Consider the following 51,544-nt stretch of genomic DNA (forward strand, 5'->3'; position numbering starts at 1 on the left):
ATGCTCGGCGCACAAAAATTAAGGCCAGCAATTTGCTGGCCTTCTTTATTTATATCTCAATCCAAATATAGACTTAAGCAAGCGTACCGTTGATCTCTGCAAGTACAGCAGCAGGGTCTATCGCTTGCGTAATCGGACGACCAATAACAAGGTAGTCTGAACCTGATTCAATCGCTTTAGAAGGCGTCATGATGCGCTTCTGGTCACCAACATCTGCGCCGACAGGACGAATACCTGGAGTAACTAGCTTGAACTCTTGACCAAGTGCACCTTTAAGCAAAGAAGCCTCTTGTGCAGAACATACAACACCGTCTAAGCCAGAGTTTTTAGTTAGAGAAGCCAAGCGCATCACGTGTTGTTGTGGTTCAAGATCCAGACCGATACCCGCTAAGTCAGATTGCTCCATACTGGTGAGTACCGTTACACCGATTAACAGTGGACGATCTTTGCCATAAGGTTCTAAGATTTCGCGAGAAGCCGTCATCATACGCTCACCGCCACTTGCGTGTACGTTCACCATCCAAACACCCAGTTCAGCGGCAGCACGGACTGCTTTTGAACATGTGTTCGGGATGTCGTGGAATTTAAGGTCTAAAAATACTGAGAAACCACGCTTATGTAATTCACGAACAAATTCAGGGCCAAACAGGGTAAACATCTCTTTGCCCACTTTTAGGCGGCAAGATGCTGGGTCAATTCGATCGACAAAGGCTAACGCATCCGCTTGATTATCATAATCCAAGGCTACAATGATTTTTTGGTCGTTCATTTCATCTCCTAACGCAGTTAACTTTCTAAAAATTTCTAATCACCTAAGCAGGTGATAAATAACAGTCATAAAAATGCAGCCCGAAAGCTGCAATTAATAATTTGGTCTTAAAGTGACCACAAATCTATTCACCATCAAGCCCACGAATAGGCTTGATCGTCCCCCACCCTTTACATGAAGGGCAGTGCCAATACAAAGAGTGTGTCGAGAAACCACACTGACGACAACGGTAATGAGGCTTAACCTTAAGCTGTTCACCAACCATAGATTGAAGTGTGGTTAAGCTGTCTTTTGCTCGGCCTTCTTCTGCTTCCGCTAGGTGGTAATCGATTAATCGATAAAAACCTTTCATGGTTGGATTTTTAACAAGCTGCTTTGTCAGTAACTCTTGAGCAGAGCCTACATCTTCATGGTGAGCAACCAATTGCGCCAGCATCAGTTCGGCAGATACACCGGCTTTCTTCTGAATACACGCTTTGAGGAACTCGACCAATTGAGCTTCTTGTCCAAGCTTGTGGTAACACTCAGCAAGGGTTGGCAACACCTCACTGATAAAATCGATATCTTGTTCAAGTACCGATTCAAGACAATCAATTGTCTTTTGGTAATCTTCGTTCGCTAAGTGGAACTTCCCTAGTGCGATACTTGCGCGAACACATTTAGGGTCTTCAGAAAGCGCCTTCTTAAAATGCTGAAGCGCTTTAGAACGATTACCATCGGCTTGTTCTTGCATTGCAAGCTCACACCAGAAATGCGCGACTGTGGCACGCATCTTCATTTTTTTCTTGCCGAGCTTAACTAAGATATTTCCGTAATGGATAGCCTTGTTCCACTCACGGGTCTGCTGATAAATAGCCACCAACTGCTGTAAAGCGCCCTCTTTATGGTCAGGTTCTTCTACAAGTTGTTCAAAGATTTTTTCAGCGCGATCAAGGAAGCCAGAGACCATGTAGTCTTTAGCTAATTGTTGCAGTGCGAGATTTTTCTGATCGAGGGTAAGCCCCGAACGAGAGATGAGATTTTGGTGAATACGAATAGCGCGGTCGACTTCGCCTCGTGAGCGGAACAAGTTGCCCAAAGCCAAGTGAGTATCGATGGTTTCATTGTCTACTTGAAGCAGTTCAATAAAGTGATCAACCGCTTTGTCAGATTGATCTGACAGTAATAGGTTCAAACCCGTCACGTATTGACGGGAGATCTGGTGTGATTGCTTTTGTTTTTCTTGCTGAGCGTTACGATTACCCATATACCAGCCATAAGCGGCTGCGATGGGCAAAAGTAAGAACAGTAACTCTAACATCAAATATAGCCTTTAAGCTTTAGTATCAGCAGCGACCTGCTTTGATTGCTTATTGAGTTGCTTCTTCAAGCGATGAATTTTTAGCTGAGACCGCATGTGCATATTACCAAAGACTAACCAAGCAAGGGCGAAGCCTGAAACGAATACAACACCTAATAAACTTGATAGGTGGAAGTCACCTTGCGCTAGCAGATAGTTGAAATTCACAGTTGTTTGGTTTTGAGAGCCTAAAGCCAGTGCAATTAGGAAAAGTGCGATAACGGCGACTATTTTTATAATTTTCATAGTTCATCACTCATTGGTTGGTTAGCTGTACGATTATGCAGGAAAATTACTAATCAGACCACCATATTATGGTCATAAAAAAGCGGCATACATTATAGTATGCCGCTTTTCTTAATTCCGATAAGTAGGCTACATTCCTGAGTTTACTCGTTCACGCAGCTCTTTACCTGGTTTGAAGTGAGGAACGTATTTACCTTCTAACTCAACCTTGTCACCAGTCTTTGGGTTACGTCCAACACGAGGCTCACGATAATGCAGAGAAAAGCTGCCAAAACCGCGAATTTCGATTCGATCACCACTTTCTAGTGTTGAAGCCATATGCTCTAAAATGTCTTTTACAGCGTCTTCAATTTCTTTTGCAGAAAGATGCGTTTGCTCAGCGCACAGTCTCTCAATCAATTCAGACTTAGTCATAGTTACCCTCGTTGGTTTTCTTTTTAGAAATTATAGACCTATCGGAAAAATAAGCAAAAAAAAAGGAGCCTTACGGCTCCTTTCTTGGCTAGATAGCTATAATTCTCTTAATGAGAAGCTATTATTCGCCTTTAGCAGCTTTGAATGCGTCTGCCATTGCGTTACCGAACGCGCCTTCTTCAGACTTGTTCAGTGAAGCCATTGCTTCTTGCTCATCAGCTTCATCTTTAGCTTTGATAGATAGGTTGATTACGCGGTTCTTACGGTCTACACCAGTGAACTTCGCTTCAACGCTGTCGCCAACGCTTAGGATTAGAGATGCATCTTCGATACGGTCGCGAGAAACTTCAGAAGCGCGGATGTAACCTTCAACGCCTTCGATTAGCTCGATAGTAGCGCCTTTCGCGTCAACTGCAGTAACAGTACCGTTTACAAGAACACCTTTCTTGTTGTCAGCAACGTATGCGTTGAACGGGTCGTTTTCCATTTGCTTAACGCCAAGAGAAATACGCTCACGCTCTGCATCTACTGCTAGAACAACAGCAGAGATTTCGTCGCCTTTCTTGTATTCACGTACAGCTTCTTCGCCGGCAGCGTTCCAAGAAATGTCAGATAGGTGTACAAGACCGTCGATACCGCCTTCTAGACCGATGAAGATACCAAAGTCAGTGATAGACTTGATCTTACCAGTAACTTTGTCGCCCTTAGCTTGCATTTCTGCAAATGACTGCCATGGGTTAGCTTTACACTGTTTCAGACCTAGAGAGATACGACGACGTTCTTCGTCGATATCAAGAACCATAACCTCAACTTCGTCGCCAACATTAACAACTTTAGAAGGGTGGATGTTCTTGTTAGTCCAATCCATTTCAGAAACGTGTACTAGACCTTCAACGCCTTCTTCGATTTCAACGAAGCAGCCGTAGTCAGTTAGGTTTGTAACACGACCAGAAAGCTTGTGACCTTCTGGGTAACGCTTAGCGATTGCTACCCATGGATCTTCGCCTAGTTGCTTAAGACCTAGTGAAACACGAGTGCGCTCACGATCGAACTTAAGAACTTTAACTAGGATTTCGTCACCAACGTTAACGATCTCTGATGGGTGCTTAACGCGCTTCCAAGCCATATCTGTGATATGTAGAAGACCGTCAACACCGCCAAGGTCAACGAATGCACCGTAGTCAGTAAGGTTCTTAACGATACCTTTAACTTCAGTACCTTCTTGTAGAGTTTCAAGAAGTTCGTCACGCTCAACACTGTTTTCAGATTCGATAACAGCACGACGAGAAACAACAACGTTGTTACGCTTCTGGTCTAGCTTGATTACTTTGAACTCTAGCTCTTTGTTTTCTAGGTGAGCAGTGTCACGGATAGGACGTACGTCTACTAGAGAACCAGGAAGGAAAGCACGGATACCGTTAAGTTCAACAGTGAAACCGCCTTTAACTTTACCGTTGATGATACCAACAACAGTTTCAGCTTCTTCGCAAGCTTTCTCAAGTACGATCCAAGCTTCGTGACGCTTAGCTTTCTCACGAGAAAGTTGAGTTTCACCGAAACCATCTTCAACAGCGTCTAGAGCTACGTCTACTTCAGCACCAACTTCAACTTCAAGTTCGCCAGCAGCGTTCTTGAATTGTTCAGCAGGGATAGCAGATTCAGACTTAAGACCAGCGTCTACAAGAACGAAACCGTTCTCGATAGCTACTACAGTACCTTTAACGATGCTGCCTTGTTGGAATTCAGTTTCAGATAGAAACTCTTCAAAGAGTTGAGCAAAAGATTCAGTCATTATTTAATCTTCAATAATTAAACGTCCATGGGTATCCTACCGCATGGGGTTGATAAATTCGCCGGTCATCATCCTTGCGACCAACGTTCGTACTAGCTCGGCGAAATTACCCAGCCAGTTTCGATTCAATATAGTGTAGTGCTTTTTCTACTACCTGCTCAATATTCATTGAGGTGGAATCAAGCACTAGAGCATCCTCTGCAGGGCGAAGTGGCGCCACTGGGCGATTACGATCTCGGTCGTCTCGCTCTTGGATCTCGCTCAAAAGGTCGTCAAATTTAACATCTAACCCCTTCTGTTGCAACTGTTTAAGGCGGCGACTCGCACGCTCTTCAGCACTTGCATCTAAAAATATTTTCGCTTCAGCTTCAGGAAACACAACCGTTCCCATGTCACGGCCATCTGCAACCAAACCAGGCGCAGCGCTGAATGCACGTTGACGACGAAGCAGTGCTTCGCGAACGCGAGGTAAAGCAGCAACTTTTGAAGCCGCCATGCCAGTCTCTTCTTTACGAAGTTCACCAGACACATCTTCACCTTCTAGGATAACCTTAACTAAGTCGCCTTCAGCAATAAACTGCACGTCTAAGTGTGTAGCAAGCGGTACTAAAGCATCCTCTGATTCAGTATCCACACCATGGTGAATTGCCGCTAAAGCCAATACGCGATAGATTGCGCCTGAGTCTAGAAGATGAAAGCCTAGCTTATCTGCTAGCAACATACACAGGGTACCTTTACCTGCACCACTTGGTCCATCAACCGTAATCACTGGGCTTTGAGAAGGCATCTTTTACTCCACGTTTTGTCGTAAGTTTTATTCTGTACTAGCGATTCGCCACTACTTTATAGGCGGCATATTATAGAGAAAAATTGGAACTCGAGCGAGGTAAATCTCAGATAATTCCGTGTTGATGATGCATAAACCAATGCAACTATCTCAATATCCGTTTGCTTAGGTTAATAAGACACGCACGCGCTTTTCGATAGCGCACTTTTCGATAGATAGAAAAAAGCCTCGCAATAGGCAAGGCTCATGATTTTTCATTTTGTAGAGCAAACAAGAATTCGCTCAAAGAAGCTTAACCAATAATAGCTCGAACCGCTTCTAGGTCTTCAGGCGTATCAACACCAGCCGCAGGTGCTTCCGCCGCAACGTCTACGTGGATTTTTTCACCGTACCAAAGTACTCGTAATTGCTCTAGGCACTCAATACGTTCAAGAGTGCTTGGTTCCCAGTTAATGTAGGTATTGATAAAACCCGCTCGGTAAGCATAGATACCAATATGACGAAGCAAAGGAGATTCCGCTGCAGTACCGTTGTTCGCGTAAGCATCGCGATCCCAAGGGATGGTTGCTCGGCTAAAATACAAGGCATAACCGTCTTTATCGGTTACAACTTTAACGGCATTAGGGTTAAACACTTCATCAGCATGAGTGATTTCCACACCTAACGTTGCCATCGGAGCTGTACTGTTAGCAAGATTGTTGGCAACCTGATTAATGATCGAAGGTGGGATAAGTGGCTCATCACCTTGAACATTCACGATAATATGATCATCAGGAATATTCATAACTTCAATCACCTCAGCTAGGCGTTCAGTGCCCGATTCGTGATTCGGTGATGTCATACAAACGGTCGCGCCAAATGCTTTAGCCGCTTTTTCAACTCGAGCGTCGTCGGTAGCGATAATAACGTTATCGGCACCCGCTTTCATTGACTGTTCGTATACCCATTGAATCATCGGCTTTCCACCAATGTCAGCAAGTGGCTTCCCTGGTAAACGGCTCGATTGGTATCTTGCAGGTATAACAACCGTATAAGACATTACTTACCCTCATCCATAGAAACGGTGCGAGCTTCAGGTTCTAAAAGAACAGGAATACCCTCTTTAATTGGGTAAGCAAGGCGATCAATTTTACAAACAAGCTCTTGCTTATCCTTGTCAAAAGTTAGTTTACCTTTACATACAGGGCAAGCAACGATCTCAAGTAGACGGTGATCCATAGTATTCCATAACCTCTTTTATTCTTTTTAAAATTTGCTGTTGCGAATCTTCATCGAACTGCGCAGAAACTGGAAGATACCACCAGTTATCTTGAGCATATTCTTCGCATTTTACAGCGTCTTTTTCTGTCATAATCAGATTCATACCTTTCTTAGCTAAGGCATGAAGTTCATCTTTATCAAAATCTTGATGATCGGCGAAACCCTGTGTGAATACCACATCACCATCAAGATCTTCCAATGTTTTAAAAAAGCGCGGTGGGTGGCCAATACCGGCAAAAGCAACCAGCTTCTGTAATTCTGCCACAGACCTTTTCTGACCAGTCTTTAGGTTAACCGCTTGGCTTGGAAGCAAAGACATCGAGAACTCTCGCCCATGCGCTTTACCGCCATTGTTAACCAAAAAGTCGACTTCATCTAAACGAGATACAGGCTCTCTTAACGGGCCTAAAGGAATTAGGCATTCGCTACCAAAGCGTCTTGCGCCGTCGATAACTGCAAATTCAATGTCGCGTTCAAGCGCGTAATGCTGAAGGCCATCGTCAGTGATAATCACATCAACACCTTTGCTCAGCAATGCTTTCACTGCGTTAGCTCGCACAGGGTCGACTGCGACTGGCGCACCAGTTCGCTTACGAATCAAGCGAGGTTCATCACCCGAATGCTCTGCTGGCGTATTTTCATTCAACACTAACGGATAGCTTGGTGCTTTTGCACCGTAACCACGAGACACAACTCCAGGTTTAAAGCCGTGAGCCTGAAGCATTTCTACTAACCAAATCACAACCGGGGTTTTACCATTTCCACCAGCGGTAATATTGCCCACAACAATAACAGGTAAAGGCGGGCGGTAGGTCTCTTTCTTCCCAGAGAGGTAAGCATCACGACGTTGACCACTAATCAATTTGAACAGCAGACTCAGTGGCCACAATAGCGGCCAGAGAAGATATTTCAACGGGTGATTGTTAAACCAAATCTTTTCGATCACAACAAAACCTAATTTATCCGCTGAACTGAATTCGGTGTAATTGTGCATAAGCACCATCATGCGCGATTAGCTCAGCATGTGCGCCCCTTTCTACAATATGACCATCATCAACCACTAGAATCTCATCAGCTTGCTCGATGGTAGAGAGTCTGTGTGCGATAACTAATACTGTTTTGTCTTTCTGCAGTTCTTCTAGTGCAGATTGAATCGCTCTCTCTGACTCAGTATCCAGTGCAGACGTCGCCTCATCAAGAATCAGCACAGGCGCATCTCTTAATAAAGCACGTGCAATCGCAATACGTTGTCTTTGACCACCAGAAAGGCTTGCGCCATTTTCACCAACAACGGTATCGATGCCATTTTCCATGCCTTCGATAAACTCACTTGCATGAGCAAGCTTAGCCGCGTATTCGATCTGTTCACGTGAATACTGTTCTTCTGCTGCGTAAGCGATGTTGTTCGCGACCGTATCGTTAAACAGATGTACATTTTGAGAAACGAGCGCAAAGTGCTCACGCAGATTTCTCAATTCGTAATCACGAATGTCGTGGCCATCAAGCTCAATTGAACCAGAGTCTACGTCATAAAAACGAGTGAATAGGTTAGCAATGGTACTCTTACCCGAGCCAGATCGCCCAACAAGCGCAACCGTTTTACCTTTCGGTATATTGAAGCTGATCTTATCAAGTGCTGGTTTCTCTGCACCGTCATAAGTAAACGTGACATCTTTAACAGCCACTTCACCCATTACAGTTTCAGGTTTCAACGTCCCTTTGTTTTGCTCGGTATCTAGATCCATCAAGCCAAATAGAGTCGTACTCGCAGCCATACCACGTTGGAATTCAGACGTTACGTTAGTTAACGCCTTTAGCGGACGTAATAGACCAAACATTGCAGAGAAGACAACGGTAAACGTACCGGCAGTAAGCTCGGCTTTAATAGAATCGACACTAGCAAGGAATAGAACAACAACAATCGCAACTGATGCGATCATTTGAATAATCGGGTTAGCGGCCGCTTGAGCAGTGATTAACTTCATGCTTTGTTGGCGCATTTGGTTACTAACTTTATCAAAGCGGTGTTTTTCTAGATCTTGACCACCGTAAGTTAGAACCACTTTATGCCCTTTCAGCATTTGTTCAGCTGAAGAAGCAACGTGACCCATGCTAGTTTGCATGTTCTTAGAGATCTTTCTGAATCGCTTCGATACGATACTGATCGCCCACGCAACCAAAGGCGCTACAGCAAATAACACCAAAGATAACTGCCAACTATTCCAGAACATCAGCGTCAACAAGCCTATAATACTTGCACCTTCACGGACAATACTGACTAACGCTTTACTGGTTGCTGCAGACACTTGCTCTGAATCGTAAGTAATTCGAGATAGCAATGCGCCTGTCTGTTCTTTATCGAAGAAAGAAACAGGCATGTGCATGAAATGGCTGAAAATCTTACGACGAATTTCCATCACCACATTGCCAGAGACCCAACTCAAGCAATAGGTTGAAACAAAGCCACTGACGCCACGAACGAACATCATGGCAAAGATAATAAGTGGAAGTGTACGTAAAAAGTCAGATTCAGCATTACCAAAGCCTTCATCAAGTAACGGCTTTAGTAAGGAAATCATATAGGTATCAGAAACGGCATTTATAATAAGCGCAATTACCGCAACACCTAGGCCGGCCTTATATAATCGAATATAAGTCCAAAGTCTTTTAAATGTGACCCAGGTAGTTTCATCTGTTTGTGTTGACATAGAATCGCTTAATTTTCTCACAATAATCTATCTATTCTACTCCCTTACGGAGCATCTGCCTATACCACTGCCCGCCTTGTTGTTCTCTAATCGCATGATATTGCCAACCTTCTTTGCTAAGAGTGATGGTTATTTGTCCGCTTTCTCCAGTATCTAGCCAAGTACTCCCCGCTTCCTGATAACGTTCAATAACAAACTCACTCGGCATTCCCCACTGGTTGCCTTTGGCAAGAGAAGCTATCGCCAGCTGAGGAGACACCGCCTCAATAAACGACTTAATCGATGACGAATCGCTGCCATGATGCGGAACCAACATAACATCACTCCTTAGCTGTTCTCCTTCACGAGCAAGTAACCACTCACTTACCAGTTCAATATCACCAGTGAGCAACATTGAGAAATCAGCACTATGATCTGAGATCTTGACCACACACGAATGTGGGTTATACGCCCTCTTTACTTGCTTAGGCGGCCACAACACCTCAAAAACAACATCTTGCCAGTTCCAAACCTCTCCAATAGTACATGTTTGAATATTAGACGGGGCTTGAGTGATAGATTGGCGTTCTTGAATAATGTTCTGACTGGTTCTTATCCACTTCGGCGTATAGTTCTCAAGTAATGCCGGATAACCACCAGCATGGTCAGAATCGAAATGACTCACAATCACGCCTTCTAATTCATAAATCCCCCGCTGATTCAAAGTAGGAATCAACAAAGACTCAACAACCGAGCCTCCTGGCCACGCATTGCCAAGATCATAAACAACAATCTGATTGTTCTTTTCCAAGACCAAAGACAACCCATGCCCAACATCCAAGATATCAATAGTTAGTTTGTCTTGCTGGGGTTTGCTGAACTCCCACCACAGCACAAACACTGCAGTTACCAATATCGATAATGTTCGCTTGAAATACCGACTAACAAAGCTCAAAAACAAGATAAGGAATACTGATAATGCAATCGTCTGATTATCGACTTGGACCCAAAATCGCTCAGAGAAAGGAAGACTAAATACGAGAGGCTCAAGCGATAAGTCGACTAACTTCCACAGCTGACTGACCAAATCATTGTCTAGCGCTGTTATACCAACCACGCCAGACACTGACTCCGATATTAAGCTTAGAAACATTGCCAGAAACAACAGCGGGATCGTCACCATCGATACCCAAGGCAAAAGGAACAAGTTGTAGAAAACAGAGACTAAACTGACTCCTTTGAAAAACAACATCGAGGAAGGCGCGATAAGGAATGTCAGCATCAGTTGAAGCTTAATAAGTTGGAGTGCGTAGTCGATAAATGTAAAGCTTGAAGCTGAGCGCTGAGTATTACAGGCGATATAGAAAACAGCGCCCAATGCACCAAAGGACAACCAAAAACTGCTCGACAAAGCTGAAAACGGCCAAATCAGCAGAACCACGCACACACTTAAAGTAACATACCGAAGCACACTGATATTTTGCCCACGCCACAAGAAATAACTCGCGATAACGCACATCACCAAAGCTCTCAAAGTTGGCAGCGTGAATCCAGCAAACCAACTATAGAAATACGCCAAGCCGAGCCCGAATATTGTAGGTAACCAAAGAAATGAAGGGGAAAGTAACCTTAATATCTTGCCAATCTGATAGCCGATACCAAAGGCAATCCCAATATGCAGCCCCGAAATAGCCATCAAGTGAATCAGGCCACTGCTTTTAAGCATATCCCACCGCTGAGGCGGAATAAGGTCTCGATATCCAAAACTCAAAGCGATAATGAGATCTTGATTTGCCAGCAGACTTAACCTTTCAAGGCTGGTTTCAAACCATCGGGATCGCAAGTTGGCGCTAGAGTGAATTCGATATTTGGTCTCTGCTCTGTAAGTTGCATTGGCAACCACGCCAGCACTAAACAAGTACTTTTCTCGGTCAAAGCCGGCTTCGTTGAGTTTGCCCCATATCGGCTTTATTGAGGCCGATAAATAGACATCATCTCCAAGCGTTAGCTTGAAAGGAGTAAACAAACGCAATTTTATCAATTGAGGAAAGATTAATTTTTCGCCGCCAATTGATCTGACTACTATTACGCTTTCAAAACCGTGGCTATTTTCACTAAAAAGGCTAACAACCGACGCATTTATGGTAGTATTCTGCCCTGATTGGAATAAGCGACTCGTTTGTATTTCAATCGCATTCCCTAGGCAGATAACTAGTATCAATGCTGTTACTGGACCTCTTGCACTCCGGAAAACGCTATACTTTGTTGGTGCTAGCAGTAACAACAGCATCAATGGTGCCCAAACCCAATGTGGCATCACAGGCCAGAAGCTGGCAGACACAACTGTCGCAGCAAATGAAATCAAGAACCAAGTGTTAAACAAGAGAGTAGCTTCCTCCTATGCCAAGAAAGTTTATCAAACGATTTATGCCTGACCATGATCTAATCAAGCGTCAGAAAGCATTGAAAGTTTTTGGCAATGTTTTGTACAACCCCAACTTATGGTGCCTTAATCGTCGCTCTGCGGCTGGCGCGTTTGCTGTTGGGTTATTCATGGCGTTTGTCCCTCTACCAAGTCAAATGATTATGTCTGCAGGCCTTGCTGTCGCATGTGGCGTTAACCTGCCTTTAGCTGTCGCACTTGTTTGGATCAGTAACCCGGTTACCATGCCTGTTCTCTTCTACTTTGCTTATAAAGTCGGGGCGTTTGTTATGCATGTGCCACCTCAAGCCTTCCATTTCGAATTGTCTTGGGACTTCATCTTGGCGCAAATGAGCACTATAGGGCCTCCGTTCTTATTGGGTTGTCTGATTTGTGGCGTGGTTTCAGCAATGATTGGCTACTTTGGTATTCGCGGTTTATGGCGCTACTCAGTAGTAAGAAGTTGGAAGAAGCGACAAGCAAGGCACTGAACGCCATTTCTTGTTATTCAATCTAACCTTGTCTGTGCTTCACTTAAAACGTACACAAGTTAAAATCGGATGAGCTACTTACCTCTGCAAGATTGGCATGTAACGAAAGTCGTAAAGAACACGAATTGAATTCAATAAAAAAGGATCCCACTGGGATCCTTTTTTGTATCGACTGAAAACTGACGGCCTGTTATTTAGGCGAATGCTATTTAGAACTCAGCACTGAGGCTGGATTCAACTTCGCCGCGCGTGATGCTGGGTACCATGTCGCCAGTAAACTCAGCACAATCGCAGTGCCGGAAACCACAACAACATCCGTCATATCAAGTTGTGATGGCAAGAAGTCGACAAAATAGATATCACCGGACAAGAACTGGTGATCGACCAACTTTTCAAGTCCTTTGATTAGTGTCGTGAGATTAAGAGCGACTAGCACACCTATTGCACTGCCCACTAAACTGCCTAACACGCCTGAGAATACGCCCTGCCAAACAAAGATGCGCTTCACAAGGCCGTCTGATGCACCCATGGTTCTTAAAATCGCGATCTCTGATGCTCTGTCTTTTACTGCCATCATTAGCGTCGAGACAATATTGAAACAAGCCACACCAATAACCAGTACCATCACCAGATACATGATGGTACGAACGAGTTGGATATCTCGATACAAGAAACCAAACTTCTGCTGCCAGCTTCGTAGATACACATACACATCAAGCTGATTGCCCACTTCACGCACAATAGAGTTCGCGTTCAGCACATCGGTCACTTTTAAAGAGACTCCAGTTACCGCCTCACCTAAGTTGGCGTAGACCTGAGCATCACCAATCGGAATCAGAGCCAAGCTGTGGTCAATCTGGCCATTAAGCGTCAGCAAGCCAACCACTTTCACTCGAACACGCTTTGGCGCCTGAACCTTCACAGAACCGTTTACCGCTGGAATCATCAAAGTCAGATAATCACCGACTTTCGCACCCAGCACATTCGCTACACCAGAACCTAAGATGATTTGTTGTTGCCCTGCTTTAAACTCACTCCAAGCTTGCTTATCGATAAAACTCGACAGGCTCGATACTTGTTGCTCAAGTTGTGGGTCAACGCCGCGAACTTCAATTGCTTTGAGTTCTTTGCCCTTTTCAGCAAGCGCTGTAATTTTTACATAAGGCGCAGCAGCAACGACTTTATCGTGCTTAACCGACTCCTCAATCACGTGCTCCCAACGAGTCACAGGCTCATTCACGCCTTCAAACTCACCGTGAGGAATCACTGAAAGCACTCGTGATTGAAGCTCTCGCTCAAAGCCATTCATCGCAGATAAGCCGATAATGATCACCGCGACACCAACAGCGATACCAATCGTCGAGGACAAAGAGATGAACGACACCATCTTGTCTCGTTGTTTCGCACGGCTAAATCGGCCGCCTATCAATAGAGATAAAGAAGAAAACACTTAGCTCTCCTCTTTTTCTACGTTGACCAGTAAACCATCTTGCATGTGAAGTTGGCGATCCATCTTACCGGCAAGTTCACCATCGTGAGTCACGACCAAAAAGGCGGTATCGTACTCATGGTTCAGTTCACGCATTAAGTCGTAAATAGACAATGCGGTGTTATGGTCAAGGTTACCGGTTGGTTCGTCCGCCAAGACTAACGCAGGCTTATTCACCAATGCACGCGCAATCGCCACACGTTGCCTCTCGCCACCAGAAAGCTCTGAAGGTCGGTGGTCCACGCGGTGACTCAATCCAACTTTGTCCAACAAACGTTGTGCTTCTTGCTTTGCTTTAGCGGGCTTTTCGCCGCCAATCAATAACGGCATCGCCACGTTTTCTAAAGCTGAAAAGTCAGATAGAAGATGATGGAACTGATACACAAAGCCAAGATGCTGGTTGCGAAGCTTCGCCTGCTTATTCGAACTCAAAGATGCTAAATCTTGACCAAGAAAACTCACACTGCCCGCAGAAGCATCGTCTAATGCGCCTAAGATATGCAGTAAGGTACTTTTGCCCGAGCCAGAGGTACCGATGATTGCTACTAGCTCACCCTTTTCGATTTCAAAGCTGACTCCCTTGAGCACCTCAGTATCTAACGAGCCTTCACGGTACGTTTTACGGATATCATTACATTGAAGAAAATTACTCATAACGAAGGGCCTCAGCAGGTTTCACAGACGATGCACGATAAGAAGGGAATACAGTGGCAATCAGGCTAAGTGCAATAGCCAAAACCACAACAACAGCGATTTGAATTGGGTTAATCAGAATTGGCAACTGTCCACCAAAGGAGAATAGAGCAACGCCCATCGCCTCTAAAATAGTATTAAGGTTCATCGCTAGAGCAACGCCTAACACACCACCAGAGAGCGCACCAATCACGCCACTACTTGCGCCTTGAACCATGAAGATCCCCATGACTTGACCATCAGTCATGCCTTGGGTCTTAAGAATCGCGACTTCAGACTGCTTCTCCATCACCACCATGATAAGTGCTGAGATAATATTGAAAGCAGCAACACCGATGATAAGCCCAAGCATTAAACCCATCATGTTTTTTTCCATACGAACGGCTTGGAATAGCTCACCTCGTTGGTCTCGCCAGTCGCTCCACAACCAACCTTCCGGTAATGGCTGAGTTGATAACTCTGCGACTTCAAACGGGTCTTCAAAAAATAGTCGCCAGCCTGAAATAGTGTCTGATTTATAACGCATCAAACGCCCAGCGTCTTGGATGTCTGTCACCATCAGTTGAGCGTCGATATCAGAACCTGTATTGAAAATACCGGCAACGGTGAAATTTCGTTGGCTTGGAATACGACCTAATGGGGTGTATTGGCTAGCGCTGGTCACCATCAAGCGAACTTTGTCACCCATAGATACCTTCAAATTTCTCGCCAAAGTATGACCGAGGAACAACTGATATTGACCCGCTTTAAGTGAAGACAATCTGCCCGCAATCAAGTGGTTCTGAAGAGGGTCATCTGAATTGGGTTCAATGCCAATTAACAAACCCGCAGATAATTGAGCCGGACTCTGAATCACTGCCTCACTGCGGACAATCGGTTCAACGTGACCATTAAGCGAGATTTGCTCTGCAAAATTAGGCGCTTGGGCAGAAAGAGAGGTAGTGCCACCTTGCTCATAAACCACCGCTTGAGGAAGAACACCAAGAATTCGGTCTTTTAACTGCGCTTCGAATCCATTCATTACCGATAAAACAGTAACCAAAGACAGCACACCAATGGTGATACCTGCCGTCGACATATAAGAAACAAAACGGCTAAAGCGATCACCTGAACGGCCTTTCAAATAGCGTAGGCCAACAAACAACGAAATAGGATGAAACATACTTTGAACCATCTAAAGGGGATGCGGGTTAATGTAACGGGTATTGCTGTTACTGTGTAGGGGTTAATTGAAAATATAGAGTGAATTAACTCAATTAGTTAGGCTTGAAAAACAGAACCTTGTCAAAACACCAAATTTCAAACAACTATTTGAGACTTTCAATTAACTGACCTTGATTACTGCGGCCACATAGCGATAATCAATAGATCACTTCAAGGAACTAACGCATGACAGAACAAGAGTTTTTCACCGTTCACCATAGCCTTATCGCTAATATTGAACCAATGGACAGCGGCTTCACTTTACCTTCTCAAATTCAATTCGAATCTGAGATCCCAGCACCATTTGTGGTGGCAAGTGAATTTAGCCAATTGGATCTGTTAGCTGACAGCGCTCGAGCGGAACTGAAAAACAGCGACTTGAAGAATGTCACCAGTTTATTGGATGCACAAAACTCAAAATTAAACCTCTTGTTGAGCTTTATGTTATCGCAGCAAGATGATGAGAAATTTCGCACTCACACCTATTCATTTGGTGCGAGTCAGTTTTCCTGCTTTTCAAAAGCAGACATCGAACCGGGTCGCTTAGTAAAAGCCAAACTTTTTCTAGAGCACCCAGCTGCAGCCATTTATTGCTACGCAGCAGTATTTGCTAGCGAGGCGAAAGACTCAGGTTTCGAAATCAAATTTAAATACGCTCATCTTCGCGATACCGACCAAGACCTGCTAATTAAAGCGGCACTTTATCAACAACAGAAACTCTTGCGTCAACGCTCTCTAGACCGAGATAACAAGTAAATTAACATGACCAAAAAATCCATATTTACACTACCTAAACTTAAAGGTGCCGGTGACAAAAAGCACATCGGTAACCTAGTCGGTTCGTCTCTCGCTCTTGCCATTGCCAAACTCGCAGAGCAACACAACAGCCATACCGTCTTGGCTGTACCCGACCCACAAGTGGCGCTTAAGCTTCAATCTGAAATTGAACAGTTTACGGCACATGAAGTCGCATTATTCCCTGACTGGGAAACGCTGCCATACGATAGCTTCTCGCCGCACCAAGAGATCATCTCAGATCGTATCGCACGCCTTTACGCACTGCCAACACTAAAAGATGGCATCACGATCGTTCCGATCAGCACGTTATTGCAACGCCAGTCACCGCGTGACTTTTTGCTACAACACACGTTAATGGTGAAAATGGGCGATCTCTACTCTTTAGAGAAACTGCGTCTACAGCTTGAAAAGTCAGGCTATCGTTACGTTGACCAAGTGTTTGGCCCCGGTGAATACGCAAGCCGTGGCTCTATTCTCGATCTGTTCCCAATGGGCAGTAAAGACCCGTATCGAATCGATTTTTTCGATGACGAAATCGACACTATTCGTACTTTCGATCCTGAAAACCAGCGTTCTATCGAAGACATCTCTGAGATCCGCCTGCTGCCTGCTCACGAATTCCCGACCTCGGAAACAGCGATTGAAGATTTCCGTATTCGTTGGCGCCAACAGTTTGATGCGCGCCGCGAACCAGAATCGGTTTATATGCAGGTTTCTAAGGGTACTTGGCCTGCTGGTATCGAGTACTGGCAACCGCTGTTCTTCGATCACACAGAAACCTTGTTTGATTACGTTGCCGATGAAGCGCAACTGCTGATTCTAGGTGATGTCGAGACTGCAGTAGACTCATTCCTAACGGACGTTGCTCATCGATACGAACAGCGCGGTGTTGACCCATTACGGCCACTTCTCACGCCTGAACAACTGTGGCTTAAGAAAGACGAGCTGTTCGCTCACTTCAAACAGAAGCCACAAGTTAACCTGAGTCTAGATTCGATTGAAGAGAAAGCAGGCCGCACCAACTTGCCTGTCGTGTCATTACCTGACCTCAGCGTTCAGCATCAAAATAAAGAACCTTTAGCTAACCTAAGAAAGTTCACAGAAGCCTTCGACGGCAAAGTAGTATTTTCGGTTGAGTCTGAAGGTCGTCGTGAAGCGCTGAGTGAACTGCTTCGTGGTATTAAAGTACGACCAAGCGAAGTTGAAAACCTCGATGCCTCAATTAAAGGCAAAGACAAGTTCAGCCTCATCCTTGGCTCTGCTGAACACGGTTTTATCCATGAAGAGCAAAACATCGCCCTTATCTGTGAAAGCGACCTGTTGGGTGATCGCGTTGTTCAGCGCCGTAAGAAAGACAAAAAAAGTGTTAACAGCGACACTGTCATTCGTCACTTAGCCGAACTTAAACCAGGTCAACCTGTAGTGCACATTGACCACGGTATTGGTCGCTACATCGGCTTGCAGACACTCGAAGCCGGTGGCATGAAAACCGAATACGTGACACTTGAGTACCAAAACGATGCCAAGCTGTACGTGCCCGTTGCTTCTTTGAACTTAATCGGGCGTTACTCGGGTGGCGCTGAAGATTCTGCACCGCTACATAAACTCGGTGGCGAAGCGTGGCAAAAAGCGCGTAAACGCGCCGCGGAGAAAGTCCGTGATGTTGCAGCAGAGCTACTTGATGTTTACGCTAAGCGTGAGCTAAAACCTGGCTACAAGTTTGTACTCGACCGCGGCCAATACGCGACTTTCAAATCTGGCTTCCCGTTTGAAGAAACCGATGACCAAGCGATGGCCATCAATGCTGTTATGTCTGATATGTGCCAAGCCAAAGCCATGGACCGTTTGGTGTGTGGTGATGTTGGCTTTGGTAAAACCGAAGTCGCGATGCGTGCAGCATTCGTTTGTACCGACAACAGCAAACAAGTAGCGGTTTTAGTTCCTACTACTCTACTTGCTCAGCAACACTTCGAAAACTTCCGTGACCGTTTCGCCAACTTGCCGATTCGTGTTGAGGTTCTATCCCGATTCAAATCAGCTAAAGAGCAAAAACTAATCATGCAAGATGTCGCCGACGGTAAAGTGGATATCCTAGTCGGGACTCACAAGCTGCTTTCGAGCGATATTAAGTTTAAAGACCTAGGCCTGCTGGTTGTCGATGAAGAACACAGATTTGGTGTACGTCAGAAAGAGAAAGTGAAAGCGATGCGTGCGGATGTCGATATTCTAACGCTTACTGCGACACCGATCCCGCGAACGCTGAACATGGCAATGAGTGGCATGCGTGACCTTTCGATCATCGCTACACCACCCGCACGACGCTTGGCAATTAAAACCTTCGTTCGCGAGAGTGATGATGCCATCGTCAGAGAAGCGGTGCTGCGTGAAATCATGCGTGGTGGCCAGGTTTACTTCCTACACAACCAAGTCGACACGATTGAGAAAACAGCAGAGTCATTGCAAAAGCTGATTCCAGAGGCGCGCGTGACTGTAGCTCATGGCCAGATGCGAGAGCGCGAACTGGAACGCATCATGAATGACTTCTACCACCAGCGCTTCAACTTACTGGTGTGTACAACCATCATTGAAACCGGTATCGACGTACCAACGGCAAATACCATCTTGATGGACAGAGCCGATAACCTTGGTTTAGCACAGCTGCACCAATTACGTGGTCGTGTAGGTCGTTCGCACCACCAAGCTTATGCTTACTTGTTAACGCCACACCCTAAAGCAATGACCAAAGATGCGATCAAGCGATTGGATGCGATTGCTTCGCTCGAAGACTTGGGCGCAGGCTTTACCTTAGCAACTCACGATTTAGAGATTCGTGGTGCGGGTGAGCTGTTAGGTGATGAACAGAGTGGTCAAATCCAGTCAGTTGGTTTCACCTTGTACATGGAGATGCTTGAACAAGCGGTTGAAGCATTGAAGGAAGGTCGAGAGCCATCGCTTGATGACCTACTGCGTGAACAAACTGAAATTGAGATGCGTTTGCCAGCACTATTACCAGATGACTACATCCCAGACATCAATACACGTTTGTCTACCTATAAGCGTATTGCGAGTGTGAGTGACTCCGACGAATTGGCAGAGTTGAAAGTCGAGCTGATTGATCGCTTCGGCCTTCTGCCTGATGCAACCAAGAACTTGTTATCAGTTTCTGAGCTAAAATTAGCCGCAGCGTCTATCAAAGCGAAGAAAATTGAAGCCCACGATAAGGGTGGATTCTTAGAATTCTACCCGGATGCTGACATAAACCCGACCTACCTTGTTAAACTGTTGCAATCTCAACCGCAAAAGTTTTCAATGGAAGGACCAACAAAGTTCAAGTTTACGATACCATTGGTCGACAGACGGAAACGAATTCAATTTGTTAGTGATTTATTGGGCGAATTCAGACAAAACTTGCTGCCTTCAGCATAAGACCCAATCCACTTGCACATATAAATTATCCAGCCGGTAGTTCGGCTGGAAGACGGAGTAAAAATGAAAAGACTGATCCCACTGCTACTATTGTTCGTCTCACTGCCAAGTTTGGCGCAGAGACAATTTGATATAGAAGTGATCATTTTTAAGCGCGCTGTTGATGCAGAGAAGGTGAACGAATCTTGGCCAAATACACAGCCTAAGATTTCACTTGAACGCGTTGGTTCATTTCAAGATACCCAATACCGAGCAAAGAAAGGCGTTCAAATGCTACCTTACTCGGAATACAAGTTAACGCCTCAGAAAGACAAGCTAAGTAAACACGCTGGCTTTGAAGTTCTGATGCATACCGCTTGGCGTCAAGGCGACCAAGGTAAGAGCTCGGCACCTGTTTTCCATATTCAAGCAGGTAAAGATTTCTCTAAACAGTTTAATGCTGATGGCTCTGAAAAAGGCGCAATCACTGCAGGCAGCGCTGATGGGTTCCAAGAAGAAACCATTGATAAGCCACTCTACGAATTAGACGGCAAGCTGCAAATCTACGTTCAGCACTACCTATACGCTGAAACGACATTAGATTTAAAAGCGCCAAGCGTTCGTGAAGTGACTCTACAAGAGCAACAAATTGAGCTAGATTCACCAGTAAGTGGCGCAGAAAGCAACGTCCAGGTGGGCAATCTAACTGAAATTTCTCCGACGGTTGAAGTCCAAGAGTTCCTTAAGAGCTACCGCATGGACCAAAAACGTCGTATGCGCAGTACAGAAACTCATTACCTTGACCACCCACTTCTTGGAATGGTGATTCAAGTTAGACGTGTAGCGCAGTAAGGTTACTTGCCGATTCGGCTATAATTATATAAATAATTCAATCCGCCCTCCTAGTGAGGGCGTTTTATTAAGTGCTATCTATCTTTATTCTGTACTGACTCTCTTTGTTCAGTACTTACACGTTACTTGGTACGTCCTATGAGCCCTGAATTTCAGATCAATACACAAAATCTTAGCCTTAAAATCATTGAGGCCTCAGATGCTCAAGAATTTTCTCAGCTGGTTAAGTCCTCCCCTAGCTTGTTGCCATGGGTCGACTGGTGTCATAGCGAGTTTTCTATCGTCGAGGCCGAGAAATTTATTCTGGCAACTCGCCTGAGCTGGGTGAAAGCCGATGCGTTTGGCTTTGGCATCTTTGAACGAAAAAGCGATAAGTTAGTCGGTATGGTTGCCATTAATGAGCTTTACCACACCTTTAATATGGCGAGTTTAGGTTATTGGGTCGGTGATGACTTTCAAAGGAGAGGGATCGCCAAAGAAGCGATGTTCGCCCTATTTGAATTTTGTTTCGCGCAACTCAAGTTAACGCGTTTGGAGATTGTCTGCGATACCGAGAACCTACCCAGCCAAAAGTTGATCGAGAAGTGTGGCGCTGAGCGAGAAACCATTGCCCAGAATCGATTTCTGTTTAACGGTAAGCCGAAAGATGGCGTGGTTTATTCTGTGCTACCTCCAACGTCTTAACAGCAGAAATGAGTTCAACACCTGCGATAATCCATAATCAACACGATCAAAAAAGAGCTCCGAAGAGCTCTTTTTTATTATCAGCGTAATGCTCTGAGAAGGCTTACCTGATTAGTGAAGCTTTAGGTTTGGACGAAGTACACGGTTAATACGACCAACCAGCATCATCAGTGATGTTTTGATTAAGCCGTGAAGCGCCATCTGGTGCATGCGGTACAAAGAGATGTAAACCACACGAGCAATACGACCTTCGACCATCATCGAGCCTTTCGTCAGGTTACCCATCAAACTACCTACCGTAGAGAAACGGCTAAGTGAAACTAGCGAGCCTTTGTCTTTGTAGATGTAGTCTTTCAGGTCACGACCGTTCAACTTAGCAATGATGTTGCTGAATGCACAGCTTGCCATTTGGTGAGCCGCTTGTGCACGTGGCGGAACGAATGAACCGTCTGCTTGTGTACATTGCGCCAAGTCACCGATTGCAAAGATGTTGTCATCCAGTGTTGTTTGCAGCGTGTTCTTCACAACCAACTGGTTGATACGGTTGGTTTCAAGACCACCGATATCTTTCATGAAATCTGGTGCTTTGATACCTGCTGCCCATACCATGATTTGAGCTGGGATCTTGTCACCATCTTTGGTTGTTAGGCCGTCAGAATCCGCCTGAGTCACCATCGTATTCGTACGAACGTTCACACCAAGCTTGGTTAGCTCAGAGTGTGCTGCACTTGAAATACGAGGAGGTAGAGCTGGAAGAATACGCTCACCCGCTTCAACTAGGTTTACGTTCAGCTTGCTTGAATCTAGGTCGCCGAAGCCGTAAGTACGAAGTTCTTTAACGGCGTTGTGTAGCTCTGCAGAAAGCTCTACACCAGTTGCACCAGCACCAACAATCGCGATGTCTACCGTGCCTTGACCGTTCTTAGCGTGAAGCTTTAAGAACTGATTGTTCATTTCTGTACGGAAACGGTGTGCTTGCTCTGGGCTATCAAGGAAAATACAGTTGTCACGAACGCCTGGAGTGTTGAAGTCGTTTGACGTTGAGCCTAGCGACATCACTAGAATATCGTATTCAAGTTCACGGCTTGGCATCAGCAGTTCACCGTGCTCGTCTGTAAGCTCGCTTAGTGCAATCACTTTACGCTCACGATCGATGTCGTTCAGGCTGCCCATTTGGAAATCGAAGTAATGGTTTTTTGCGTGCGCACGGTAGCTTAATGCATCAACACCTTCATCCAGTGAGCCCGTTGCTACTTCATGAAGTAATGGTTTCCATAGGTGGCTTGCTTTACGGTCTACCAGAGTAATCTGGGCACGTTTCTTACGACCTAAAGTGCGGCCTAGCTTAGTTGCTAGTTCTAAACCACCAGCACCGCCGCCTACTACGATAATTTTTGTCACAATGACAATCCTCTACAAAATGAATAAATGGGGTTCGGCTCGATTACTCCAACCGATAAATTCTATGTATCTACTCGGCCTTGAATGCGAAGGCTGTTACAAATTGGGTTACCGCGAAAAAGAATAACGACAGCTCACCGAGTAGTTAGAGGGGTTACAAACAACAAATAATGGTTTGTTGCTTTGCTCACGTGGATATAAAAGGTGACTACCTGAGAGGCAGAACACAAATTATGGGCAAGTTTTTTCACTCGCTCTCAATTTTTTTTGATATTTGTCAAAATATTTTGCTTGGGAACATTATATATAGCAAAAAGATGACCGCAACAAAAAAATCCTTACCCTCAATGAGGATTCGCGACTAATTAGTTAACGTTTGCGCAAACTGATCTATAAATGCACAAACCGACCGATAAAACATATACAACTACTTTATCAATACCAGTCTCTAAGATTCAGATGTGAAAAAGCAGCACTCATTGAGCACTGCTTTTATAAAACATCTGGATTGATTAAGCGTTTTTGAACGCTTTCATTGCTTGAAGATGTTGAGAGATCTTTTTGAATTTATGACTCTCTTTCTCATCCCAGATTACATCATAGTAATCTTCTAGCGCGGCAGCTGTTTTGGTATTGTCGTGAATTTCATCTTCACGAGAAAGCACCACTAAACAGCGTCCTTTGTTTTTCATACGGTACTGAGCAACACATTTAGTTGCGATGTCTTCGTACTCTTCTGGACGGTCAATTCGACCTACCATGTTGTTCTCAGGGTGCAGATTAGGGTTGAACACCACCTGCTTAATCCCACATAAGAAACCAATACGCTCAGACCAAAAACCACCTAAACCTACACCACAAATAATGGGATGCGGATCATCGGATTGCTCTATCACCTTATGCACTTCTTTTAGCAGATGCTGCATATCGTGTTTTGGATGCAAAGTACTGTAGTTGATGAAACGAACGTCATCATCAATGAATTGCAACTGCAGTATTTTTTCGTGATTGCCCGGGCTTGTTGAGTCGAAGCCATGTAGATAGATAATCATTGTACCTCCCCCGTTGAATATTGGTACGTTTTGATCAATCTAACACGAAAAACAAGGTTTTAAAGGTAACAGCTGAGAAATTATATTTTTCACTTCCTAAACGTGATCCTAGCTACATAAAGTGTGACTCAGAGCCTCCGCTTCACGCAGATAACTTTCATCGCCCCAAAGCTGATGAGCAAGTAAATACCATAGCATCGCCATCATCTGGCTTCTTGGTAACCATGCTTCTACACCATCAAGCCAAGGCTGAACATCATGGATTCCTCGCAGCTGACAGTACTTCTCAACCGCTTCTGTGACTGGCGCGCCAGCAACCGCAATGGTTAATGTCAAATCGAGCCTAGGGTCTGCGAGCGCAGCGTATTCCCAATCAATAATCTTAATGCAGTCACTGTTTCTCACTAGGTTATAACCACCTAAGTCAAAATGGCACAAAGACAGGTCAACATTGGTAATACTCGGAGCCACGCGCCACTCTTGATAAATCTTAGTGCAGGCTTCGGTCTTATGAATCGCATCAAGCTGCAGCCAGTAATGGTCGACTCGCGCCGTGAAACTGAATGGTTGCAGTGGTAATCGCGCAGTATTAACCAGATGAACAGAGGTCAGCGTTTTCAACAGGTCATCGAGTTCTAGATCTTCGTAAAGTGTCTCACCCGCAATCCACTCAACCAGTAACCCCTGCTCATTCACTACCATTGGGCTTGGCCCGATACCGAGTCGCTCAATGGCAGACAGCACTTGGTACTCTTCATGGCGAGAAATGAAGAACGCTTTGGTGATAGGTGTGGTTGGCCGCCAAACATACGCAGTACCATCGGCATCGACCAACTTCCAACATCGATTGGTCAAACCGCCTGTTAATGTCTGTGCTCTAACTGGAGGCTCAGAAAAGTAACCGTCAAGCGAACTCAAACTGGTATCAAGAAGCTTAGCCTCAGACCAAGAAAAAATTGCCATATTTACTCCCTATAAACGTCTTAACTGCCCTATAAACGTCTTCATTCCCTACAAAAAAGACACTGACCAAAAGCCAGTGTCTCTTCATAAACAGCACATCATGCACTGCATTGGCGTGTGACCAAGCTATACGCTGTCAAGATTAAGCGCTGCCAATACTAGACATTGTCAAATCCGGCTGCGCATAGTTGGCAAGTAAGCGAAATTAAAGGCCTAGTAGGCTCTTAGATTGTTGCTTACGGATTTCAGTCTCGTCAGCCCATTCAATCAAGCCAGACTCAAGATCCATTAGACGCATCGTCATTTTATAGTATACGTCTTCATCGCTACCCGCTTTCTTAACGATGCTTGATAGGTTGCCGTACAGCATGTACTGAGCACCAACCATTTTACCGAATTGAATCGCTGAACTTTGGTTTACAAGCTCATCGTTGTTTTGGAAGTTCAGTTGGTCACGAACAGACTCTACACGGTCCATATCAACGAAACGGAACTTACCAGAGTTCAGCATCTTAGTACTGATAGTGTCAGTGATTGACTCAGTATCGATGTGCTCACTTGTTTTGTTCTTGATTCGCTCTACAAACACGATTGGACGCTGTTCACGAGTAATGTAAGACACAGAACCAGACGCCATCATGCTATCGACCATTTCACCCGCAATCGTTTGAAGGTCAGTTGAACCGAAATCGATTGTCGTGGTTTCTACTGCTTGTGCATCACCGTAGCTTACCTTGTTTGAACAACCGCCTAAAATAACCGCTAAACCTAGTAGCGCAATGACACTCTTTTTCATTTTGTTTCCTCAACTTATCACTGAGCGGGGTTACCCACACTCTTAAATTCTTGTATTTACGAATCATGAGACCCGTTTAATCTAACTTACTGCTCTCGGAACTGGACTCTGAACTGAGTCGCTTTCGGGTTTACCGACACTTCCGACAACGAAATACTTTCAAAACCACGAACAATCGCTTGCTTCCAAGGACCTTGTTTAAGGTTGACCTCAAGCCCGGCATCGTCGTACCAGTAAAAACGATAAAGAATATGTTGATCGCCTTTATAGTTACTGTTTAAACGAACGATTCCTCGCGTATGACCGTCGACCAGATCGGTGCGAATATCTTCAACCTGTAAACGGCTGCCCAATACCTTGTCACCAAAGAAAACGTTCTGAGTCAGACTATCGACCCTTACGCCAGCTGTATTATCAGCACAACCAGCCAGAGCCATAACCGCTGCTAAGCTCACTAACCACTTTTTCATTACAGCCTCCCTAGCTGTTTATGCCACATTGTTGCATTGTTTCCTTGTCGAGAAATCCACACCAAGGTGGTCTGCCCTTCTCGAATATCAAAGTCGTACGTTTTAGCGCCCGCTTCCAACGTATATTGACCGCTATTTGCTACAAACGTACTGCTCTTAATCTCTGCAGGTAATGATTGCCAACTGCGAGTGTCTGGTTGCTCTGTCAGTGTGTTCCACACGTTGAACAGAATATTACCGACATCATCGCCTTTGGTTGCTTCTTTTCGAATGCGATCTTTCGCGACTACACGTAGCGCTTGGCGAATAACAATGCTTGTCATACGTTCCGATAGATCGTTCTGCGCCATCGCGTTTACATCAGTGATCAAATGTTCTTGTAGCGGCTGTCCGCTGATTCGCAAGGCAGAAAAACGCTCTACGTTTTGACTTGGGTAATATGGCAGCGCAAGAGAGTATATTGCCCCCTGATCGCGACTGTCATAAACAGGCAAATCCAGTCGCCAACTGTCCATAGCTTGCACAGCGCTCTGCTCTTGAAGAACAATCACTCGCCCTTCACCTGCACTAAGTTTAGAAGATTGCTTATGGCGTTTTTCTAATGTTGCTAAATCTTGTCGCATCCCTAAACGAGCGGCTGTTGCCATGGTTCTATCGATGATTTCTTGGTTATCTGGCATCACAGCCAAAGCACGACGATAGTCAACGTAGGCGCTGTTTAAATCATTTGACGCTTCATAAAGCAGACCAGACAAGAACATCAGATACGCATTCTGTACTGACTGCAGTTTCTTACCCGCATCAGGGTAATTGGCAAGGATGCTACCCACATTGGCAGACAAGCCTTGCTTCTTCGCATCGCTGGCTGCTTTGTCTAACTCAGCCTCGCGTTGCTTCTTCGCTTGTTCTTGAACTTGGTTGGCGCGACGCATTTCGATCACCGCACCTTCTAAATCGTTTTTCTTGAGGTAATTTAAACCGAGATACAGATGAAGAAAGCCCAACTCGTAATCGGCTGGCACATACTCGGTAATATTGTCATTCACAGCCAACGCACCCACACTGGTTGCACTGTCTGAGATTGAGATCACGGCTTTGCGTTGCTGCTCAGTAACCGCCTGATCAGCCACTTCAAACGAAGCCTTACTCTCAGGGTATTTTTGATCCAGCAGATTAATTCTACCTCTTTCAAAGTTATCAAGGATGTCGCCTGCCGCGTAATCTGGTAGCTCTTGCTGAGCCTCTGAATAATCTCCAGATTTAACGGCTTGGTAGATCGCTTTGTTTTGTGCGCTGTAATGACTGAACAGGCTTCCTGCAGACATACTCGCACAACCTACGGTCAACGCCGATAACAGGGCAATGGAAGCGAATCTAAACTGTTGCTTCACTTATCGTCTCCGTGCATGTTTAAAATGCCAACTTTATTAGGGTCTGCTGACCTTTAATGGTCTCATTATCAAAACGAAACGCGTTGTAAAAAGGATCTCAAGCCAGTTGAAACCCTACTGATTTAGCCTCTGCCTAGGCGATGCCGACGTTCAGACAACAGATAGAACTTAAAGTTGGCATACAAACTACAAATTTTCCAACTAACTACTTGTGTTAACCCACTAATGAGCGCGTTTAAACTAGCTCATTAGCTTTCATTAACTCGTTAGCTTTTCATTAGCTCATTAACTTTTTATTAGCTCATTAATAGGGGGCCAAGTGGACGGCCGCCAACCAAGTGCATGTGAATATGATAAACCTCTTGGCCACCGTGAGAGTTACAGTTCACGATAAGACGATAGCCATCTTCTGCAATGCCCTCTTCTTTTGCTAACTTGCGAGCAACAGTAAACATGCGCCCCATCATCGCTTCATCTTGGACTTCAACATCGTTAGTTGTCGGAATCAGCTTGTTTGGGATGATTAGGATATGGCTTGGCGCGCGAGGGTTAATATCGCGAAATGCGGTTACTAAATCGTCTTGGTAAAGTAGATCTGCTGGGATTTCTTTGTTGATGATCTTAGTAAAAATGGTTTCTTCAGCCATGTTTCTCTCCGATAAAACATTTATTTTTTAATGCTTTGAGTATGCGCTATGCCGCATCAAACCACAATAAATCTGCTTTAAAGCATAATAAAAAACACCGTTCAAATCAAAGAAAACGAGCCCTAGCTCTCAAGAATGGCATGTTGGTTATAACTGAGCGCTATTTTTGACGTGTGCGTCATAAAATGCGTAAGCCGAGCTCAATAGAATGCTGATAATTTTGTTAGTTTTACTTTGACCTGACATTAGGTCTGCATTTTTATTTAGGGAGAAAGCCATGAAGGGATCTGTGATCAAGCGTATGTACGCTGGTTTCGCACTGATCATCATCATGTTCGCAGTCACGATAACCATCATGATGAACAGCATGAATCAGATACACAGCAATTTTGAGAGTGTCTCAGAAACCTCATTACCACTTGTCGCGCTTTCAAATCAAACGAGTGTTCAATTGCTTTCTGCTGATAAGTCATTCAAAGATTTCTTAACCACACAAAACGCTGAACGCATGTCTGCAATGCGTACAGAATTTGCTGCATCACAAAACTCGTTTTCAGAAGTTCTCGGTAGTTTAGAAGCGGCAAGCCAAAACAATGCTTCACTTGTTGAACGTATCGCGCAATTAAGAGCAATGGAAGAACGCTACTTCGCCGAAGCTGACGAAGCGATGAACAACTACGTCGCGATGTTCGAAGCACAAGAACAAGTACAAAAAGCGTCTCGTGACTTCCAACGCTTACATTCAGAATTAACCGTTGGTATGAAAGAGTACGTTGCCGACCAAAAAAGCATCTCTGTAAAAGTGATGGCAAAGAGCTACTTCATCAAACTGCAAGACGCAGAAGTTATTACCTCTGATGCACTTGCTAGCTCTGATGTTGCCTTCGTTCAAAAAGCCCTTAACCAAAACAAAAAGGCCGTTACTCATCTTAACTACGCTTATCGAGGTCTATCAACACAACTACCAGCACTTAAAAATGTCTTCGATGAGTCGGTTCAGAAGTTCACCAAAGACGTTGGTCAGAAAGGTGGCGTACTAGACAAACACAACAACTACCTACAAGCCAAACAAGCGTTGTACGTGAACATCGCTAACCTAGCTCTAGAAGTTGACCAAGCGATGGCTGTTTTGGACTCATTCAACGTGACCGCTGAAGAGCAACTTAACTCATCACTCGCTGACGCAAGCAGCATCTACGACAAAGGCCTATTCAACGCGATTGCCATTGGCATTGTTGTGACTGTGTTCGCTGCTGCGATTGGTTACCACATTGCACACAGCGTACGAGAGCCATTAACTCGCATCCTCGGTACATTAGAAGGTCTAACTGAAGGTGATATGACTCAGCGTATCGATATTCGCTACGACAACGAATTCAGCCGCGTGAGCCGTCACATCAACACCTTGGCTGACAACCTGCACAATATCCTTGTGAAGTTGAATGATGCTTCAGATGACTTAACTAAGACTGCAAGCGTCAACCAGAAGACGTCATCTGAAACGCAGGCTCAATTGAACAGCCAACGTGAGCAAACCGCGACTGTTGCGACCGCAATGACAGAGATGTCTCATTCTGTACAAGAAGTGGCGAACAGCGCGCAAAGCTCACTCACCATGGTTCAACAAGTAGAATCGGCTTCTGAGTCTGGTCGTCAGATCATGAACACCAACATCAGCACCATTAATCAGCTTGAAGTTCGCCTTACTGAATCAGTGGGCGCTGTAGGCGAGCTACAACAGATGAGTAGCCAGATTGGTTCAATCCTTGACGTTATTCGTGGTATTGCTGAACAGACCAACCTACTTGCACTTAATGCGGCAATCGAAGCAGCGCGTGCAGGTGAACAAGGTCGTGGTTTTGCAGTCGTTGCCGATGAAGTACGAGTGCTAGCACAGAAGACCACTCAATCAACCTCTGAAATCGAGACTATGATCAGCAATCTGCAATCAAGCTCGAAAACTGCAAGTAACGTAATTGAAAGCTGTATGAGCGATATGGACATGTCGGTTCAACAAGCTTCAAGTGCAAACAGTGCGATGGAAGAGATCCAAGCCTTGATTCTAGAGATCAGCCACATGAGTACACACATCTCTCAAGCAGCCGCTGAGCAGAGTGAAACGTCTGGTGATATTGCACGCAACATCGAAGACATCAACCACATCGCAGATAAGAGTTACCAAGCGATGTCTTCAATTGCGGAGGCAAGCCAAAACCTAACAATTTTGGCGAATCAGCAAGGTGATTTAGTACATCAATTCAAACTATAGATAAATGAAGAATCGATAGATATTTAGTGAGATTGTTGAGACTTCTTACCCAATAGTGGTGACTAATTGAGCTAGGGCAACTTTTATCAAGGGTTGCCCTTGTTTTTTATGAGCTTTGTCATTATATGATTATTAAGGCTTGCTGCTTCCCGTTTTTTCTTTCACCTTTATGAGCGAGCCGCTATTAAGGAATTTATATGGCTGTTCATGTTGGCATTATCGATCAAGACCCCATTCGCTTGCTCACCCCATTACTTGATAACCGAACGGTCAGCACTCACATCGTGTTTATCGGTGACAAAAATCAAATCAGTATGTACAAACGTTTAGACAGCGTTTTGCACAAGCGCGACATTACGAGTGAGTTTTTCGAAATTCCGACCATCGTAAATACATCTGTCATTAAAGAATCTATCCAAACCCTTGCCGAAGACCTCAAAGCACGCGGTCAAGAAGTGAAGCTCAACGCAAGTTGTGGCCTCCGTCACCGCCTACTTTCTGTGTACGAAGTATTCCGTACTTACCACTGGCCAATCTTCGTGGTTGAACCAAATAGCGACAAGCTTTGCTGGTTGTACCCTAATGGTAAAGAAGACGCACAAGTTCAAGACCGCATCACTATCGACGACTACCTAACTGTGTTCGGTGCTCGCGGTGAATTCAGCGATGTTCAGCTGTCTCCGCAACTGGATCAGAAACTTTATGAACTGGGTGAACGTTGGGCAAGTAACGCACTCGAACTAGGCCCTGGCCTTGCGACATTGAACTACCTAGCAACGACCTGCCGTAAAGAACAAAAACTTGATGTAGGCCTATCTGAGAAGCAACAAGGCTATCGCGAGCTCAACATGCTGTTGAGCGATTTGGTTGAAGCTAAAATTGCGACTTACGACAATGGTATTTTGACCTTTGCCAACGAAGACGCGCGCCGCTTCTCAAACGGTGAATGGCTTGAAACATTGGTTCACAGCACAGTTAAGCAGATCCAAGATGACATGCCGACCATTCAAGACCGTTCTTTGAATGTTCAGGTATACCGTCAACTGGGTGAACGTGAGGTTCGTAACGAGCTTGATGTTGCCTCTGTGGTGAACAATAAGCTGCACATCATCGAATGTAAGACCAAAGGCATGCGTGATGATGGTGATGACACCTTGTACAAACTGGAATCGCTTAGAGACCTGCTAGGTGGCCTACAAGCACGTGCAATGTTAGTGAGCTTCCGCCCTCTTCGCCATAACGACATCACACGAGCTGAAGATCTTGGCCTTGCATTGATTGGCCCTGACGAATTGAAAGATCTTAAAACACACCTAACGGCATGGTTTACAGCTGCGGGTGGCAGTGAAGATCTAGAGTGCTAAAAACCAATAAGCTCATGAGAGCTCAATGCTCTTAAGCAGATTGTTAAAAAGGCGAATGACGATTAAATCACTCGCCTTTTTTGTTGTCTGTTTTCTCTATTGATTACTTTCAGACGGCACAAAAAATGGCCGCATCATACGATGCGGCCATTTTCAAAATTTAATGTCACTTGAAGACTTAATGCTCTCTAAAACTCAGAGCACTTTAAGACTTAAAGCATTTTACGAGCGGCTTCTACAACCACTTTGATTGAACGTGCTTCTGTTACTTTTAGAGTGTCGTGATCAGGCGTCTCTTTTTGAGTACGGTTGATGATTACACCAGCAACACAACCTGCTTTCAGACCAGAACTTGCACACATAGTTAGCAGTGTTGCAGATTCCATCTCGAAGTTTAGAACGCCCATGTCTTGCCATTCTTGCATAGAGCCTTGGAAGCGCTTAACAACGCGACCAGAGAACGTGTCGTAACGCTCTTGACCTGGGTAGAACGTATCGCTTGATGCCGTTACGCCCATGTGAACTGTTGCACCTGATTCATCAACTGCCGCTTTCATTGCTGTTGCAACTTCAAAGTCAGCCACTGCTGGGAACTCCATAGGAGCAAAGTGTAGGCTAGCGCCGTCTAGACGAACAGAACCTGTAGAAACAATCATGTCACCCACGTTTACGTGAGGTTGGATAGCACCAGTCGTACCAACACGTAGGAAAGTGCGAACACCAAGTTGAGCAAGCTCTTCAACTGCGATAGAAGTCGATGGACCACCAATACCTGTTGAACATACAACAACTGGTTTGCCGTCTAGCTCTGCGCGGTAAAGCGTGTATTCACGGTGACTAGCAAGGAATACTGGGTTCTCCATCTCTTCTGCAATTTTTTGCACACGAGCAGGATCACCAGGGATGATCGCAAGAGTAGCACCGTTAAGATCTGCTTCAGTAACACCTAAGTGGAAAACAGCTTGAGACATAGTTCGCTCCTTTTGGCTTATTGGGCTTTTTACCCTTATTTAAGCTCATAGTAAATTCGTGGGGTACGAACACACTCTAACCAAGCTCATTACAAAATGAAGTGACACATGTCACATGAATGATCGCAACAATAATTCAAGTTTCACAAAAAACCGATTGGCATCACAAAAATAAGCAATCCGCACGCCTATGTTGCATACTAATGAGACAAAAAGCGCCTTTAACGTATTACCGCTAAAGGCGCTTTTATATTAAGAATGCTCTATGTCGGTGAGCTCGATTTAGTCCGCTTTAGATTTAAATCGAAGCAGACGCAATGCGTTCAATGTCACCAATGCAGTTGCACCACTATCCGCTAAAACTGCCACCCACAAACCGGTAATACCTAACAAGCTTGTCACCAAGAATACGACCTTCAAACCAAGCGCAAGGGCTACGTTTTGACGGATGTTGTTCATGGTCGCTTGCGACAGTTCAATCATCGCTGGCAGCTCAGTTAAACGGTTATGAGTCAGTGCTGAATCCGCCGTTTCCAAAGCGACATCCGTACCACCACCCATTGCGATGCCGACATTCGCCGTTTTCATTGCTGGTGCATCATTAATGCCATCACCGACCATCGCCACGTGCGACTGTTGAGATAACTCCTCAACGTAAGATACCTTGTCGCTTGGCAATAGGCTTGCCTTGTACTGCATACCAATCTTGCTACTGATCGCTGCTGCACTGCGCGGATTATCGCCGGTCAACATGATAGATTGAATACCTAATTCATCAAGTCGTTCAATCGCAAGCTTAGCGTCACTGCGTAACGTATCTTGCCAAGCAATCAGACCAATCACCGTCGTAGCTTGCTCTGTTGATTCTTCTTGATCTTTAACCTCAAGAGCAACCACAACCGTCTTGCCCTCACCTTCTAATGCTTCTACCTGAGAAACCACATCGGCACCAAGTTCGAACGTGACTTTAGACGGTGACAGAACCTGATACTTAACACCATCAACATCCCCTTCAACACCACTACCAATCAACGCTTTCTTGTTGTGTGATTCAGGAATCTCAATATTCAGGTCTTTTACTTTAGCGACAAGTGACTGCGCCAACGGGTGAGTAGAGCCAACTTCAATCGCCCCAACCACACGCAGCATCGCGTCTTGTTGCCACCCCGATAGAGGTTGAATATCCGTAACCTGAGGCTTACCTTCGGTCAGTGTGCCTGTCTTATCGAAGGCGATGGTTTGGATTTTACCAAGCTGCTCTAGCGCTGCGCCGCCTTTAATGAGCGCGCCACGTTTCGCTGCTGCTGCTAAGCCAGAGGTAATCGCTGCAGGAGTCGAGATAACCAAGGCACACGGACAAGCAATCAACAATAGCGCTAGGCCACGGTAAACCCATGTTTCCCATGGCTGCGCAAACAACAATGGTGGCGTGATGATGACCAACAGAGCCACTACCATCATTAACGGTGTGTACCAACGGCTGAACTTATCGAGGAATCGCTCTAGTGGTGCTTTACGAGACTCTGCTTCTTCAATCAGATGAAGAATGCGATCGATCGCGTTCTCACCCTGTTTTGAAGTGATGGTGATACGAACCACTTTATCGACCACCACAGCGCCAGCCATGATGCTATTGCCTTCGATGTGTTCAACAGGAACAGATTCACCGGTTAACGCACTTTCATCAAAGCTTGCCGCGTCTGTAATCAATTGGCCGTCAGCAGGTAAACGAGAGCCCGCGGCCACTTCAATCACATCACCTGGAACCAGTTCACTGACTGCTACTTCTACACGCTCGCCGTTGATGATCTTAGTCGCGTTTTCTGGTACCAATGCCATTAGCGCTTGAACGCCACTTCTTGCTCTTGATGAAGCAAACGCTTCTAAGCGCTCACCAATCAAGAACAACAATAGAACCATCGCTGCTTCCGCAGTTTCGCCAAGGTACAAAGCACCCAGCGCGGCAACACTCATTAAGGTTTCAATAGCAAACGGTGTACCTGAACGCGCCAGCTGAACCGCTTTCTTCGCCACCGGATATAAACCAAGCAGACAAGTTACCGTAAACAAGCCTTCGCTTAATTGAGGAGAGGTACTTTTCAGAAGCGCCGCAAACAGCATTGCCGCTGCAATCGCGATAATCTGTAAATTAGGTTGGATATAAGCTTGCCAAAAAGTCTCAGGTTGTTGTTTTTCTTTCTTTGAACCGACTTCCGTAAGAGGGAAACCCGTTTTGATAGAGACCTGTTCAATGGTGTCAGCAAGGCTTTGATTATCGAATTTCACAACCAGCTTTTCGGTAGCAAAGAGAACCTTCGCTTGAATAACACCGTCAATATTGCTGATCGCGTTTTCTATTTTTCTTGCACAAGCTGGGCAGTCCATTCCGGCAACCAGCCAACTTTTCGAAAATTTGGCGTCGAGAGATAAAGTTGAGGACTGACTGTCTTCTTCTCCACTGTCCGACGAACTACAACAATCATCTCCAGACGATGACGAAGTAGCAGAAGAGCTACAACAACCAGATGAAGTACCTGCTGCTGTGATGCTTGAAATTTTAGGGCTAGAGCAACTTGCTCCTGCCGCTTGAGGTTGAACGTCCACTTTTGCTGAGCGGCACGCTGCATGTTTTGCGCACATAATGTATCTCCTTAATACTCAAAAGCCTTGAGGTTGTTGCTAACTCACGAGCAACAGAACCTTAAGTTCATCAAAAGTATAAACCTTGGAGGCTACTCCAAGGTCAAGAAGAAGTTTTCAAGAAAACAAAAATATTATGCCAGCGCCGATGGCTTACTGAGATTTAAGCTCCGCACACTCTTCACGGTTCGCCGATACATCATCAATAAGCACCGCATCGTGTGAACAGAATGGCTGTGTGTTTAGGCTGACAATCGACACATCGTCTTCCACTGGATCAACTTGAGATCCTTGCATCAGTTCAGCGATATGATGTCGAAGCACCAAGATACCTAAAATCCCGAACAGAACATTACCCAAAGCTTGACCATAAAGAACACCCAAAGCGCCATACCACTCCGAACCTAGATAGACGAACGGCAGAGTACCTAACGTGGCTTTGCCCAAATTCAATGCTGTCGAATAAAGCGGTTTGCCTAAGTTATTAAAAGAGGTGTTGGCAACAAATAGCGCACCGTTAAAGGTGAAGGTTAACGCCACATAGGTACAGAAAGCTGCCACAATGATTGCTGCATCACCTTGTAGACTAAAACCTTGAATGACATAACCTTGAACGAAGTACAACAGAATACAAACAGCGATAGTGTATGCCGTAGTAACCAGCAATGAGTTATTGAGTGTTTCCTTCACTCGGTCCATGCGTTCAGCACCAAAGTTCTGACCAATGATTGGCCCCACAGCGCCAGACAAGGCAAAGATAACCGCAAAACAAACTGGCGTCAGACGACCTATCACGGCAAAGCCCGCGACAAAATCCTCACCATATTGTGCGATACCCGTTGTTACAATCGCATTACCGATAGGCGTTGCGGTATTGGTGATAATCGCAGGCAGCGCAATCGCCAATATTGGTCGAATATTAATGCGCCATTGCACAAAAGAAGGCGGAGCTACCAGCTGATGGCTGCGAATAAGAGGATAAAGCGAAAAGAATAGCACCGAGAAACGAGCGACAACCGAAGCGATAGCCGCCCCTTCGATGTTCCAACCAAAACCAAAAATAAACAGAGGATCGAGAATCGCGTTAACAATGCCGCCAGACAAAGTTGCCCACATCGAACGCTTAGCATCACCTGCCGCTCTTAAGCCCGCACCCGCTGCCATCGCTAACGCCAAAAATGGACCACTAGGTAGCAAAATCTGTAGGTAAGCTTGAGCGCGTTCGGCTGCAATGCCTTTGGCGCCTATCGCGGCTAGCAGCTCTGGAATATAAGCGAACATGATTGCAGTTATGGTTGAACTGATAACAAACGCAGTCAGCATGATACTGGTGCTTAGGTTTCGAGCGTGCTCGTGATTCTTGGAGCCGATGGCTTTGGACACTAATGCGCCCATGGCAATGGAAGTACCGATAGAAACGGAGGTAGAAAAGAAAGTCAGCGTACCTGCAAAGCCTACCGCAGCAGCCAATTCAACCTGTCCGAGCATACTGATAAACAGCATGTCGAGCAGATCGACCACAAATAACGCCATCAAACCGACAGAGCCAGCCCCCGACATCACCAATATGTGGCGCATCGTTGAACCTTCAACAAACTTTGCCGTTTGATTTGACATGAAACCTCCAAAAGTTGGAATACCCAAGAGCTAAAGTCCAATTAGCTGTTCAACAGGCTCGGGATCCACAAAGAGAGGATCGACCAAGAAAAGCGCTATACAGAAAAAAGGCGCTAGTGCGCCTTTTTTCAATTGAGGGTATTGAGAAAAATAATCGTTCTTAACACGCTACTATACCTGATGTTTGAAGCATTCTTCCAAGTTCTTGCCGATTGCTCTCAAAACATCGGTTCTGGTGATAATACCCACCAGTTTTCGATTATCGATCACAGGGTATGCTTTAGGTTTTCCAACCTGCATCATGTCCGCCAATTCAATAATGGATAAGTCAGGGGACACCGACAGCACTTCTTGGTACATGCAGTCACCCACAAGGTGTGTGTCTTGGCAGAAGTAACTGACCTTCACAAGTTTCTCGAGTAAATCCTGCTCTGAAAGGAAGCCAATCACTTGTTCATTATCGTCGATTACGGGTCCACCCATGTGGTGACTACGCATCACTTTGTCTAACGCTAGACTTAACGGCATATCAGGAGTAAATGTCACAACCTGCTGCGTCATGTAATCTTTCACTTTAATAGAATGCATTGCGTTCTCCCTAAATACTTTGCGTCATATATTTTCTATCTTGTTAAGTTAATTGTTGTCTAAAATCTTGATTTTACTAAATGGATTTCAACAATTTTATTGATAGGCAAAACCTAACAATACAAAAAAATGAGACAAACAAAGGGTTGAGCACGTTTTCGAACGCCAGAAAAAAGAAAAAAAAGAGCCCTTACAAAGCCTTACTTTCCCTTGCTTAACCTTACTTAGCCGAGCTAGCCTGCGTAAATAAACCCTGTAATCTTCACCTCACTAATAATTAGAAATCCCTTTTTATGAAGTTTATGCAACACGACAACAACATGTACGCGTATATTTACGCAGGTAACGACGGCACAGAAAACACACTCATCGCCACTATCGATAATCAAGAAAAACCGCTGATATCAAGCTGCGTTGATGAGATAAAACGCATGTCATGCTTAGCCATTGATTTAGCAGCAAAACACGACCTAAAAGTGAAGCTGGTGAAATATCAAAGAGAACAAGAGATCGACTTCGGCCTATTCGTTAAATAGTGAATCCGACACTGATTTGGTTAATCTCTAACTGGCAGCCATAGTAGCATTAGCAAGCGCAATAGCCGTGAATGGCTGCCGAATTCGACCTGACAAGCCTAACGGGTAAAGGCTATAATGATCAGACGGCGCCCTTGCCGATTTTCATTGTCCAAATACGGTTTACTATGTCTTCCCAAACCCCACCTAAAACGTATCTAGCGAATTCCTTATCTAAGTTAAAAAGCTACTTTAGTGAGTTATTGGATTTCCAATCACGCATTTGGGTGGTTCATATCTTTGAAGACTCTATTACCGATCAGTCGTTTGTGATTAATGAAGATGGCTTTAAAGAACCGCTAGAGTGGATGAAAAAACGTGATTACCAAGCGAGAATGCTTGATCGTGTTGATAAGATGAAAATCTCACAGGTGATTGAGATTCAGTTCGAAGACAAAATGCATCGCTTGATGCGAGTGAAGTAGCTTTATTGTTTGGGCGTTCACGAAAAGCCCTTGCTAGAAATCAAGTATAAAAAGGCCAGCGCTCGCTGACCTTCTCTCATTGATTACAAACCACCATCTAACGCGCACAATACTCATGCCACAGGCGCACCGCTTTCTGGTATGCCTCAGTTTTATCGTGCGTTTCTGCAAAGAGAATGGCTGTCATGCTGTCGACAACGGTATTCGCCATTAGCGCCATATCTTCAGCCGATGTGCCAAGTACACATTGACTAGGAAGTGGCAGCTCTAGGTTCATCATCTCTTCCCAGTAGAACGATTCGACTTTGTCAGGAGAGCTCATCCATACCGTTTGGCTAACTTTAGGATTATATTCCGACTCACCGTTCATCCCTTTGAATGAAATCACCGAGTGGGATTTATTTCCGATAACATGCTCAACTTCCGCATGAAGTTGTGGAAAGCCAGGATGGAAACTGCCACGCAGACCTAAACGGCCACCACCAGGATTCAATGCTCGAACTACCGTGTTAATTGGTGTTCTCAAACCGTAGCGGTGTTTCCAACCAATCATGGTTTGTGCTTCGGGCGCAAAGTTAGCTAGCGGTAAATAAGCAATGCCGTCTTGTTCAAGAATCGACTTAGCATGTTCAGGGCTCTCAGCACTTTGCACACCGACATCTTGCAAATGGCTTTCAACGTGCGTCCTACCGCTCGGCTTATCCATATAGCCATGCATTAACACTTTATAGCCATTGTCAGCTAAGATTTTTGCCGCCAACAAGTTCCAAGGCTTGCCACTGGCGTTATCGTTACGCTTACCTGCATAACACGGCCAATCAATATCAGCGCCTAAATCTGGCACTCGAGATTGAAACGCTTTTACAAAGCCAGCGATCTCTTCATTGGTTTCATTCTGCACACGAATCAACATCAGTAGCATAGCCATTTGGTCGTCACCGACTTCTCCGCTTAAATACTCATCCATGATGCGGTAGGCTTGTTCGAACGATAAAGGCTTACGCCCTCTTTCTCCTCGTCCAACTGTACGAATACACTCTAAAATACTACTCATTGATTGTTTATTCTCTTCCGTTGATATCAATAAAATTCGAATACACTTTCGATTCTATGATACCCACCGTGCATTGCAAAGCGATTCAGTTGCTCTCGACCGAATTACCAATACGCGGATTGGTGTTCTAAAAGTAAACTTACTGGTGTAAAATTAGCGTATGTAATGCTAACCGCGACATATTGAGTAGTATCCCGATGACTGTAAAAAAAACGCTGAGCCAAAGAAAACGTGAATCGATCGTTGCCGCTGCTATCGCAGAGTTTACTGAGCATGGCTACAAGGCCACCAGCATGGATAAAATATCGAGTCGCGCAGAAGTATCAAAGCGCACCGTATACAATCACTTTGCCAGCAAAGAACTGCTTTTAGATGAGATTCTAGACAGCATTTGGAGCAAAACTCTGGCCGCAACGCATTTCCCATATCAAGCAGAACTGCCACTTGAAGAACAGCTTTCCTCGATAGCCAATCAAGAGCTTGAGTTACTTGAGTCTGAAGGCTTCATCGACCTGTCACGCGTTTTGTTCTCAGAGTATTTCCATAACGCAGAACTGGCGCATCAAGCGATGGAAAAATATTCCCAAGCAGAAAGTGGACTTACAACCTGGATTAAAGCCGCGTTGGCAGACGGTCGTTTAGTAGAACTAGACCCACAATTCGCCTCCACGCAGTTCATTGGTCTGCTTAAGTCTTTTGCGTTTTGGCCGCAAATCATTGGTCATGTGCCGTCACCGGATGCTGCACACAAGCAAGTGCTCATTACTTCAAGTGTCGAGATGTTCCTTAAACAATATCAGGCGTGATTTTGGTGGTTGACGAGAATTCAACCACAATAAAACCATCACTGGTATCCGCTGTTATTTTCCCTATACTGCAACCCACTTTCGTCATTACGACTCAGTAAAACTTCAACTTTAGGTAGCCCTATGATTACTTTCACCACCAACTTTGGCGATATCGAGATTGAACTGAACCTTGAAAAAGCGCCAGTAACGTCGAAAAACTTCCTTAAATACTGCCAAGACGGTTTCTACGAAGGCACGACATTTCACCGTGTTATTGAAGGTTTCATGATTCAAGGTGGTGGTCACACTATCGACATGACAGAAAAACCAACTCGCGCCCCAATCGTCAACGAAGCAAACCGTGGTTTGAAGAATGTGATTGGTTCTGTGGCAATGGCTCGGACTGATGCACCACATTCTGCAACGGCGCAGTTCTTCATCAACCTTGATGACAACGATTTCCTAGATCACACCTCAACAACCAATGCTGGCTGGGGTTACGCGGTATTCGGTAAGGTTTCAGCAGGTATGGATGTGGTAAACAAAATTGCGAAAGCACCAACAACCATTCGCTGGGGACACGAAGATGTGCCTTGCGAAGATATTGTGATTACAAAAGTCACTATTCGCGACTAATTCATTCACGTCCTTTCCCGCCCCTAGTACATTCGAATTGATGGCATAAAGAAAAGAAGGCTGTGCGATAGGACTATGGTGGTAAGGGTTCGACTTTACCACCTGTATTCAAAGCTCAGAAAAGCACTTGAAGAACAACCCACACTCGGCCTTGCGCCGAGTGTTTTATTTTCGTCTCGACCATTTGATATAGCAAAATAGTGAAGCAATGATCACCGCCCCACCGAGCAGCTTCTGCATCTCTACACTTTCGCCAAGCACACTCACACTTAACAGCAGCGTCCACACAGGCTCAAGAATCATGATCAATGCCGCCACTTCCATGTTCACGGAGTGCTGACCGACCGTTTGTAGCAAGTAACGAATAGACGTTGCGATCACCGCAGAGACAATAAACCAGAAGACTAAGGTTTTGGTGATTTCGAACTCCGGCTGAGCTGTCATAGAAGCAAAGGCTAAACCACTCACACCCACCACAAACAGTTGCACACAGATTGATGCGATAGGCTTGATATTGGTAATCACACGCTTGTTCATCACAAAGTGAACAGACAACAACATCGATGCTAGTAAGAAATAAATCTGACTCTGCTCAACATGCCAGCCGTTACCCAAAGTCAGCAACAGCATGCCAATAATCGCGATCGGGAAAGACACCCAAAACGCGCGATTAGGCTTAACTCGAAACAAAATCCAAGACACAAACGGTGCAATGATCATGGCTAAGCTCATGATGAATGCCCCTTCCGACAAGCTTTCAGTCACCGAAACTGCAAACACCCATACCTGCAATGAGGCAGACAACAACAAACCCACGCCGCAAAGAGACAGAATCTGCTTAAGCGAAAGCTTACGAATATGGTGAATACAAAATGGCAGAAGAATAAGACTCGCGACGAGGAATCGCACACCAATGAACACTGGCCCAGGCATTTCCAATACCACCAGCTTAGATGCAATCCATCCAACCCCAGCTAGCAGGGTGGCAAATAGAAGGTAAAGCTCTCCGCGCATCGCTTTCACGTTCATCATTTTACTTAGTCCAATAACAAAAAAAGCAACCCGACTCTGCAAGGTTGCTTTTTATAAACATTCAACAGGATCGAGATACTATCTCAATACTCCGCTTCAGGCAGCTGTTTTTAGCCTGCGTATTCTGGGTAATCCGTTAAACCTTTTTCAGCACCACCGAACAATGTGTTTGGATCGTGCGCTGCAAGTGGGTAACCATTTTGAATACGAGCTGGTAAATCTGGGTTCGCAACGAATGGACGACCAAAACCAACCATGTCAGTTACGCCTTCAGCAACGGCTTTTTCGCCACGCTCGCTATCGTATTTACCCGCATAAATAAGGACACCCTCGTAGGCTTCACGAACTGCTGCTTTAAATGCTTTTGGCGTTTCAGGTGCATCGTCCCAATCAACTTCTGCAATGTGTAGGTAAACAATTTTGTATAGGTTAAGTAGTGCTGCCGCCGCTGTGTAAGTCTCTACTGGTGTAGCGTCAACCGTACCATTCAACGATGTGAACGGAGCAAGGCGTACACCAACACGGTCAGCACCAATCGCTTCAACCATAGCTTCAACCACTTCGCCTAGGAAACGTAAACGGTTTTCAATTGAACCACCGTATTCGTCAGTGCGGTTGTTTGCTTCAGAATCGATGAATTGGTTGATTAAGTAACCATTCGCTGCGTGAAGTTCGATACCATCAAAGCCTGCTTCAACCGCATTCAAAGCCGCTTGGCGATACTGTTCAACCACCTCTTTGATGTCTTGTTTCGTCATTTCACGAGGTTCAACCACATCAACAAAGCCCGGTTCATCAGTACCGTTATCGATGAATACCTTTACGTTTTGTGCTTTAAGTGCAGAAGACGAGATTGGCTGTTCACCACCAATGTTGTCTGGGTGTGTTACACGGCCTACATGCCAAAGTTGAGCGAAGATAACGCCCTCTTTTTCATGTACGGCATCAGTCACTTTTTTCCAACCAGCGATCTGCTCATCAGAATAGATACCCGGAGTCCAAGCATAGCCTTGACCCATAGGTGAAATTTGTGTGCCTTCAGCAATAATCAAACCTGCAGAAGCACGCTGAGCGTAGTAAGCCGCCATCATATCGTTTGCTGAATTACCAGGTTGCGTTGCGCGAGAACGCGTCATCGGTGGCATAACAATACGGTTTTTAAGCTCGATATTACCAAGTTGAATTGGTTGAAATAGTGCGTTTGTCATTGTTATATCCTCGATTAACCTAGTTGAATCAGTTCGATTTGGTAGCCGTCTGGGTCAGTAATAAAAGCGATATGAGTTGAGCCGCCTTTCACTGGACCCGCTTCGCGAGTGACGTTGCCACCTAGCGATTTGATTTTGTCACATGCTGCGTAAATATCTTCTACACCCAATGCCAGATGACCAAACGCGCTGCCCATCTCGTACTCATTCGTATCCCAGTTGTACGTTAGCTCGATAGTCGTGCCGCCTTGCTCATAGCCAACAAAAACCAATGTGTAGCGGTACTCTTTGTTTTCGTGGCGTTCAAGTTCCTTCATTCCCAATACCTTGGTGTAGAACTCGATAGACTTGTCTAAATCAGTAACTCGGATCATTGTGTGTAGGAATTTCATATTTCGCCCTTTTTAGCCCAGCAACCTGAGCCGATATAATCGTGAGTGGAGGTTACCCACTTCTTTGTTAGGGTTAATATACGAGCTGACAGCAAATAAATGAAATTATCATAAATTCTCATTGTGATAATTTTTTATTATAACTCACTTAATACAAGTGATTTGTTAAGAAGATATTTGGCAAACAAAAGATAGGGCGACGATCAGAAAGCGGAGCGCCAACTGTTTAGTGATTTAGACATGTCATTAGTCGTATTGATGATCTGCTCTCTCAACCACTTATGTGCCGGATCGGTGTTCTGTTTTTTCAACCAAATGAGGTAATGAGAGATAGGCTGATAATCGAAAGGCGGTTTGAACAACTGTAACCCAAGACGTTCCTGATACTGGTTCGCCATAGAAAGCGGCACAACAGTGATGTAATCAGTCTGGCTACACAGCATTAGGTTACTGGCCATAGAGCTGCCGTGAATTACAATTTTACGCGAGGATAAGTCTAACGAAGTGTAGTGAGTCAAACTTCTTACTTGGCGACGTGTTCTGGCTAAAACCGCATGTTGCTCACTGAGATATTGCGCCTCGGTGATCTCACCTTTGATCCTAGGGTGCCCATTTCGGCAAACAATCACAAACTCACTGTCGTAGAGCTTTTCGCTCATCATGCTTGAATGCTCAGGCAACACAATGTCGATCATCAAATCAAACTTCTGAGTTAATAGATCCTCATGGACTTGATCATCACTATCTGGTTGGTCATACACCTCAAGAGATAAGCCTTGGTTAGATAACTGAGAAAATCGATCGAGCAACATCCACTTTAAATGTTCGGGAACCGAAGCCACAAACCTGCGCTCTGTACTCGCTTCATCAAACCCAGCCATACCTTGAAACACGCCGTTGAGCTCGTGTATTGGCGCTTTGATTTGCTCATACAAGCTTTGCGAGTAAGCAGTAGGCACAACCCCTCGCCCACTGCGCACAAACAACTCTTGGCCAATTTCATTTTTCAGTCGGCCGAGCGCAGTGCTGATCGTCGATTGATTGGTATTCAAATGATCGGCAGCCTTACTCAAACTGCCCTGCTCCATCACCGCTGAAAACACAGCCAATAAGTTAAAATTCGGAATGTCATTACTCATGATTCAGTGCTCATTTGGCGATAGATTTAATTATCTTATCGTAAAAGCGATAGAATGAAACAACGGATGCTCATTGAGAAAACAAAACTGAGAAGGAAGCATCATATGGTAAAGAGCAAAAATGTCAGAACAACTCACTCTTTCGAATAGCTGCCACATTCGCCAGATTGGAATCTAAATCTCTTCGCTGTGCCAGTAACGCTTAATCCACCCAAACTCACCCTAGACTGGTCGGAGTATTCAATATTTCCGTCCTGCCTTATTGATACTTTTATAGCCACTTCTATGATCCAGGGTAATTAAATAGACATATTTTATAAGCCGAGTTTGAGCCTGTTCAAATAAACCCACCTCACGTTTAAGCAACCACTCAATTCATCGTAATTACGATAATTCAATATCGCAATAATGCGTAGATAGCACCAGTTACACTTCCTATTATTTCGCCAACAAATCAATTCTTAACCTAAACAGAAAACCTAAAAATGTGTAGATGATGGTGTTGCACACATCACGGAAGACGGCCTTAAAACCCAATGCAGCAAACGAACCTATCAATGGTAGACGTTACTTAAGAATGATTTCGCCAGGTGTTTTTAACACTCTATTCGCGAGAATGCGTTGTCTACGTGGTCAAAGCGATTTTTAATTGTCATCTAGTACTTTTGACTCAGTAGGTCTATACGGTTACGTGAGTTCAACACCTCTTTCAGATGTCTTCTAAAAGTCTTGTACCAAGGCTGCACTTTCTCTCTCCTAATTTAGGTTGAGATATGAACTTTATAAAAATCGTTTTCCAGAAAATCTGGGCCGTTGTGATGGTCTTGATTAAATTCTGCCTGTTTATGGCAGTGATGTTTGCGGGAGCATTGGCTCTTGCACCATTAGGCACAATCCATTCTAAAGACATCGACATGTCTCAATTCAACAATCATCCCAATGAAATGATGATGAACTTCTTCAAGATGGAGTCCTTCTCTGGTTACTTGTTCTCAGTGACCATTGCTGTGGTTTTAGCCGGTGTTTACGGCATGTGGCAGTTGCATGAACTGGGTGTGCATAAAGCAAAAGAGCACAAAAGCGCTCACGTTCAAATCGTGTTTGCACTGTCACTTTGCGGACTCTTCATCAGCAAAACATTCTGGGTTATCGCATTGGTTATCGCATTGGCGAACTGGAAACATATTGGTCAATCACTGAGTGATGTGATTCGCCGTGGTGTTCAGCCTAAACAAGACGCGACCAATACAGAGACAGCCGCAGTCCACGTATCACCTGAACAACCGGTAACAGAGCCGTCTTCAGTAGAGCAATCTTCAAAAGAACAGGCTTCAGAAGAAAAGACTCCAACAACACCATCCGCTACAGAAAAAGAGGTCGCATAATGAAAGAGATGATGATTCCATACATCCTAATTGTATGGTCACTGTTTGCGACAGGCGCACTTAAGAAGAACTTCAAGAACTACACATGGGCTGCCATTGGCGGCGTAACGATTCTTGCGGTATTAGCGGTTATCTCTCGCTTGTGGGCACCCGTTGATCTAACCAACTCAACCACAGTGAAAGCACCACACGCGGTAATGTCACCGATCTTTGGCCAGCAGATCGACCAAGTGCTTGTTGAACACAACCAAATGGTTAAAGAAGGCGACGTAATTTACACACTCGTCGACATCAATTCTGCCGCAGATAAAGCCAAGATCGAATCTTCAATTGTTCAGAAAGAAGAACAAATCAAGCAGATGGTTCGCGATTTAGAGCGTGCTGAAACGTCACCTGAAATCTTCAATATGCGTGACGTAGAAAAGTACGACTCAGATCTTCGAGTACTGCACGCTGAACTTGTGTCGCTAAAAGCCGATCTACAAAAAGTAAATTGGGCGCAAGAGAAGAAAACCATTAAAGCTGAGTTTGACGGTCAGGTATCGATAGTGAATATTGCTGAAGGTTCTGTCATGGGTAACATGCACCTCTACAACACCAGCAAAAAGTTTCTTGAGATGCGTATTTCAGACCAAACTTATGGCTATGTTCAAGTAGGAGACTTCGCTGAGTTCTTCGTTGATGCATACCCAGGCCACGTGTTCCGAGCAAAAGTACACAGCTTTAATGCCGGTACCGGTGAGTCGAGTATTTCTCCACTTCAGGGGCCACAAAGCGTCGGTCAACACGTGGTAAGAAACGGCAATGGTTTAGGTCGTACTATCGTACTTGAGATCATTGAACCAGAAGGTTACAACATCCCTATTGGTTCAACTGGCGCGGCTTGGATCTCGGCAGAGAAACCACATCCGTTCTGGGGCTTCATTGATGTAATCGGCGCAGCAACAGTTCGCCTACAATCTTACAAGTCATACCTAGGTGCTTGGTAAACGATTAAGCTCTTGGTAAACGATTAGCTCTTGATAAGCAATTAAATATTCAATGATTTGGCTGTTATTCACTCGTATCACAGCCACTCATGAACTAGCGACTAATTGTAAAACAAATGCCCTGAATTTCAGGGCATTTTTGTATCTGTTGCAAGCTCATTTACTAATTGATTTAGATCAAAATTAATCGCCAATACAATCGTTTATCAAACAAATCATCGAAAAAACGATAGATTGAAATATTATTAGCGCGTAGATAGCGACCTCCCCCACCTCTATCATTTGGCTCAAGAAATCCAATTCCTGTATCCAAATATAAGGTCACTACCATGACTAATACATTCAAAAAAATGGCGCTTCCTGTTGCTATTGCGAGCACTCTACTTGCTTCTGGTTTTGCATCTGCAACGCCAACTGTAGAAGCGACATCGAAAGTCGGCCAAGAACTTCAGACGGCAAATGCTGCGCAATACCAAAACATTGATCTTGATGCTCGCTACAAGAGCGAGGTTCTATTCGAACACAAATCAAACATGTTCTGGGGAAAAGGCGAACGTATTCAAGTTGTTTCTAAAACAGGCGATTCTCTAGCTTACACTGCTGAGTCTGACCATGTTCACCCAATCCTCACCAAGCATGGTCGTAAAATGGACCAAGCAATCATCAAAGTAGATGACAACGTATATCTTGGTTACGGTTTCGGTCTAGATACACCCGTCATGATTGAAGGTACGGACGGCATCATCATTGTTGATCCAGGCGAGTCGGTAGAAATGGCTCAATCGGTTAAAGAACAGTTCCGTCAAATCACCGACAAGCCGGTTAAAGCAATCATTTATTCTCACAACCACATCGACCACATCTCTGGTGTGCGTGCGTGGGTGACTGACGAAGAAGTGGCATCAGGTGAAGTAAAAATCATCGCTGAAGAAGGCCTAACCGCTGCAGTGGCTAACTGGTCTTCAAACCTAGGTACTCTATTTGGTCACCGTACTTCTTACACAGGTGCTAAGCACGTAGAAGAAGGCGAGCACGGCACAGTAAACGACGGCCTTGGTCCACGCTTCATGCAAGGTGCTATCTCGTTCATCGAACCAAACCTGCTTGTACCAAGCCAAAGCCACATCGAAATCGAAATTTCTGGCGTGAAAATGCACATCGAGAACGTGCCATCTGAAACTAAAGATGAGTTAGTGGTTTACTTCCCAGACCAGAAAATCCTGCACGCGACTGAAGTACTTCAAGGTGAGAACTTCCCTAACCTTCACACCATCCGTGGTACTAAATTCCGTGACCCATCAATGTGGTTCAAGGGCATCGACGTAATGCGTAAGTTCGACACTGAGATCATGATTAACTCTCACGGTCGTCCTGTTGAAGGTAAAGAAGCAGTAGCTGACGTACTAACGGCTTACCGTGATGCGATTCAATACACTCATGATCAAACTATCCGTTACATGAACAAAGGTATGACGCCAGACGAGCTAGTTGAAGTAGTTAAACTTCCTAAGCACCTTGCAGAACACCCTTGGTTAGGTGAACACTACGGTACTGTTGCACACGCCGTGCGTCAGATTTACGTAGGTTACAACGGTTTCTTCGAAGCGGATCCATGGCAGCTAGAGCCAATGGCTTACGAGCAACGCGCTAAAGCATTCGTAGAGATCATGGGCGGTCGTGACAACATCCTTACGACTGCACAAGCAGCAATTAAGGCTGAGAACTACACATTTGCAGCAGAAATTCTTTCTTACCCAATCACGGTAAACAAGCAAGATATGGAAGCTCGTGAGATGAAAGCACAAGCTTACAAAGCATGGGCTGCAGACCAAGTGAACATCAACTGGCGTAACTGGGCGCTCAACGCGGCGGCTGAACTAGAGAACAAACGTGACTTCTCTAACATGATCAGCTTCGCTTCTGTTGACGTTCTTACTGCACTACCAAGCAAGCAGATCTTCGACATGATGACTTCAACGCTTATCGCAGAAAACTCGTTAGACGTGAACATGATGCTAACGTACAACTTCTCTGATACGAACGAAGCATTCACTATCGAAATTCGCAACGGTATTGCTCAGTTACACGAAGAAGCAGTGAAAGGCGCAGACGTTCAAATCGACACCACTCGTGCAGTATTGAACCAAATCTTGATTGCAGGTCCAAACGCTCAACAAGTGATTGGTACCAACCTACAGTCTGGTGCATTCAAGTTCTCGAATGGCGACATCAAAGGCTTCGGTCAATTCATGAGCTACTTCGATAAGCCAATGACTCCAGAAGAGATCATGCTCATCGTTCGCTAATAATCAAAGGCTGCTAAGGATGGCGAGTCGATAACTTAGGGACCCATTGTGGTCCCTTTATCGTTTATTTATTGGTACAGTTCGCAACCTTAACTCAACGATCTAGGTCTATTGTTGGAGTAAGGAAACTGCCCTGCTTCTTTTAAGGTTCACACATGCTAAAACGTTTTGTTCTTTTGCTTTCACTCAGTTCTTCTCTGGTATTAGCTTGCGGATTACACCAAGAAACCGGATTTAGTTTAGTGACAGAGCCCGGTTCACTGGAGGTATTTGGCAATGTCATCACAGCAAGGCAAGATGACGAGTTCGGAAACCTAGATAAACCGGATCATTTCAAACTGTTTTCGATAAAGTCAGCACTCGCAAAGGCGCATCCGAGTAAGATTGAATTCAACTTATTTGAAGCGATTAAAGGTCACTACAGCCAAATCAGCATTGAAAAAGGCGTGAACATTTCAGGAAGAGACACTTTGCCGACAGAGAACGATTTATTGCTTATTACAGAGCTCGACGTGTTCGATGCATTGGCCAACGGAACGATCTCTTGGGATCAAGCTACACTGAATGGATTAGTGGTAATCAATGGCCCCCAAGATAAACGCGAGCAATTAGAAGCTTGGTTCAATGATATTTTTGCTGAGTGATCGACTCATTCTAACCTTACTTGCTCAATGGTATTCCCCTCAATATTGAGCACAAACGATAACGAGCCGATAGCAAGAAAATAGTGTGCTAACTGATTAAAAACACTTCAAAATCACAAACCACTCCCCTCTCAATTATATAAAGCCACCATTATTGGAATTAACATCACTTAATGTAAGCTCCACCTTGCAATTTTGTTCAAAATTCAACCTAAAAACAAATAGTTACAAAACACCCTCTGTAATTGGTGAAAAAGAAATCAATTACAATAGTATCCACAAAAAAAATGTGACTTCCTGCGAATCTCCAAAATAAATTTGTGGTTAAATACGGCACATCATGAATCAAAGATAAGAGAAAGCATGTCTACAAAAGCATTTGGTGACTTCTATTGCTATTTACACTGCCTCACTTTACTTTCAACAAAGGAGCAGGGGCTCACACCTAAAGAGTATCTTGATGATGTTCGAAAAGAGCCTTTTTATTACCGTGGAGACACCTCACAAGAGGCTCAACAAAAGTGGGCAGAGCGCATATTAGACTCCGTATATAAATACCATGGAGTCCAAGGTTCTGGTCCGGTCGGGCATTCGGAGTTATTAGTACGTGACGGGACTGCATCGAAAGCTCGTTATAAAGTAAAAGAAGGCGTTGATTTTGATGTAAACCCTGGATTAAGTGATTCAATCTCAATGTTAGGTAGTATTGGCAATCAATTGCGAGAACGGCTTTTGCCGTCAGCAGGAGCGAAACTCAACGACGCCCTAAGGCTTATTTCAAGAGCAAAAACAACGCTAAATAGCGCACCATTCAAAATTCAAGTAAGTTGCTACGACTTTGTAGCGCCACAGGTTGAACAATCCGTGCTTTATGACATAGAAAGTGCACTTGAAAATAGACAAGTACTCTCATTTGATTACAACAACCATCGCTGTGAGGTTGATCCATACGCTTCGTTTGTCTATCAAAAAGTATTTTATCTTGTAGCTCGAGAGCGTTACAAAAGAAGCTCTAACGGTAGCTCCATGTCTGGAGAAATGCGTACCTATACGATGCACAAGATAAACAACATTGAAATACGCTCAAATCAAAGTTTTTCAATGGGTAACAAGTCTGAATTTTGCCTCCACGCTTATCTATCGACGACAAAGGGTAAATGGGTTAACGGCGGTGAAACGTTCGAAGTATTACTTAAAATGATGAGAGATTCTGAAGGTAACAGCAAGTTTGTAAATGAATTTAAACTGAGTGAATGCCAGGAAATAGAAGAAACATCGAAAAGCCACTACATTGTCAGAGCAAGGGCTAGAGATAGCTTAGATTTTAAACATTGGCTCATTCACAACGCAGATTGTGTGGAAATTTTAGAGCCATTAAAACTACGTCAAGATGTAATACGAGACCTTAAACAAGCGATGAATGTCTATTCACATTAGATAGCATAGTCATCATCATAGACAGGATCTTAAG

The 51,544-nt window shown here is 44.7% G+C and carries 46 protein-coding genes; 16 read left to right on the forward strand and 30 right to left on the reverse strand.

The annotated features are described in order from the left end of the window. Positions 1-73 precede the first annotated feature (73 nt). From pyrF to AB4507_RS16985, 11 genes are all read right to left on the reverse strand, one after another. Positions 74-769, reverse strand: coding sequence for an orotidine-5'-phosphate decarboxylase (gene pyrF, locus AB4507_RS16935; protein ID WP_017060241.1), 696 nt, complete (start codon positions 767-769; stop codon positions 74-76). Between the two features lie 124 nt (positions 770-893). Next, complete coding sequence (gene lapB / locus AB4507_RS16940) at positions 894-2,069, reverse strand: lipopolysaccharide assembly protein LapB (RefSeq protein ID WP_017060240.1); 1,176 nt, start codon at positions 2,067-2,069, stop codon at positions 894-896. 12 nt (positions 2,070-2,081) lie between these two features. Next, entirely contained in the window at positions 2,082-2,354 is a 273-nt protein-coding gene (locus AB4507_RS16945) for a LapA family protein (protein ID WP_017066774.1), read from the reverse strand. Positions 2,355-2,483: 129 nt separating this feature from the next. After that, complete coding sequence (ihfB, locus tag AB4507_RS16950; RefSeq protein ID WP_017060238.1) at positions 2,484-2,768, reverse strand: integration host factor subunit beta; 285 nt, start codon at positions 2,766-2,768, stop codon at positions 2,484-2,486. A 121-nt stretch (positions 2,769-2,889) separates the two neighbouring features. After that, the gene (gene rpsA, locus AB4507_RS16955; protein WP_010439921.1) at positions 2,890-4,560 is read right to left on the reverse strand and encodes a 30S ribosomal protein S1; all 1,671 of its coding nucleotides are present in this window, start codon (positions 4,558-4,560) and stop codon (positions 2,890-2,892) included. A 106-nt stretch (positions 4,561-4,666) separates the two neighbouring features. After that, the gene (gene cmk / locus AB4507_RS16960) at positions 4,667-5,347 is read right to left on the reverse strand and encodes a (d)CMP kinase (protein ID WP_017060237.1); all 681 of its coding nucleotides are present in this window, start codon (positions 5,345-5,347) and stop codon (positions 4,667-4,669) included. A gap of 292 nt (positions 5,348-5,639) precedes the next feature. Beyond that, a complete protein-coding gene (kdsB, locus tag AB4507_RS16965; protein WP_017060236.1) occupies positions 5,640-6,386 on the reverse strand; it encodes a 3-deoxy-manno-octulosonate cytidylyltransferase in 747 nt (248 codons plus the stop codon). Further along, positions 6,386-6,565 carry a Trm112 family protein gene (locus tag AB4507_RS16970; protein ID WP_004736429.1) on the reverse strand — a complete coding sequence of 60 codons (180 nt, stop codon included), beginning with the start codon at positions 6,563-6,565 and terminating at the stop codon, positions 6,386-6,388. The genes kdsB and AB4507_RS16970 overlap by 1 nt, the downstream gene beginning before the upstream one ends. Then, a complete protein-coding gene (gene lpxK, locus AB4507_RS16975) occupies positions 6,546-7,553 on the reverse strand; it encodes a tetraacyldisaccharide 4'-kinase (protein WP_029235494.1) in 1,008 nt (335 codons plus the stop codon). The genes AB4507_RS16970 and lpxK overlap by 20 nt, the downstream gene beginning before the upstream one ends. Positions 7,554-7,566: 13 nt before the next feature. Continuing rightward, complete coding sequence (msbA, locus tag AB4507_RS16980) at positions 7,567-9,315, reverse strand: lipid A ABC transporter ATP-binding protein/permease MsbA (RefSeq protein WP_017060234.1); 1,749 nt, start codon at positions 9,313-9,315, stop codon at positions 7,567-7,569. 31 nt (positions 9,316-9,346) lie between these two features. Beyond that, positions 9,347-11,677 carry a DNA internalization-related competence protein ComEC/Rec2 gene (locus tag AB4507_RS16985; RefSeq protein WP_372183001.1) on the reverse strand — a complete coding sequence of 777 codons (2,331 nt, stop codon included), beginning with the start codon at positions 11,675-11,677 and terminating at the stop codon, positions 9,347-9,349. A 17-nt stretch (positions 11,678-11,694) separates the two neighbouring features. Between AB4507_RS16985 and AB4507_RS16990 the strand changes: the two genes are divergently transcribed. Then, positions 11,695-12,207: a DUF2062 domain-containing protein gene (locus tag AB4507_RS16990; protein ID WP_017060232.1), complete on the forward strand. Its 513-nt coding sequence runs from the start codon at positions 11,695-11,697 to the stop codon at positions 12,205-12,207. A 205-nt stretch (positions 12,208-12,412) separates the two neighbouring features. Here the strand turns inward: AB4507_RS16990 and lolE are convergent, their stop codons facing one another. The 3 genes from lolE to lolC are packed head-to-tail and all read right to left on the reverse strand — an operon-like array spanning position 12,413 to position 15,551. Next, entirely contained in the window at positions 12,413-13,657 is a 1,245-nt protein-coding gene (gene lolE, locus AB4507_RS16995) for a lipoprotein-releasing ABC transporter permease subunit LolE (protein WP_017060231.1), read from the reverse strand. After that, entirely contained in the window at positions 13,658-14,350 is a 693-nt protein-coding gene (gene lolD / locus AB4507_RS17000; RefSeq protein WP_050644562.1) for a lipoprotein-releasing ABC transporter ATP-binding protein LolD, read from the reverse strand. It abuts the gene before it with no gap. Further along, positions 14,343-15,551 carry a lipoprotein-releasing ABC transporter permease subunit LolC gene (gene lolC, locus AB4507_RS17005; RefSeq protein ID WP_102429154.1) on the reverse strand — a complete coding sequence of 403 codons (1,209 nt, stop codon included), beginning with the start codon at positions 15,549-15,551 and terminating at the stop codon, positions 14,343-14,345. The genes lolD and lolC overlap by 8 nt, the downstream gene beginning before the upstream one ends. Before the next feature lie 227 nt (positions 15,552-15,778). Between lolC and AB4507_RS17010 the strand changes: the two genes are divergently transcribed. The 4 genes from AB4507_RS17010 (at position 15,779) to AB4507_RS17025 (ending at position 21,331) form a co-directional block, all read left to right on the forward strand. Further along, positions 15,779-16,348 carry a PilZ domain-containing protein gene (locus AB4507_RS17010; RefSeq protein ID WP_372183002.1) on the forward strand — a complete coding sequence of 190 codons (570 nt, stop codon included), beginning with the start codon at positions 15,779-15,781 and terminating at the stop codon, positions 16,346-16,348. A gap of 6 nt (positions 16,349-16,354) precedes the next feature. Next, positions 16,355-19,816, forward strand: coding sequence for a transcription-repair coupling factor (gene mfd, locus AB4507_RS17015; protein WP_372183003.1), 3,462 nt, complete (start codon positions 16,355-16,357; stop codon positions 19,814-19,816). A gap of 63 nt (positions 19,817-19,879) precedes the next feature. Beyond that, positions 19,880-20,647 carry a peptidoglycan binding protein CsiV gene (locus AB4507_RS17020; RefSeq protein WP_017068090.1) on the forward strand — a complete coding sequence of 256 codons (768 nt, stop codon included), beginning with the start codon at positions 19,880-19,882 and terminating at the stop codon, positions 20,645-20,647. Between the two features lie 138 nt (positions 20,648-20,785). Continuing rightward, positions 20,786-21,331, forward strand: a complete 546-nt coding sequence (locus AB4507_RS17025) for a GNAT family N-acetyltransferase (protein WP_372183004.1) — start codon at positions 20,786-20,788, stop codon at positions 21,329-21,331. Between the two features lie 111 nt (positions 21,332-21,442). On the opposite strand, the gene AB4507_RS17030 is transcribed toward AB4507_RS17025, so the two are convergent. The 7 genes from AB4507_RS17030 to hinT all read right to left on the reverse strand — a co-directional run bounded on the left by AB4507_RS17030 (position 21,443) and on the right by hinT (position 28,051). After that, entirely contained in the window at positions 21,443-22,732 is a 1,290-nt protein-coding gene (locus AB4507_RS17030) for an NAD(P)/FAD-dependent oxidoreductase (protein WP_372183005.1), read from the reverse strand. 512 nt (positions 22,733-23,244) lie between these two features. Then, positions 23,245-23,784 (reverse strand): alpha/beta hydrolase YcfP, encoded by a 540-nt coding sequence (gene ycfP, locus AB4507_RS17035; protein WP_009847155.1) that lies wholly within the window; start codon positions 23,782-23,784, stop codon positions 23,245-23,247. A 108-nt stretch (positions 23,785-23,892) separates the two neighbouring features. After that, complete coding sequence (locus tag AB4507_RS17040) at positions 23,893-24,747, reverse strand: phosphotransferase (protein WP_372083358.1); 855 nt, start codon at positions 24,745-24,747, stop codon at positions 23,893-23,895. Positions 24,748-24,952: 205 nt separating this feature from the next. Beyond that, complete coding sequence (gene lpoB / locus AB4507_RS17045; RefSeq protein WP_017060223.1) at positions 24,953-25,543, reverse strand: penicillin-binding protein activator LpoB; 591 nt, start codon at positions 25,541-25,543, stop codon at positions 24,953-24,955. Between the two features lie 86 nt (positions 25,544-25,629). After that, the gene (locus AB4507_RS17050; protein WP_017060222.1) at positions 25,630-26,013 is read right to left on the reverse strand and encodes a YcfL family protein; all 384 of its coding nucleotides are present in this window, start codon (positions 26,011-26,013) and stop codon (positions 25,630-25,632) included. Continuing rightward, positions 26,013-27,404, reverse strand: coding sequence for a COG3014 family protein (locus AB4507_RS17055; protein WP_372183006.1), 1,392 nt, complete (start codon positions 27,402-27,404; stop codon positions 26,013-26,015). The genes AB4507_RS17050 and AB4507_RS17055 overlap by 1 nt, the downstream gene beginning before the upstream one ends. 296 nt (positions 27,405-27,700) lie before the next feature. After that, positions 27,701-28,051, reverse strand: a complete 351-nt coding sequence (hinT, locus tag AB4507_RS17060) for a purine nucleoside phosphoramidase (RefSeq protein WP_017060220.1) — start codon at positions 28,049-28,051, stop codon at positions 27,701-27,703. 277 nt (positions 28,052-28,328) lie between these two features. Here hinT and AB4507_RS17065 point away from each other — a divergent pair, with 277 nt between their 5' ends. Both AB4507_RS17065 and AB4507_RS17070 read left to right on the forward strand, forming a co-directional pair. Beyond that, positions 28,329-30,320, forward strand: a complete 1,992-nt coding sequence (locus AB4507_RS17065; protein ID WP_017068093.1) for a methyl-accepting chemotaxis protein — start codon at positions 28,329-28,331, stop codon at positions 30,318-30,320. Between the two features lie 197 nt (positions 30,321-30,517). Next, positions 30,518-31,684, forward strand: coding sequence for a DUF1887 family protein (locus AB4507_RS17070; RefSeq protein ID WP_136979427.1), 1,167 nt, complete (start codon positions 30,518-30,520; stop codon positions 31,682-31,684). Positions 31,685-31,896: 212 nt separating this feature from the next. Here the strand turns inward: AB4507_RS17070 and udp are convergent, their stop codons facing one another. The 4 genes from udp to AB4507_RS17090 form a co-directional block, all read right to left on the reverse strand. After that, positions 31,897-32,655, reverse strand: a complete 759-nt coding sequence (udp, locus tag AB4507_RS17075) for a uridine phosphorylase (protein WP_017065292.1) — start codon at positions 32,653-32,655, stop codon at positions 31,897-31,899. Between the two features lie 282 nt (positions 32,656-32,937). Continuing rightward, a complete protein-coding gene (locus AB4507_RS17080) occupies positions 32,938-35,295 on the reverse strand; it encodes a zinc/cadmium/mercury/lead-transporting ATPase (protein WP_372183007.1) in 2,358 nt (785 codons plus the stop codon). A gap of 153 nt (positions 35,296-35,448) precedes the next feature. Beyond that, positions 35,449-36,912: an MATE family efflux transporter gene (locus AB4507_RS17085; protein WP_017060214.1), complete on the reverse strand. Its 1,464-nt coding sequence runs from the start codon at positions 36,910-36,912 to the stop codon at positions 35,449-35,451. A gap of 171 nt (positions 36,913-37,083) precedes the next feature. Continuing rightward, entirely contained in the window at positions 37,084-37,500 is a 417-nt protein-coding gene (locus AB4507_RS17090; protein ID WP_017060213.1) for a CBS domain-containing protein, read from the reverse strand. Between the two features lie 302 nt (positions 37,501-37,802). Here AB4507_RS17090 and AB4507_RS17095 point away from each other — a divergent pair, with 302 nt between their 5' ends. Then, complete coding sequence (locus AB4507_RS17095; protein ID WP_017060212.1) at positions 37,803-38,036, forward strand: hypothetical protein; 234 nt, start codon at positions 37,803-37,805, stop codon at positions 38,034-38,036. Positions 38,037-38,203: 167 nt separating this feature from the next. Continuing rightward, positions 38,204-38,500, forward strand: a complete 297-nt coding sequence (locus tag AB4507_RS17100) for a hypothetical protein (protein WP_372183014.1) — start codon at positions 38,204-38,206, stop codon at positions 38,498-38,500. A 97-nt stretch (positions 38,501-38,597) separates the two neighbouring features. On the opposite strand, the gene AB4507_RS17105 is transcribed toward AB4507_RS17100, so the two are convergent. After that, a complete protein-coding gene (locus tag AB4507_RS17105) occupies positions 38,598-39,584 on the reverse strand; it encodes a glycosyl transferase family protein (RefSeq protein WP_081324522.1) in 987 nt (328 codons plus the stop codon). A 167-nt stretch (positions 39,585-39,751) separates the two neighbouring features. On the opposite strand from AB4507_RS17105, the gene AB4507_RS17110 reads away from it, so the two are divergent. Beyond that, positions 39,752-40,360, forward strand: a complete 609-nt coding sequence (locus tag AB4507_RS17110) for a TetR/AcrR family transcriptional regulator (protein ID WP_017066785.1) — start codon at positions 39,752-39,754, stop codon at positions 40,358-40,360. A 123-nt stretch (positions 40,361-40,483) separates the two neighbouring features. After that, the gene (locus tag AB4507_RS17115; RefSeq protein WP_017060208.1) at positions 40,484-40,978 is read left to right on the forward strand and encodes a peptidylprolyl isomerase; all 495 of its coding nucleotides are present in this window, start codon (positions 40,484-40,486) and stop codon (positions 40,976-40,978) included. A gap of 165 nt (positions 40,979-41,143) precedes the next feature. On the opposite strand, the gene AB4507_RS17120 is transcribed toward AB4507_RS17115, so the two are convergent. From AB4507_RS17120 to AB4507_RS17135, 4 genes are all read right to left on the reverse strand, one after another. Continuing rightward, entirely contained in the window at positions 41,144-42,010 is an 867-nt protein-coding gene (locus AB4507_RS17120; protein ID WP_372183008.1) for a DMT family transporter, read from the reverse strand. Positions 42,011-42,120: 110 nt separating this feature from the next. Further along, a complete protein-coding gene (locus tag AB4507_RS17125) occupies positions 42,121-43,218 on the reverse strand; it encodes an alkene reductase (protein WP_017065285.1) in 1,098 nt (365 codons plus the stop codon). A 14-nt stretch (positions 43,219-43,232) separates the two neighbouring features. Further along, positions 43,233-43,610, reverse strand: coding sequence for a lactoylglutathione lyase (gene gloA / locus AB4507_RS17130; protein WP_017066787.1), 378 nt, complete (start codon positions 43,608-43,610; stop codon positions 43,233-43,235). 203 nt (positions 43,611-43,813) lie between these two features. Further along, positions 43,814-44,749, reverse strand: coding sequence for a LysR family transcriptional regulator (locus AB4507_RS17135; protein WP_017068098.1), 936 nt, complete (start codon positions 44,747-44,749; stop codon positions 43,814-43,816). Positions 44,750-45,522: 773 nt separating this feature from the next. Between AB4507_RS17135 and AB4507_RS17140 the strand changes: the two genes are divergently transcribed. The 5 genes from AB4507_RS17140 to AB4507_RS17160 all read left to right on the forward strand — a co-directional run bounded on the left by AB4507_RS17140 (position 45,523) and on the right by AB4507_RS17160 (position 51,510). After that, positions 45,523-46,134 (forward strand): magnesium transporter, encoded by a 612-nt coding sequence (locus AB4507_RS17140; RefSeq protein WP_372183009.1) that lies wholly within the window; start codon positions 45,523-45,525, stop codon positions 46,132-46,134. Further along, positions 46,134-47,123 (forward strand): efflux RND transporter periplasmic adaptor subunit, encoded by a 990-nt coding sequence (locus AB4507_RS17145; protein WP_372183010.1) that lies wholly within the window; start codon positions 46,134-46,136, stop codon positions 47,121-47,123. Before AB4507_RS17140 ends, AB4507_RS17145 begins: the two co-directional genes overlap by 1 nt. A gap of 329 nt (positions 47,124-47,452) precedes the next feature. Then, positions 47,453-49,429, forward strand: coding sequence for an alkyl sulfatase dimerization domain-containing protein (locus tag AB4507_RS17150; protein WP_372183011.1), 1,977 nt, complete (start codon positions 47,453-47,455; stop codon positions 49,427-49,429). A 155-nt stretch (positions 49,430-49,584) separates the two neighbouring features. Then, complete coding sequence (locus AB4507_RS17155; protein WP_372183012.1) at positions 49,585-50,073, forward strand: hypothetical protein; 489 nt, start codon at positions 49,585-49,587, stop codon at positions 50,071-50,073. 363 nt (positions 50,074-50,436) lie between these two features. After that, positions 50,437-51,510 (forward strand): helix-turn-helix transcriptional regulator, encoded by a 1,074-nt coding sequence (locus tag AB4507_RS17160; protein WP_372183013.1) that lies wholly within the window; start codon positions 50,437-50,439, stop codon positions 51,508-51,510. Positions 51,511-51,544: the final 34 nt, after the last annotated feature.

It is taken from the genome of Vibrio sp. 10N.222.54.A3 (assembly GCF_041474095.1).
Lineage (GTDB): Bacteria > Pseudomonadota > Gammaproteobacteria > Enterobacterales > Vibrionaceae > Vibrio > Vibrio crassostreae_C.

Bases quoted from the DNA above. Each gene is read 5' to 3' on its own strand.
- msbA (WP_017060234.1), bottom strand. From the start codon at position 9,315: ATGTCAACACAAACAGATGAAACTACCTGGGTCACATTTAAAAGACTT.
- lapB (WP_017060240.1), bottom strand. From the start codon at position 2,069: ATGTTAGAGTTACTGTTCTTACTTTTGCCCATCGCAGCCGCTTATGGC.
- AB4507_RS17110 (WP_017066785.1), top strand. From the start codon at position 39,752: ATGACTGTAAAAAAAACGCTGAGCCAAAGAAAACGTGAATCGATCGTT.
- AB4507_RS17115 (WP_017060208.1), top strand. From the start codon at position 40,484: ATGATTACTTTCACCACCAACTTTGGCGATATCGAGATTGAACTGAAC.
- AB4507_RS17080 (WP_372183007.1), bottom strand. From the start codon at position 35,295: ATGTGCGCAAAACATGCAGCGTGCCGCTCAGCAAAAGTGGACGTTCAA.
- AB4507_RS17145 (WP_372183010.1), top strand. From the start codon at position 46,134: ATGAAAGAGATGATGATTCCATACATCCTAATTGTATGGTCACTGTTT.
- lpoB (WP_017060223.1), bottom strand. From the start codon at position 25,543: ATGAAAAAGAGTGTCATTGCGCTACTAGGTTTAGCGGTTATTTTAGGC.
- lolD (WP_050644562.1), bottom strand. From the start codon at position 14,350: ATGAGTAATTTTCTTCAATGTAATGATATCCGTAAAACGTACCGTGAA.
- lolC (WP_102429154.1), bottom strand. From the start codon at position 15,551: ATGTTTCATCCTATTTCGTTGTTTGTTGGCCTACGCTATTTGAAAGGC.
- AB4507_RS17025 (WP_372183004.1), top strand. From the start codon at position 20,786: ATGAGCCCTGAATTTCAGATCAATACACAAAATCTTAGCCTTAAAATC.
- AB4507_RS17085 (WP_017060214.1), bottom strand. From the start codon at position 36,912: ATGTCAAATCAAACGGCAAAGTTTGTTGAAGGTTCAACGATGCGCCAC.
- AB4507_RS17040 (WP_372083358.1), bottom strand. From the start codon at position 24,747: ATGGCAATTTTTTCTTGGTCTGAGGCTAAGCTTCTTGATACCAGTTTG.
- AB4507_RS17050 (WP_017060222.1), bottom strand. From the start codon at position 26,013: ATGAAAAAGTGGTTAGTGAGCTTAGCAGCGGTTATGGCTCTGGCTGGT.
- mfd (WP_372183003.1), top strand. From the start codon at position 16,355: ATGACCAAAAAATCCATATTTACACTACCTAAACTTAAAGGTGCCGGT.
- ycfP (WP_009847155.1), bottom strand. From the start codon at position 23,784: ATGATTATCTATCTACATGGCTTCGACTCAACAAGCCCGGGCAATCAC.
- kdsB (WP_017060236.1), bottom strand. From the start codon at position 6,386: ATGTCTTATACGGTTGTTATACCTGCAAGATACCAATCGAGCCGTTTA.
- AB4507_RS17020 (WP_017068090.1), top strand. From the start codon at position 19,880: ATGAAAAGACTGATCCCACTGCTACTATTGTTCGTCTCACTGCCAAGT.
- AB4507_RS17155 (WP_372183012.1), top strand. From the start codon at position 49,585: ATGCTAAAACGTTTTGTTCTTTTGCTTTCACTCAGTTCTTCTCTGGTA.
- AB4507_RS17100 (WP_372183014.1), top strand. From the start codon at position 38,204: ATGTCTTCCCAAACCCCACCTAAAACGTATCTAGCGAATTCCTTATCT.
- AB4507_RS17140 (WP_372183009.1), top strand. From the start codon at position 45,523: ATGAACTTTATAAAAATCGTTTTCCAGAAAATCTGGGCCGTTGTGATG.
- rpsA (WP_010439921.1), bottom strand. From the start codon at position 4,560: ATGACTGAATCTTTTGCTCAACTCTTTGAAGAGTTTCTATCTGAAACT.
- AB4507_RS17135 (WP_017068098.1), bottom strand. From the start codon at position 44,749: ATGAGTAATGACATTCCGAATTTTAACTTATTGGCTGTGTTTTCAGCG.
- AB4507_RS16990 (WP_017060232.1), top strand. From the start codon at position 11,695: ATGCCAAGAAAGTTTATCAAACGATTTATGCCTGACCATGATCTAATC.
- AB4507_RS17065 (WP_017068093.1), top strand. From the start codon at position 28,329: ATGAAGGGATCTGTGATCAAGCGTATGTACGCTGGTTTCGCACTGATC.
- AB4507_RS17090 (WP_017060213.1), bottom strand. From the start codon at position 37,500: ATGCATTCTATTAAAGTGAAAGATTACATGACGCAGCAGGTTGTGACA.
- AB4507_RS17010 (WP_372183002.1), top strand. From the start codon at position 15,779: ATGACAGAACAAGAGTTTTTCACCGTTCACCATAGCCTTATCGCTAAT.
- AB4507_RS16970 (WP_004736429.1), bottom strand. From the start codon at position 6,565: ATGGATCACCGTCTACTTGAGATCGTTGCTTGCCCTGTATGTAAAGGT.
- ihfB (WP_017060238.1), bottom strand. From the start codon at position 2,768: ATGACTAAGTCTGAATTGATTGAGAGACTGTGCGCTGAGCAAACGCAT.
- hinT (WP_017060220.1), bottom strand. From the start codon at position 28,051: ATGGCTGAAGAAACCATTTTTACTAAGATCATCAACAAAGAAATCCCA.
- AB4507_RS17150 (WP_372183011.1), top strand. From the start codon at position 47,453: ATGACTAATACATTCAAAAAAATGGCGCTTCCTGTTGCTATTGCGAGC.
- cmk (WP_017060237.1), bottom strand. From the start codon at position 5,347: ATGCCTTCTCAAAGCCCAGTGATTACGGTTGATGGACCAAGTGGTGCA.
- pyrF (WP_017060241.1), bottom strand. From the start codon at position 769: ATGAACGACCAAAAAATCATTGTAGCCTTGGATTATGATAATCAAGCG.
- AB4507_RS17120 (WP_372183008.1), bottom strand. From the start codon at position 42,010: ATGATGAACGTGAAAGCGATGCGCGGAGAGCTTTACCTTCTATTTGCC.
- AB4507_RS17070 (WP_136979427.1), top strand. From the start codon at position 30,518: ATGGCTGTTCATGTTGGCATTATCGATCAAGACCCCATTCGCTTGCTC.
- AB4507_RS17125 (WP_017065285.1), bottom strand. From the start codon at position 43,218: ATGACAAACGCACTATTTCAACCAATTCAACTTGGTAATATCGAGCTT.
- udp (WP_017065292.1), bottom strand. From the start codon at position 32,655: ATGTCTCAAGCTGTTTTCCACTTAGGTGTTACTGAAGCAGATCTTAAC.
- gloA (WP_017066787.1), bottom strand. From the start codon at position 43,610: ATGAAATTCCTACACACAATGATCCGAGTTACTGATTTAGACAAGTCT.
- AB4507_RS17160 (WP_372183013.1), top strand. From the start codon at position 50,437: ATGTCTACAAAAGCATTTGGTGACTTCTATTGCTATTTACACTGCCTC.
- AB4507_RS16945 (WP_017066774.1), bottom strand. From the start codon at position 2,354: ATGAAAATTATAAAAATAGTCGCCGTTATCGCACTTTTCCTAATTGCA.
- AB4507_RS17095 (WP_017060212.1), top strand. From the start codon at position 37,803: ATGCAACACGACAACAACATGTACGCGTATATTTACGCAGGTAACGAC.